This window comes from Armatimonadota bacterium, from assembly GCA_023511795.1.
Classification (GTDB): domain Bacteria; phylum Armatimonadota; class UBA5829; order DTJY01; family DTJY01; genus JAIMAU01.
This window is the reverse complement of the sequence record JAIMAU010000008.1, coordinates 57,672-115,342: the sequence shown is the minus strand read 5'-3', so window position 1 is coordinate 115,342 and position 57,671 is coordinate 57,672. Positions and strand designations below refer to the sequence as shown.

The window sequence follows — 57,671 nt, the reverse complement described above, 5'->3', positions numbered from 1 at the left end:
AATTGCTAATGATATAACTGAACTTATAGGAAAAACACCCTTGGTTAGGTTGAACAAGATTACCCGCGGGGCTTATGCCGAGGTTGTGGCAAAGCTTGAGTCATTCAACCCAGCAGGAAGTGTTAAAGACAGGATTGGCGTCAGCATGATTCACGATGCCATTGAAAAGGGCTTAATCACGAAAGATACCGTAATCATCGAACCAACGAGCGGCAACACAGGCATTGCGCTTGCATTCACTGCGGCTGCTCTTGGATACAAGCTGATACTTACCATGCCTGAAACGATGAGCATAGAGCGCCAAAAACTGCTTAAGGTGTTTGGAGCCGAGCTCGTATTGACGCCGGGAAGTGAAGGAATGAAGGGTGCAATCCGCAAAGCAGAAGAATTAGCCAGGGAGATTCCGAACTCTTTCATTCCAATGCAGTTCAAAAACCCTGCTAACCCCAAGATACATCGAGAAACGACAGGGCCTGAGATTTGGAATGATACAGACGGTAAGGTTGACATTCTGGTTGCAGGTGTGGGAACAGGCGGAACAATTACAGGGGTGAGCGAATACATCAAGCCGCTGAAGCCCGAATTCAAAGCAATCGCAGTGGAACCGGCAAGCTCGCCCGTGCTCTCTGGTGGTCAGCCTGGCCCTCACAAAATTCAAGGTATAGGTGCTGGCTTTGTGCCAGACGTCCTCAGGACTGATTTGATTGACGAGATAATTCAGGTCAAAGACGAAGACGCGATGGAAATAGGCAGGCGGCTAGCCCGCGAGGAAGGCATCCTGGCAGGCATTTCATCAGGCGCAGCAGCATGGACGGCGGTACAAGTTGCCCAGCGCAAGGAAAACAAGGGCAAAATGATAGTCGTCATCCTTCCCGACACAGGAGAAAGATACCTCAGCACCGCAATGTTTACAACCTAGCTACTAGAAGCTTCCTACCAAGCTGGAGACATCAAGTGTTATAATTGGCATTGGCTCGCCTGCCCGAACTGACCCGCATACATGAAAAATCCAGTCATTGAAATCATATTGAGGCATATCATTGTTCCCATACCAATACGGCGGGTCGCCGAATCTTCCTACCATCAGTTGAATGGGTTTAGTTGAACCATTGCGTTGTAACGTAATTTTGAAAGCTTTCGTGGGATCCTCCTGCCTATAGAAATCTATGTGAGCTAAATCGTTTTCATCCCAAACAAGCAACGGGAAATTATAAGGCAGAACTGTGGGTATCCACTCTGTTCCCAGGTAGTTTACTCTGTTGGGGGCATAGTGTTTATATGATTGACGTGGAAACTCGTTATTTGATCCACAAGGCGAATACTCAAATGGCATTTCACGGAAAAAGCCCTTAATCATTCCGAAGTTGTATTCAAATGACGCCAATGCAGCTGGCCCATTTCCACAAACTGCGTAATCCGTAGGAACAGATGGCTCCATGTCTATCTTATCGTAATCTCGATAAAAGGTGTATTTCGTACGTATCACACGCCAATAGTTGGCACAGCTTTGATATAGTAAATAAGCTTTATTGCGCTGAGTGGTTCTAACGGAAGTATCAACGCCTATGGAAAACTTGCTACTATTAGACATTAAGCTTCCGTCTAGTACTATCAAGTTTGTCCCTGGGCTAAGAACTATTGAATCCAGGTCAATATAATTCCAAGCATCACCTTGAAAACTTGGACCATCACTCAAGCGCGGACCTTGATGGGTATACACTAATCTATCTGAGCGGCGGTATCTGGCAAAATGGTATCCTGGGTATTTGTTGTACCTACACGAAGGAAAAACCCATACACTAAGCATTGGCGAGCCGGTAACAGGTCTCTTAATATAGAAATACAACCGTAGAGAATCACCCCGAATTGCATTTTGCTCTTTCGGACCATCATATTGAATTACTTTGCCTACAAGCGCCCTCTGGCCAAGCGGTCGAAGATCACATGCCTCGGTAATATTCTCATCAACGCCGCTATCATTTCGGAAAATTGGATGTCCTTCTGAATCGGCAAGGTAAATGGCTGCAGTCTTATTTTCACTACAAACAAACTGGGCATCATTCTGAGTCCCATCAGCTCCGCCACAGCCAACCCATCGGCTGAAATAGAGAACTAGCTTATCATCCAAAGGTGAAAGCGAGTCAGGGTCAATTTCTACACCACTCCCATTCCTAAAGCCCAATTCCGTAAGACATGACCAACATCGCGACCCATATCTTCCGTGAAAAGGTGTGAAAGGAGAATTAGCCTGAGAGTTATCCGGGTGTGCATAGTCCAAACCAAGAGCAATAACTGGAATGCGATGGATTGTTACTCGGTTATGACTATTTGCCCAGGTTGAACCATAACCTGTCTCAAATAGAAAACCAATAACACCATTTGTAATATGAGTCCACTCAACGGTCTCACCTATGGCATCAACTGTGAAATATCTTTCAACGCGAAGGCGACGCTGATTGCCAACCTTATCCCAACGCAAAAAACCTCCTTGCCCGGGTCCAGAGTGGTCGTGCTCTGAAATATCAACACCATCTACTTTCTTGCCTGGCGCAACATCGTCGTTAAATGTAACAAGTTTGCCAAAAGTAGCCACGCCATCAACTTCAAACGCTGGCGACCCCTCTGTATTCTTGATTATTTGTACTCTTCCAACAAACTCACCTGCAATTGCATCGCCTGCCGCCACTGCCTTGATAGCTCCGCCTGCTCCTGTGTTTGTCACCGTAAACGCAGGCTTATCACTATTGGCAACTCCGGAAAAAGGCAGAGCAATCTCGGCAGAACGGATCGCGTATGACACTGAGCTAAGTTTAACCCGTGGTGAGAGTGCTTTTCCCTCAATAATTACCTCTAGCCACATATCTGGAATCGAAAATACCTCCATCGGCACATCATCAATTTTTGTGGTAAAAAAACCGCCGGTTGTATTGATGTTAGAAGTGGAGGATGTCCAAACAGGTGTGGCACCATTTTCGGAGGTATAAAGTTTAAATTGCACTTGGTAAGTTCCATCAGGAACAGGGACACCTAGCGGACTTACTAGTTTTCCTTGATAGCTTATTTGATTTGGAACGCCTTCGGCAGCATTTAAGGGCATACCAATGCTAGCGATTAGAAAAAGAAATGAAATTAGGCAAAGTTTTGGTCGCACTTTTTGCTCCTTTCTTTGCATAGCTGATTATAGTTAGTTTACATAATGCTACATTACGAAGTATGCTGATGTATAATAGTACTCTCTTGTTTATTATAAATAATAGGGAGAACTACTTAATTTGTCAATACCTTATTTTTTAAGAGCTGAGTTTTTGAGGGCTTATCTAGCAGCTTTTTCGCAATATTCGCGAAGGAGTTGCATCCAGAGGTTGTAATCCTCGAGCGATACTTCAGGCGGCGTTTGGTGGTCAACCGATGGCACAAAACCACCCTGGCGCATTACCGGCAGCAGGCGCTCAAATTCTTGTCTTATGCGTTCCTCACCCAGGTGCATCACGGTCTTGTCGAAAGCGCCAATCATTCTGAGATTTGGGTGATCTTTGCGGAGAGGGTTCACATCAACGCCAGCCATTCGCTCAAGAGGAAGGAAGCCCATTATGCCTACTTCCTCATACCAACCCACAGGTTTGGTAACATCGCCGTCCGTATCAACGAATGGAATTATGCCCATCTTGTGAAGTTGTGGAGTAATTTGTTGGTAATATGGGGCAAGAAACTCGTCAAACTGCGCCTTTGAAAGCATTGGCCCATGATTGTAAGACATGTCTTCAGCGAATGTCATGAAATCCGGAATGCAGATTTTGCAAAATTGCTCGATGGTGCGCAAATGAAAAGCAAGTAGGTCCTCGTTTATTTCTTTTATTAGTTCGGGCTGGTCATAGAAGGCAAATAGATGCCTTTCGATACCCAAAAGTGTCCGAGGAAACCAAAAAAATCCATCAAGTGAAATCCATACTATCGTTTCGCCACGTGCCTGCTCTTCTGCCCATGCTTCCACTGTCGCCACATCGAAAGCCGGGTCAGGATAGAGATGTTCTTTAATCGCAAGATAATCTTTTCTGTCGACGATAATTCCCAGCCCGTGACCAGGTGGATGTGGGCAACTAGGTTTTCGAGGCGAAATCCAATATTGTCGGTGTGCATCCTGACCGAAGTAGCTTCTAATCGCAAAACCATCTTTCAAATCGCGCGGAAGCCCTTCTTCATACCAACGCTCTATTGTTTTGTTCCACCAAGGCGCCCATTCAAAAATCGGCAGTCTATCAACTGGCTCGAAGTTCATTACCCGTCCAAATCTTTCTCTATTAGTCATTACTGCCCTCGGAGTACGTCTATCATTGCTGCCATGTTTTCTGCAGGAACATCCACAGGAATGTCATGCGATGGTGAAGCTATGTATCCTCCACCTTTACCAAGCACGTCAAGCAGTCGCCGAGTCTCACGCCGAATCTCATCCGGCGTCCCAAGCGGGAGGAGGCGTTGGACGCTTATGCCGCCGAAAAACGAAAGTTGTCCATAATATCGCTTCTTGGTCTCAAATATATCCATCGCTTCCGGCTGAAAAGGGTTAAAAATATTCAAACCACATTTAATTAAATCTGGTAGGATGGCTTTAACATCGCCGCAACAGTGAATCATAACGTATTTTCCAGCATCTCTAACCTGCTTGTACATTTTTGCAATTCGCGGTTTGATGAACTCCCGCCACAATGCCGGGCCCATGATAAGCCCATTCTGGCTTCCCCAATCGTCACCGAACCGAACGCAGTCAACATCGTGCTTGAGGGCAAAGTCAATCTGCGCCAAATTAAACTCCGTAATTTTATCGAGAAGCCCGTGAACAAACTGGGGTGATTCAACCATATCTACAAGCAACTGTTCGAACCCCCGAAGAGTCCAGGCCCTTTCAAAGAGCGAAAACCCTATGCTGGCAACACGAAACTTGTCCGCATTGGCTTCAATAAAAGTTGGATAGGCTTCAGCCAGAAGTGGGTAGACAGGATTAGGAGGCTGCCAGCCACGTAGAGAAGGTTCTGAGAGCACTTGGTTGTCAACACAACCAATGTCTTTGTCTATTGTTCGGTTCCAAATTACTCCCCACCTGTCCTTGAAGTAGCCTGGCTTGACCTCTTCTCGTGGCCATAAGCCATCATGCGAGATCATAGCCAAATGATTTCCTAGTCGTGCCTCGAATTCGGCATCACCGTAAAATTCAGCTAGCTTTCTTCGTGCGCCAGCAGTAAAGGTGACGTGATAGGGGATAATATCAGTTTCACAGAACTCAATTGCGCGGATGACTCGTTCCCTGGGCGTCATGTCGTTTGGAACCTCGCATCCAGCATAACGCCCAGGGAAGAGTCTGTCAAGGGCTCTAGAAGCGATTTAGGGTAGTGAATAGATTGTCTTGTCTCCGTCGTTTCTTGGCCTAACAACAGGTATCAAAACGCCTCCGTCTACCATTGTGGAGCTTACGCCGCGAATTATCATGTAGTCACCAGAGTTGAATGGACCAGTTAAGTTTGTTGTTTCAACTCTAAGGCCCGAGTGGCCGGTGCCGTCGTTTTGTACCGAGCCATCATTAATGTAGACAAACCCTGAACCCACGAACGAGATTATGCCGGAGGTTTTGATTAGCAAGCCAATGTTGTGTATATCCCAACGTCCAGGCAAACCTGGGGTCCATGTATTCAGTGAGCCGCCGCCAACGCAACGGTTAATCATAAAGGGTGCATCGGGTACTATTCCAGCAGAACCCGGAATGACATTCGCTTCGGCAATTCTGCGCTCACCATCCTGGAGCTTAATTACTCCCGATACCGTAACCAGCGTGCCGACCGCTGGACCTGAACCGTCCACACGGATGCCAGCCGATTGGTCGCTTCCCGGCGTCCCGTTCTCTTGGATGTAGAAGAACGATCCGAAGTTTCCAGTCACCACCTTGTTTGCAAGTGAGACCGGTGTATCATTTGGAAGCGCTTTTGCATCGGAAATTGTAGACACCGTCGGTGCATATTTGAATGGACCGAGATCAAGAGTGCCATTCTCGACATTCGCACCATTATAACCCTTGATATGCAGGTACCAACTGCCTGGTTCGGACGCTGTTAGCGTCAAATCACCATAATTCCACTGTGGCTCAACACCTGTCCAAGTATGCGTGCTGTTTTTATTCCAAGCAAAGCGGTAATACTGAACTTTACCTGCGCCAAAGCCTCCAACCGCGGTAAAGGTAAAACTTGGCGTAGAGTACCATGTATTCGTTGCTTTGTCGCAAATTACGTTGCTTGTCGAAGGTGGAACTGACAGGGTATAAGTATATACAGTTGATGTGCCAGGGCCTTCGACTGAACCATTTCTTGCATGGAAATGGCGTGTGTATAGTGTATTTGGTGCAAGGCCAGTTTCGTCTATATATGAGGCATTTCTGCCTGCGTTGCCCTTAACCGCATGGCTAGCGTCATGCAACCTGAAACCAGATTCATTATTCGAGACATCGGTAAAGTTCCACCGAATGCTCGACGTTGAGAGTGCGACTGGTGTCCCAGGAATGGGTGGTAGCGGAGGGCTGACTGTGAATTGAGCATCGTCGAAAAGGCTCTCGGTTACCACATTATACTCACGGCCAATGTTGACCCGCGTAAAGCCAAAGGTATCCGCATTTGCAGGCCTAGGTAGGCTACCCTTTTTCACACCATCAATATAGTATTTGATTTGGGTTGGGCCAACAACAATTTTAAGATTGTGCCAAGCAATCGACCTCGAAGCTAGCTGCGGCGCCCATGACCAAGAGCTCCCATCGAACACTCCTCCTGAATACTTCATGACACTCCCTGGTGAGGTGGGATATGTTCCTAAGTACGCTGAAAACACTATTGTGTTTCCATTGTACCCTCGCACGTGAATACCCTGATTGCTGTTGTCCGTGCCTCCAACGTCATAGAACCAACAGTCGAATGCGCCGCAAGAAAAAGTATCCTGTAATGCTCGATAGCTCAGACAGCCTTGATTGGAATTCGAGCCTGGTTGCGTTAATGCCGCACCTGAACCAGAATATGTACCATGGTGCTCGTCGGTGTACAAGCTTACTCCTCTTGTTGAACCATCTGCAACGACGTCTGGACTCCATGCGTTTAGATTAGGGAAACCGTCTTGGAATACGACTACATGGGTTATTGCTGCTGATGGAGCACTTTGAGCAGACTCATTTCCGATTGCGTCATAAGCCGAAACCGTATAGGTATATGTTGTGTTGCCTGCAAGTCCAGTATCTGTGTATGAAATCTGGGTTGTCGTAGCGATTTGCGAACCATTTCTGAAAACCTTATAACCCGTGACACCTACATTATCGGTTGAAGCAGACCATGTCAGCTCAATTTGGCTTGTGCTTACTGCTTCGGCAACTAAATTGGCTGGGACACTGGGCGCCTGGGTATCAGGCTCACCAATTACCAATATTTGTTTGCTGACTGTAGGACCAAACCATGTGTAGCCATCGCGCACCATTCGCCAATCAGTGAGGTAGGTGTTGCCAGAATTAGGGGCTGTTAGTACAAATGTGAATGTATAAGTTTCATTTGGGCCAACTTCGCCAGATATGATATGCCTCGTCTGGGTGGTAAATGGATCAGAGTCGCCAACCGCACCTAATCTAATTTGGCGGGCTTCGGTCCACAAGACTCCCTTATTTCGGAAAGTAATATGCACTGTATACTGACGGCCCGCCTCCATGGTCGTTGGAATGTCCTCGCTGACAAGTTCGCAGGAATAGAAATCCCAAGTTGGGTTTGTCCCAAAGTACTGGCAGATACCCTTATACATGCCCCACATTGCCGCGGACCTGAAGAAATTGTCTCTCAAATAAACAGCATCGTAATTACATGAATCATGGAAAGCTAGCTCTGTTAGAGTCGCCGCCCGGTCGGGGATGCGAATTTCTCCATATGCACCGTTCGAATTCTTTACACAAGCGCCGTGACAGGTCCACTGGCTATCAACATTCTGCTGGATGGCACTCATTATGTTATTGTTGATGTAGGTAGCGAGAGTCTGGCTAACTGCACCCCAAGGAGCATGCTCAGTACTCGCGTCATAATAGGTCTCGGTGCCTGTCGGACAGCCTGAATAACAATCCCCAGCATAGCCATTGGTATGCAGCGACACGTAAATGTCGCTATTGTCGTAGTCTGAAGCAAGCGGTCTGGAGCGGATGTCATCGCTGGATTCGCTTGACCCACTTCCTAAAGTGCAACCAGAGTAGCTTCCATATACGCTACATGGGTATCCAATGTGCTGAAGCCAGTAACAAGCCGCCATCTTCCACCATGGGTTGCCAGTAGTAGGATGATTACCATAGTTTTTATTAGTACAGCGAACCATTCGAACGGTAGCACCATCATTTAGAAGGTACCTCTCAAGGTACTGGCACATCTCTAGGTTGTGGAAGTCCTCCTCGTTCAGCGGCGAACAATAAACTGGGCGCTGTGTATACCAGCCGCTGCCATTCCAATAGATGCCGTGTCCAGGAGAAATTGTGATGCTTTTTCCTGCAAGACCGCCGACAAGTGGAGGAATACTAGGCGCAGAGGAAGGAGTTGCTTCTTTTAAACGAGGCGTAATTGTAGGTGCTGGCGGTAGATAATCGGATAGCAGCTTCCCTTCTGCCATAATTTTGACATCTTTATCGAGGCCAAACTGCCTTAGAGTGAAATTTACTTGCTTAAAAATTATTCCAAGCTTTTCCTCTGTAATCCCAGCTGTCACCTCTTTCGAAAAATCTACAATTGTAGTTTCGCCTTCTACTCGTAGGTCAAGAACCTTATTTCCTTGTGGGATGGCTGAGGATAACTGCTTTCCGGTAGCTGGATCCACAATTGGCTGTGCTAATGCGGCAACTGCGGAAACTGGGTCTGAGACGTCTGGATGCATCACCGCCTTCAAACCACCCAGATCATCGAGGTAAAACACAACAGCTGATGGATACACACAAAGCTCTATGCTTAGGAGCAAGACAAGAGCAGAAAAAAGGATTAAAAAGTGACGGAAATGAGCGCCCATTCTAGCAACTCCCCCTTAAAAATTTAAGCTGGTTTTCTTGCCCACCAACCAATAAAATTTCTTAAAGTTAGCTGCTTTTATCAATTATAAAACGCCTGATTGCCGCTAAAATAAAAATCAAATTAATGTTTGAAAGTATTATATCACCCTCATGGCAAGGAGTGAACCAGTATAATTACCAGTTGTGCAACCGTTAAGTATGCTTTGGAAAAATAAAACGCACCTGGAGCTCGCCAAGAGAGCTCCAGGTGCTATTGCTAGCGCACCAACGGGGGTTGACTTGCGCCTTTACTGTTTATTGAACTTTACGGCATCGGCAATCACTACCTTCGAGCTCTCTGCCGTGCCGTTGCCAAGTTTCACGTAACCTGAAGTACCAGCCGCAAACGGCTTGTTGGTAACCAAGGTGACCCAAGTACCACCATTGACAGTTTGATTGACTTGAACTGTCTGCGAGCCGCCATTCCAATACACAGTATATGGAGCTTTGGTCGAGCGGTTTGAACCAAAGCGGTACATGCAGTAGACATTGTAGTAGCCAGCGGCTTCAAGATTCGGCGTCCACTTGGCCCATGCCGTTTCACTTGTGGCTGTGCTGTAGTAACGATAGTCACCATTGTAAGCATATGAAGTATCACAGGTTGCAGTTACCCACGAACCTTGATAGGTAGCCGCCTCCTCGTCTATGATGTACTCAGTCCTCGCTGGTGTGGTCACCACCACCTGGTTGCTTAGACCTGACTCGTTGCCGGCCTCATCGTACGCGCTCACCTGATACGTGTACGTCGTGTTGGACGAGCAAGTTGTATCGGAGTAGCTAGTGGTCGCGCTCGTGCCAATCTGCGAGCTGTTTCTGTAAATTTTATAGCCAGCTACGCCGATATTGTCTGTGGAACCAGTCCATGTGAGATTCACCTGATTGCCCGAAATTGCCGTTCCCTGAAGGTTGGTGGGCGTGCTTGGGGCCTGCGAATCCAGATAGGTCAGGTAATTCCAGCGGACTGCATCGGCAATCACTGCCAGACCGCTTTCGCCAGTGTAGTTGCTCAGCTTCACATAACCGCCGGTACCGCTATTGAAAGGCTTAGTTGCTATTTTGTTCCACTGGCCGCCATTAATTGTCTGGTTAACCTGAATGGTTGTTGACCCGGTCTTGAAATAGACGGTGTAAGGTGCTTTAGTCGTGCGGTTGGTACCAGACCTATAGTAGACATAAACCTCGTACGTACCGGCATAGGTAAGGTTCGGCGTCCACTTTGCCCAAGCAGTCTCACTACTAGCTGACGAGGTGGTATATTTGTAGTCGCCATTATACGCAGCTGGTGGAGTCGCCGTAGCGCTAGTCCACGAACCATACCAAGTGCAAGACTCCTCATCCAAAATCACTTGATAGCTTGGAGGAGTGGTTACTACTACCCCTGTACACCTGGCAGATTCATTACCCGACGTATCGAAAGCCGATACCTGATAGGTATAGGTGGTGTTTGCCGAGCAAGTGGTGTCTGAATATGAGGTGCTTTCAGTTGTTGCGATTTGCGCCCCATTCCGATAGACCTTGTATCCTGCAACCGCCCTATTATCTGTCGAGGCTGACCAGGCTAGATTTACCTGTGTCTGGCTTGGCGGCCAAGCTGATAGGTTGGTAGGGACGCTTGGCGGAGTTGTATCAGGAGTGCCAGACACGGTGATTTGCTGCTGACATGTTGCACCAAACCACTGATAGCCTTCTCGCAACATTCGCCAATCCGTAGTATAGGTGCCAGTGGTTGAGGGAGCAGTGAGAGTTAAGTTGAATGTATATGTATCACTTGGCGCTACTTCGCTTGTAACATCATAGCGAATGGTGGTGGTGAAAGGATCAGAATCTCCTACAGCTCCAAGCTTGAAACCCCTCGCCTGGTTCCATAGCACTCCTCTATTTCGGAACACGATTTGCACATTGGCACGCTCGCCCGGAAGTAGAGACGACGGAATGTTGTGGCTTACTAACTCATTCGAATAGAAATCCCATGTAGGTGTCTGGCCAAAATAATCGCAAACACCCTTGTAGATTCCCCATGCCGCTACCGAACGGAAGAAGTTATCCTTTAGATGCTGAACGTCATGATCGCAGGTGTCGTGGAATCCGAGTTCCAGCAGACAAGCGGCTCTGTCGGGAATTCGAATTTCGCCATATGCGCCATTTGAATCATGCACGCCACGATTGTTCCAATCGCTATCCGGCATTTTGTTCCGAATGGCGTCAATAAGCGCATTGTTTATCGCATTCGCTAGGTTCTGGCTCACCGTACACCAGGCCGCATGTTCCGAGCTACAATCATAATACATATCGGAACCGGTAGGGCAAGAAGTGCCGTAACAATCGCCCTGGTAGGCATTGGTATGGATTGAAATGTATATGTCCGTGTTGTCGTAGTCCGACGCTAACGGGCGAGCACGGATGTCGTCATTCCATTCGTCAGCGCCTGAACCTGGCGTACAATCGGTGGTGCTTCCCCAAACAGTACAGGGATACCCTTTATGCCAAAGCCAATATACGGAGGCCATTTGCCACCAAGGGTAGCTCACCAATGGACATGTCCCATAGTTTTTGTCCAAGCACCTTGGCACTTTGACAGTCATACCATCTTGCTCAAGGTAGGTTTTGATATACTGGCAGATTTCAACATTGTGGTCATCCTCACGCGAAAGCTGGCCGCCACAAGTTGGACTGCGCTGGAATCCCCAACTTGACCCAGTCCACACTAATCCATGACCTGGAGACAACGTGACACTGCGCCCCGAGAGAGTATTAAGCTTAACATCGCTTCTCGGTTCAATCACTGGCGCAGGCTCTGCGTACTCTGCAAAAGGCACACCCTCAGCGAGGATTGAGACGTCGCCATCTATGCCGTAGCAACGCAAGGTCCACTTGACCTGGTCAAAAATTGCCGCAAGTCGTGCCTCACCAGCTCCCTGCGACATTAATCGTTTGGAAAAGTCAACAACCGCCCTATCGCCCTCAAAAGTGAGGCTAAGCAACTTCGTGCCTGGAGGTATTGCCGAGGTAATACCCAATGCAGCTTGAGTGCCCGGAGGCGGCGACGATAAGAGAGACAGTGCCGAGACCACATCTACAGCCCTTGGGTGATTGAGAACAGTGATAGTCCCAGAGGCGTCAATATAGGCCACAGGTCCGGCGTAGGTGCTTGCTACAATGCAAAAGCAACCCAAAACTACGAGGAACAAAATTACCTGGGGTGAAAGATGTGAATCTTTCATTGCATCCCTCCCATGAAAAATTGCACTCTACTACTAGCGATCGTTGGTGGCCATGGGATCCCGGATGCAGGGGAACGACCGCCCTAGCGAGCGATACTATTTTTTTTATGCTAGCACAAGGTAATAAAGATGTCAACAGCTAATTTCTGCCACGAGTATTTTTAAAAAATACCATGCGGTTTTTACATAGAGGGTAATATTAGTCAACTATACACCAAGTGGCTACAAACTTTTGGCACTCAGGGATGTTTGCTTATGCAGCCGATTCTCGCATTGCAAACACGGACTATGTCGTTAGCCTTTATTTCAAGGGTGCGGTCGTTTCGACCAGCCCCGCAATAAACGATGTCGATATCAAGAATGTGCCTATCGAAGACAACCAAAATGTCGTCGCGAACGGGCACGGGGCAAATACCGCCAACCTGCAACCCAAGCTGGGTCTTGATATCGTCTATTGTGGGAAATCTGATATCCGACCTTGGGATACCAAGAATCTGACTTAGGGCACGATAATCCACCATATCTTTCGCTCTTACAATCGCAAATATCCAGCCTGAACCTTTAACTTTGAATACAAGGGTTTTTAAGAGCCTATCTTTCGAAAAAGGCAGTTTATCTAAAACATCTTGCATTGTTAAAACAGGTTCATGCTCATGGATTCTAAAGTGCACACCTTCTGCTCTAAGTTTTTCAATTATTTTTTCAAGAATCATTTTTCTTAAAAGTAGCCATAATTGCGAATTACATCGATGATTATCGGATAGCTCTTCCGCCAAACACCCGGAGGAACATTTTCCGATATTTGGATTTGAAGCCTTCCAGTGCGCCCTCCCTCTTCAAGAATCTTCTCCGCTGTCGCACGAATCGTTTCAGTCGATGCAAGGTGAACCGATGACGGGAAGTTCACACCCAAACGCATTTTCGGCCACATTGCAACGGCTTGAGCAACACTTGTATCGTTATCTGGTGGTGGCGACATAGAATCAATGCCTAAAATACCCGACTCTCCAATTGCATCCCATAGTGGCTTCAAATCACCATCCATGTGAACGTAGACAGGAATATTCCTATCTGAAAGCATTTCAGATAGTTCGCGGTAATAAGGTACACAATACTCGCGGAAGTACTGTTCGCCGATTACAGGCGCAGTAATGTTATCGCCAAACACAACATAAGGCATTGGGGCTCGACGCACGATTTCGAATATAGCACGCAAATGCCTACCAATTAGCGAAATTACCTCGGCTATTAAGGCTGGGTAGTCTGCAATATGAATGCAGAGGTCTTCCAGCGACACCCATTCTATCCATAATCTTTGGAATGGCGTACGCCCGAGTGAAACGTGCGGCAGTCCGTCGTCACCAAGTTCTCTGTCATCACAATAAAATCGGTCAAAGTTTTCGGCGACTTTCAGGTCCTTAAGGTAAGCCATAAGGATCAGGTAATCGTCCTTCTTTTGGATAAAGTGCCTTTTCGTCGCTCCTGTGCCATAAACAGGTTCGATAAGTTTCTCTTGAAAAAGCATGCCTTTGGGGGTTATAAGAAACGTGCGAACCCCGGGAACTCCGTCAATGCAAATCTTTTCTGTTTCAAAGCGACAATTTGGCGCAAAGGCAGAATGAACACTGCTCCACCTAAGTATTCCCATGTTCTCTCGACCGACTAGCGCCCATACCTCTTCATTGGGAGCAGCGATTCCGTCATACTGGACAAATGGCACGCGGTCTGGCATTCGTCCTTGAATGATTGCAAGCATTCGTTCTCGATTTGTCATGGTTGATATATCCTATTTCGCTTACCTAAAAGGCTAGCTTACTGCAAAACTACCAACTTTGGATATTCTACTGTTTACACTTAATAAGTACTTCAGCTTCTATGACAAAGCTCCTTTCTTGAAATTATGTGCCTTTTACAACCCTTCCTCTCTTTTTCAAACTTCCATGCTACGCTGATAATTGAGAATTCCATTTTACCTTGACTGCGATGCTATGCTGTTGTAAGATGATTGTAACTGCTGAGCTTGCCAGGTAACAAGCATGAAAACCGACAATATACTTGATTTAATTGGCAATACTCCGCTTATTCAGCTTAAGGGCGAGAATGTATACGCAAAGGCGGAGTTCCTCAACCCCGGTGGTAGCATAAAAGATCGCGTTGCCCTTGCTATGATTGAAGGCGCCGAACGCGATGGTAAGCTGAAGCCTGACTCGATTATTATGGAGCCAACCTCCGGGAACACAGGCATAGGGATAGCGCTGGTTGGCCGGCTTAAGGGCTATCAAGTTCGGATTGTTATGCCCGAAGGCATGAGCGAAGAACGCAAAAAACTCATCAAAGCTCTTGGCGCAGAGCTAATCTTAACGCCAGACAATGAGGGCATTGCAGGCGCGGTTCGTCGGGTTGAACAGCTAGCAGCAGAAGACCCGAGGATATATGTACCCCAGCAGTTTGAAAATCCCGATAACCCCCGCGTACATTACGAAGAAACAGCGCGTGAGCTCTGGAGGCAGATGAGCGGCGACATCGCCTGCTTCGTTGCAGGCGTTGGGAGCGGCGGAACACTCCAAGGCGTCGGTAAGTTTCTAAGAGAACACAAGCCGGATGTGCGTATTGTTGCTGTTGAGCCGAAAAACGTGTCGGCGCTCCTTGGCCATGAACCAGGCCTTCATCAAATACAAGGCATCGGCGATGGGTTTATTCCAGGTGTGCTCGACGTTTCTTTGATAGACGAAGTCGTAGAAGTTAGCGACGATGACGCTATTGAAACCACAAGGGAGCTAAGCCGCGATTTCGGACTTCTTGTAGGTATCTCTTCGGGTGCTAATGTCTGGGCGGCAAGAAAATTGGCGAAAAAGATAAAAGGAAATATTGCAACAGTGCTTCCCGATAGAGCTGAGCGCTACTTCAGCACCGCACTCCTTTAGTCGCTAGCCAAACCTGAGGATAGATTCCGCGCACACTTCATCTCTATGCAGAAGGCGTCTTTATTCTTTGCCATACCTTGCTTCTATCTGCTAGCTTTCTGCGAATTCGTAAATTACCGCTACCTCGCCGCAATTTGGAAATTTCACGCAATTGATACATTCGTTCCAAACTTTATGTGGCAACTCGGATTTATCAATTATGTGGAAGCCGAGTTTTATAAAAAACTCGGGCCTGAAGGTCAATGCAAAGACACGAGATATACCCAATTCCCTAGCTTCATTCAGGCAGGCTTGAACAAGCTCTTTGCCAAATCCTCTTCCTTGAACCTCCTTGTCAACAGTAAGCGACTTTACTTCCGCTAAATCCTCCCAGTTGACATGGAGTGCACAAGTACCCATAATCTGCCCGTCTTCTTCAAGAACAAAAAAGTCTCGGATATTTTCATAGAGCTGATTGAGCGATCTAGGGAGAAGGTCACCTTGCTCAGCAAAAAAGTTAATCAATCTTTGCATCTCTGGCACGTCGCCTATTTTGGCCTTTCTTATTTCCATTTTATGCCTCTAATCTTTTGGCTTTTAAAAATTAAATTTATTCTATTAAGCAAAGCGCTCAGGTTCCGTCGTTACTTAGTTTGACATAAATTTTGTTTGGTTCGACACTTGTCGTGCTAAATTATTGGCTATTTTTTCGACGCTCTGCGAGATTTTGAACTTCCTTTATTAGTTCATCTACCATATGCTCGCTGGACACTTTTCTTATCGCACGGCCCTCGGCGAAAATAACGCCTCCATCACGCGCACATGCAAGTCCAACATCTGCATCCCGCGCTTCGCCAGGGCCATTTACCACGCACCCCATAACTGCCACCTTCAGCGGAGGCAGGTCCTTCATCTCGCTAAGCCGCCGCTCTACTTCCATTACCATGTCTATAAGGTCAATTCCACATCTAGCGCATGTTGGGCATGAAATTAACGTAAATCCATGCTCGCGCAGATTTAGCGCCTTGAGGATTTCTATTCCCACCTTCACCTCTTCGACCGGCTCAGCAGTAAGTGAGACTCTGAGAGTATCCCCAATTCCCTCTACAAGAAGCGCACCAATAGCCACTGCTGAACGAACTACTCCTTGGCTAAAAAGTCCTGCCTCAGTAACACCAAGATGAAGTGGATAGTCTACTTTTTCCGAAATTATCTCATAGGCTTTTATTGTAGTCGGCACATCGAACGATTTTAGCGAGACAACAATATCTGAAAAACCTCGTGATTCTAAAAGCTCAATTTCATCCAACGCACTCCGCACTAGCGCCTCTGGCGTCGGGGGCCCATAACGTTTGCGATCAAGCGAACCAGCGTTTACTCCAACACGAATTGGTATTTTGCGTTCTTGAGCACGGTCAACTATGATTTTTATCTTTTCGGGGTCGGTGATGTTTCCAGGATTCAGGCGTAGTTTATCCACTCCTTGTTCGATAGCTTCAAGAGCCAATCGGTAGTCAAAGTGAATGTCGGCGACTAGAGGAATATTAATACGCTGTTTGATTTTCCGCAAGGCTTTCGCGGCTTGCTCATCAGGGACAGCAACGCGAACCAAATCGCAACCTGCCCTTTCAAGTTCATGAATCTGAGAAACTGTCGCAGCGACATCAGCAGTGGGGGTGTTAGTCATCGACTGGACAGAAATTGGAGCGCCTCCGCCGATTAGCAGATTTCCAACGCGAACTTGTCTTGTCAAACGCCGCTCGCGCATGCCGTCACCTAGCGGAAAAGCTTATTGGAAGCCAACCTGTTTAGATCCAGATACATAATTAAAAGAAAAATAATGGCTATTGTTGTAATCCCAATCCTTATGGCAAGCTCCATGGTAGCTTGGGAAATTCGCTTACCCCTGATTGCTTCCACGAGCAACAGCATTAAATGTCCTCCATCAAGGACAGGGATTGGAAGTAAGTTAATTATGCCCAGACTAAGGCTGAGCACAGCCGTTAGCTGGAGAAGGCCATTTAATCCGCGCTCAACGCCAGTTCTCGCGGCATCCGCAATAGAAATTGGCCCACCAACCGAATCTGCAATTTCCCGGCTGAATATTGAGGCGAGAATGTTTGTTAAGAATACTTTTGTCGTTTTTGTCCCATATACCACCGACTCGCCAATACTAACTCGCTTGAGCACTGGCGCCGGCAGGAATCCTAAAATGCCAATCTTTTTGCCGCCCTCCTGCATTTGAGGTTGAGGCGTCCCTACCTTGGTTAACAGCTCACCATCGCGTTGGATAACAAGTGTTAAACGCTTATTTGGGCTACCATGGATTATCTTTAGCATTTCCATGCCCGAGTCTATTTTCTCGCCATTGATGCTGACTATCAAATCCCCAGTTTTCAGCCCTATTCTTTCTGCCTCGCTTCCTGGTGCGACGAGGTCTACTTTGTTAATTATTCCAGTGGGCAGGCCAATCACCACACCTAACATGCAAAAGATGAGATATGCAAGGACAAAGCTCATAAGTGGTCCTGAGAAATAAACGAGCATCCTTTGGCCAACTGGCTTGCTATTGAACCCACCGGGGATATCCTCCTTGCCAGGTTCCATTCCGGCTAACTTAACAAATCCGCCAAGCGGTATGGGATGAATCGTGTATTCAGTTTCGCCACGCTTAAAAATACGGATAAACTTTGGGCCAAAGCCAAACGCAAATTCTTCCACTCTAATTCTGAACAATTTTGCCGCAGCAAAATGCCCCAACTCATGAAAGAAGATGAGCGCGCCAATTATAATAATTAATGCTAAGCTGGTTTGGCCAAAAGCCATCCAGTCTATGCTTGTTTGCACGAGAATACTCCTCCATCATTCTGCCGCTGTAATCCTTGCCCATGAGTCTGCTTCAAGTATTTGGGCAAGGTCAGGGTCATAAATAGGTTTATGTTTTTCCATGACACGACGGACTTTTCGCTCTATCTCTAGGAAACCAATCTTTCCTTCTAGGAATAAGCCTACTGCCACTTCATTCGCCGCATTCATCACAGCTGGCATTGTGCCGCCCTGCTCGGCAGCCCTATACGCAAGCTCAAGCGCAGGATAGCGCGCTGGGTCGGGTCTCTCGAATGTGAGTAAACCCTGAGCTGCAATGTCGAGTCTGGGAAGACCGGTGTCAATGCGTTCTGGGTATAGGAGAGCATACTGAATTGGAAGCCGCATATCTGGAATACCCATTTGTGCAAGCACCGAACCGTCCTCGAACTCCACCATTGAGTGTACTATACTTTGCGGATGAATAACAACCTCAATTCGGGAGGGGTCCATGCCAAAAAGCCATCGGGCTTCGATTATTTCCAGCCCTTTGTTCATAAGCGTTGCAGAATCTATAGTAATTTTGCGTCCCATGCTCCATGTAGGATGCGCCAATGCTTCCTGAATACTGACCGTTTGCAATTGCTCGATGGGATACTTAGCAAAAGCACCGCCCGAAGCTGTTAGAATTAGCTTTCTGAGTCTGCTTCTATCCTGGCCTTGGAGACATTGAAATATCGCTGAATGCTCGCTATCAATGGGCAGGATTTGGATACCTTTCTCTTCAGCAAGTTTTGTGACTAAGCTCCCTGCTGCAACAAGTACCTCCTTGCTTGCAAGTGCAATGTGCTTTCCTGCTAGAATAGCGGCAATCGTGGGCGCAAGTCCCACCGCCCCGGCAACCGCTATGACAGCAATATCAGCCTCTGGGTGGGTTGCTACAGTCTCAAGACCTTTCGCGCCGCTGTAAATCGCTGGAGGCTTGGTATTTCCTAACAAATCGCTCAATTGGCGAGCATGTTCCTCGGTGCCAACCGAGACAACATAGGGTTCGAACTTTCGCACTTGGTCGGCAAGAAGCTCAACATTTCTGTTCGCAGCTATAGAAACAACCTTAAGTCGGTCAGGAAGCCGCGAAACTACGTCCAGCACCTGCCTTCCAATTGAGCCTGTTGAACCAAGGAGAGCAAGGTTTTTCACAATGGTTCTATACCACTCCTCCAAACTTACGAATCCTTTTTTGATAATCTGCAATCGCTTGAATGAGGTCTTCCCGTCGGAAGTCAGGCCAGAGAGTTGGAGTTACCCATATCTCTGCGTAGGCGATCTGCCATAACAGATAATTACTGACGCGAAGCTCATTGGCGGTTCGAATCAAAAGGTCGGGGTCTGGCAAACCGGCGGTGTATAGCAAGTTTGAAAAGTAGTCCTCTGTGATATCCTCCGGTGCGATCCTGCCATCGCGTACTTGCCGACATGCCTCTTTAACTGCGTCAAGTATCTCCTGTCGGCCGCCATAGTTGATTGCAAGATTGAGTATCAATCCTGTATTATTTTTTGTTGCTTCTATGTCTGTTTTGAGTGCTTCCTGAAGTGATTCCGGCAAACCTGAAAATCGTCCGGAAACCCTCAAGCGGACGTTGTTTTCCAATAAAGTTTGAAGCTCCGCCCTAGCAGCCATTTCGATGAGCTGCATTATAACTTTTATCTCCTCCTTGGGCCGGTTCCAATTCTCGGTTGAGAAAGTATATAAGGTCAGGGCCTTTATCTTGAGCTCACCGCAGGCGCGAACAATCTCATTTACTGTCTTATAGCCTTCTTTGTGGCCCATGGTACGAGGCAAGCCGCGTTGAGTCGCCCAGCGGCCATTCCCATCCATAATGATTGCAATATGTTGGGGCATACGGTGGGGATCTAGAGTAATGCCCATCTGCTGCATAACTCGTTCGGTTTCAGTCAAATGCGTTAACCCCTGACGAAGTAAGTGAGTGATGAAAAGTGAAGGGACTTTAAACTTCCATTAACTCGGCTTCTTTTGCTTCGGTAATGCGGTCTATCTGTTCGATATACTTATCAGTAAGCTTTTGAATGTGTTCTTGGGCACGCCGAACATCGTCCTCAGATGCTTGGCCGCTTTTTTCCAACTTTTTGAGCTCCTCGTTAGCCTCCCTTCTAACATTTCGCACGGCTACACGCGCTTCCTCAGCCTTTTTGTGCAGAAGTTTTATCATTTCCTTGCGACGCTCCTCGGTCAAAACAGGGATATTAAGTCTTATTACGTGCCCGTCGCTAACCGGCGTCAACCCTAGGTCCGACTTGATGATTGCCTTTTCTATAAGCGGAAGAGCGTTTCTATCCCAAGGTGCGATCACGAGAAGCCTCGGCTCTGGCACGGAAATTGTGGCTAGCTGGTTGACCGGCATCGGCGTTCCATAGTAGTCCACCGTGACCCTCTCGAGAAGAGCTGGATTAGCTCTCCCCGTGCGAATAGTAGCAAATTCACGTTGGGCAGCTTCGACTGCCCCAATCATCTTCTTTTCGGCTTCCTTCTGCACATCTTGAATCATGACTTTACCCTCCCGACATACGTTCCAATCGGTTCACCCATAGCTGCCTTTTTAATGCTTCCCGGTTTTGTAATGTCAAATACAACTATTGGAAGATTATTCTCCTTACACAACGTGAAAGCTGTAAGGTCCATGATGCCAAGCCCCCGATTGATGGCTTCCATAAAATCTATTGATTCATACTTTTTCGCGTCTGGACAGACATTAGGATCTCGGTCATAAACACCATCAACGTCGGTTGCTTTCAAAACTACGTCAGCATGTATTTCGAGAGCCCTCAAGGCAGCTGCGGTATCTGTTGTAAAAAATGGATTGCCCGTGCCTGCCGCAAAGATGACGACACGACCTTTCTCCAAATGACGCACTGCCCTTCGGCGAATAAACGGCTCGGCCACAGAGCGCATTTCGATTGCTGTCTGAACGCGCGTCATGATGCCAATCTTTTCTAAAGCCTCTTGCAAAGCCATAGCGTTTATCACGGTGGCAAGCATACCCATATAGTCGGCTGTTGCGCGGTCAACTCCGTTTTCTGAAGCTTTGCCGCCGCGAATAATATTGCCGCCACCTACAACGACAGCAATCTCAATCCCCAATTCGTGAGCTGCCTTTATTTCCTCAGCCAGGTTTTTTACTACTAGCGGGTTTATGCCCCTTTGGCCCTTATCGCCAGCAAATGCCTCGCCGCTGAGCTTAAGCAGGACTCTTTTCCACCTGAGTTTATTTGAACCCATATTTTTAAGCCACCTCTCCCCCAAAAGAAGTCCGGAAAGGATTTTGACGCTTTTCCGGCTATGGGATTGACTTTATGTTAATGGCGCCCCAACAAACTGCCAACGGCTTGCCAATCCCCTTGTAAACCTTATTTCCTATCTTGCAGACCCTCTTGGAGGAAAGGGATGGAATCTCCTAGCCCAGCTCGCCAACCCGGTAGCGGACGAACCTTCGAACAACGATTTTTTCCTTGAGTTTTGCTACTTTCTCATGAATTAGATCGGCGATTGTCTTGGTCTCATCCTTAATGAACGGCTGGTCCATGAGTACAACGGTAGCGTAGAACTTCTCCATTCGGCCTTCTATGATTTTCGGCAAGGCCGCTTCAGGCTTGCCTTGGTTCAAAGCCCATTGCCTATGAATTTCACGCTCCTGTTCCAGACGCTCTTGTGGGATGTCCTCCCTTGAGATGTATTCTGGCTGACTCCAAGCAATCTGCATTGCGATGTCATGAGCGAGCTGTTGAAACTCTTCGGTTTTGGCCACGAAATCAGTTTCGCAGTCGAGCTCCACTAAGACACCAATTTTTCCACCAGTGTGAACGTAACAAGCAATTGTGCCTTCTGTGGTAGCTTTTGCATCACGCTTTGAAAGGGTAGCCGCTCCTTTCTCGCGCAGGATGTTTGCAGCTCGCTCCATATCGCCACCAGCTTCTTCGAGCGCTCTCTTGCACTCCATCATGCCAGCGCCTGTTCTTTCCCTTAGTTCCTTAACTTTATCTGCTGAGATTGTCATAAGATTCTACCTACTCTTCCTCTTCTTTGAACTCAATGCCGTATTTTCGGGCGATGCTTTCCACATCACCAATCTCTTCCTCTTCGATTGCTTCTTCTCCCATCTCGAAAGCCATCACGAGATCTTCGTCGGCTAATGCTTCGGGTTTCTCCTCACCTTCCAGCTCCTCGACTTCTTCGGCTTCCTCTGCCGCTTCGACCTCTGTCACTTCGCCTTCGGTCTCAACTTGCCGTACTTCGAGAATTGCATCGGCTATCTTACTGGTGATTAGCTTGATTGCACGAATAGCATCATCGTTGCCAGGTATTGGATAAGTAACTTCATCAGGGTCGCAGTTTGTATCCACAATTGCAACCACAGGAATCTCTAGCTTTCGTGCTTCTTGAAGTGCGATCCGCTCTTTTTTAAGGTCGACGATGTAGACAACTCCAGGAAGTTTTGGCATTTCCTTTATCCCGCCAAGAAACTTCTCTAGCTTTGCCAATTCGTCCCTTAGCTTTTTTGCCTCCTTCTTAGGAAGCTTGTCGAGGGTGCCATCCTCCGCCATCCTCTTTAACTCATTTAGGCGCTCTATCCTTGTCTGAATTGTTTTGAAGTTGGTGAGCATACCACCCAACCATCGCTGGTTTACCCAGTACATTCCAGCACGCTTTGCCGACTCTTCAACTGCCTCTTGCGCCTGCTTCTTTGTGCCCACAAAGAGCACAATCTCGCCAGCCGCAACGGCCTCTTGGATGAATTGCTTGGCTTCCTCGAAGAGCTTTAGAGTTTGGTGCAGATCGATGATGTAGATTCCATTCCGGCCACCATAGATATACCGCTTCATCTTAGGGTTCCATTTGCGGGTCTGATGGCCAAAGTGAACCCCTGCCTCGAGGAGCTCTTTCATTGTTAGTGAACTCAATTGCCTTTCTCCTTTCGGTTTTAAGCCTCCCCTTTCTTCAACCCTCGGTCCAACCACATAAAAATGGCACCCGGACCAAGGTCCAAAAGGGTGCGAATTTCATGACCTAAGGTCATGGAAAATTAGTATAACACGCAATTTCGGAAATTTCAAGTGTTACAGTGTATAATACAAACATAATTCCTCGGTTTGCAATAGGCCTTCCAAACTTCCTCTCGAAAAGCAAGCATTTTGCTTTTCTTTAAGCATTCGGCAAGACAAAACCTCCTTCTTGTATAGACCGCAGGTAGTGATATCTGTATAATTTCAGAAGGGAGAAAGCGAATATGTTAGACCGCAGTCAGATGCTTAAACAAATCAAGAACTTTCCTGATTGTTGGGATATAGTGGTAATCGGGGGAGGAGCCACTGGAATTGGAATTGCTATTGACGCAGCATCCCGAGGCTATCGCACTGTGCTCGTCGAGAAGTATGACTTTGGCAAAGGAACGTCAAGTCGAAGCACCAAGCTTGCTCACGGTGGGGTGCGGTATCTTCAGCAGGGAAATATCTCCTTGGTTCTTGAAGCACTTCGCGAGCGAGGGCTCCTTAGACAAAATGCCCCTCACCTTGTCCATGATTTGCCTTTCGTAGTTCCACGTTATGATTGGTGGGAAGGCGGATTCTATGGATTTGGTCTTAAGGTTTACGATATCATGGCGGGCAGGCAGGGATTCGGGCGTTCCCGCCTTCTCTCACATGACGAAACTCTGGCTAGAATTCCTACCATCGAAACGAAAAGCCTTCGCGGAGGTGTGATTTATTACGACGGACAATTTGACGACGCCCGACTTATCATAAACATGGCACAAACAGCCGCCGAGCAGGGAGCAATTCTTGTTAATTATGTGGAAGTAACAGGACTTTTAAAATCGGATGGCGTTGTAGATGGTATCAAGGTTGTGGATCTTGAGACCGGCGAAATCCTTGAGATTCGTGGGAAGGTAGTTGTTAACGCCACAGGTCCTTTTGCCGATTCAATTCGCCGGCTCGACAACCCAGAAGCAATACCAATCATTAGTCCCAGTCAAGGCGTACATATTGTTCTTGATAGATCATTCCTTCCCGGAGACTCAGCAATTATGGTACCGCATACCGACGACGGCCGTGTCATGTTTGCTATTCCATGGCATAATACCGTAGTTATCGGCACTACAGACACTCCGATTGATGATATTCCCGTTGAGCCAAGACCTTTTAAAGAAGAAATTGACTTTCTCTTATGCCATGCCGCACGCTACTTAAGCAAGGACCCAAACGGAAGCGATGTTCTAAGCGTCTTTGCAGGGATTCGGCCGCTAGTGGCTTCAGCGGATGTCGAAAGTACGGCTGCACTGTCACGCGACCATGTTGTACATATTTCTCAATCAGGCCTAATCACAATCGCGGGTGGCAAGTGGACAACCTATAGAAAGATGGCGCAGGATGTCATAGACCAAGCCATCCTGCTGGGAAACCTAGAAGCTAGAGAATGTGTTACCGCCAGTCTTCCAATCCACGGTTTCCACAAAAATGCTGAACGCTTCGGAAATCTAAGCATTTATGGGGCAGACGCTCCAGCGCTTCAATCGCTGCTTAATGAGAAACCTGAGTATGGGAAGCGTATTCATCCTAAAATGCCCTATCTTATAGGAGAAATCGTCTGGGCTGTTAGAAATGAAATGGCTCGAACGGTTGAAGATGTACTTTCCCGAAGGACTCGTGCATTGCTTCTTGGTGCGCGAACCAGCATCGAGATGGCCCCAACGGTGGCTAAGATTATGGCTACTGAGTTGGAGCAAGACGAAAGCTGGAGCGAAAAGCAGGTAGCCGAATATGAGAAAATCGCAAAGGGATACATTGTCGAATAAACATCTTTTATTCTAAGAATAGAAGCACCACAGGGATTGCAACACCTAGTAGGAGGTAAATAAACGAAGGAATATCTCGCTCTTCATGCAGTCGAGGCAGGATATCTGCGGCTGGGACGTAAATAAACGAACCTGCGGCAAATGCTAATAGAAATGCTAGGGCTTCTTGGGTAATTCCCCTCGTCCAAAACCACGAGATAAGTGCAGCGCCTGGCGTTGCCAAGGCAACAATTGAAGACAACATAAGAGTCAACTTGCGTGCGTAATTTGCGGCAGTGAAGACTGATACTGAAGTCACGCCCTCGGGAACTTCATGAGCAATTACCGCAATTGCCGCTGTCAATCCCAATTCATGGGAAACCCTGAAACCCGCGGCAATAGCCAAACCATCCACAAGGCTGTGCACAGTTAGCGCTATAAAACCTACAATGCCAATAGCTTCCACTCGACCAATCGGATGATGTGCTGGATGCGGGTGCGCTCGGATGACTACCACATGCTCGATTGCTATAAAAATCAAAAAGCTAATCACCATTCCTGCCCCAGCGATAATTGGCGACCGCTCCACCGAACTCGGGATGAGATGAAGAAAAGCGGCGCCAGTAAGAACCCCTGATCCAAAACCCATCATTCTAGCCACGGTTTTGCGCCTCAGAGGACCTCTTGCTAATACCGCAATCGCCCCTGCAAGAGTAGCGAGACCTGCTGTTGTGCTGTATGCAATAAGCTGGATTAACATGATTCTTCCTCAAATGTATTACCCATTTAACGGAATTTTACCAATTTAGGGGGAGAAAGAGGCCCGTTGAAATACTAACCTTGCTTTTTGCTATTCTCATGGCTTTTGCGCTTCTTATTTTCCTTGACTTTGAGTTCTGGGAAGAATTCAAAAACAACTTCCTGAATGCTTGCCACAACTGGAACTGCAAGAATCATGCCCACAATGCCAAATAATTGGCCACCTGCTACCAATGCCATTAGACCAAGAACAGGGTGTAGCCCAACTGACTTCCCCAGTATCCTCGGTGTGATTACCAAATCGAAGGTTTGATTTAAAACCACCATTAAAAGGCCTGCAAAAACAGCATGTGCAAATGCCCCTTGCGGATACGTTGCCAAACCTACAAGAAATACAAGCAATGTTATGGTGATGGCGCCTACGTAGGGCACAGCGTATAGTACGCCTGCGAGGAGCCCAAGGATAATCCCATATTTAAGACCTATAGCCGCAAGAATAACAGTTGTACCAATGCTATATAATAGACAAACGATTATTAGTCCACGAACATAACTACTGAATACCTGGCCAACTCGTGAAGCGATTTCGGTTACTCGTGCCCGATATCGTTTTGGCACAATAAGCACGGACTTGCTCCGTATGCGCTCCATGTCGTTTAAGAAATAAAATGCCGATAGCGGTATTAAGATAAGCCATACTGCTTTCGAGAGGTTTTCTAGCAACCAATGACTTAAAGCTTGAATTGCAGACCTTGTTATCGGTGCAATCCGGCTGCTATACCTGCTAAAAGCTTCTTGCAAAGTTGTTGGCAGCTGCAATCTTTCTAGTAGGCTCTGGTGTTTTTGCATAAATGCAGTAAGAAAATCCTGAAAGCGAGCGTATTGATGCGGGATGTCTCTTGCTAAGTCCTGGGCTTGTTTAACAACAATGGGCACAATGAAAAGTATCCCCAAAACGAAAAATGCAAGGAAGACAATATAGACTCCAGCGACTGCTACAATTCTCGGCACCTTATGTTTCTGAAGTCTTACAAGAAGAGGGTCTAGCAACCAGGCAATTATAAATGCAATGATAAATGGCGGCAGAACGCCGCGAACGGCCAATAAAAATGCACCAGCGAGAATTAACGCAGCAATAACAACTAGTACAAGAAGAACTATCGAAACATAGTACCAAGGCGATGCTCTCATAGTTGTACACCATTCAAGTGTAAAATCTCACCAATAGTAGTTATTTTGAAACTATATTGTCAACAAACCAAGTTGTGCTTTGGAAGGAAGAATTGAAGTCCCAAAAGGTGGCGGTTGTGTCCTAGCTATTAAACGGATATTAATCGGCGAGAAGTTCCCTAAGCCGCTTTAGAGCTTTTTGCTGAAGACGAGACACATGCATCTGTGAAATATTTAGCCTTTTGGCAACCTCAGTTTGTGACATATCTTTGAAGAATCTCAAGTAAATAATGGACTTCTCGCGCTGGTCTAAGCAATCAATTGCCTGGTTGAGGTCTCCGTATCTCTCGATGTTGTCAAGCGAACCGTCAATATCTCCTACAAACTCGGATAAGCTAAGAGGCGAAGAATCGCTTTCATGCTCAAGCTTGCTATCAAGCGAGATTGCATCATAGGCGTTTCCTAGTTCTATTGCCTCAAGAGTCTCTTGCTCAGTAGCATTTACCGCCTCCGCAATCTCCTGGATGGTCGGCGGTCTTCCCAACTTTTGTGATAGTTCTTCGGCAGCCTTGTTCGCCGCCAGATTCAACTCCTGGAGCCGTCGCGGAACTTTCAGACTCCAAGCTTTGTCGCGGAAGTAACGCCTAATTTCGCCGACTATTGTAGGAGTGGCGTAGGTCGAGAACTTCGTGCCCCGCTTGGGGTCAAAGCGGTCAATAGCGTTGATGAGCCCAATAGTGCCCACTTGGACTAAATCCTCGATCGGCTCTCCTCGGTTAATGAACTTTCCGGCCAGAAACCGCACCAGGTTTTGGTGCATCAATACCAGCCGATCACGGATTTTAGGATCCCTTGTGCGAGCATATTCTTCAAAAAGGGCCTCGGCATCATCGTCCGTTTGAATAGTGGCTTCGACTTTCTTTCGTGGAGCCATATTATTTACCCTGCGTATTTTACCATGCGAACGAGTGTGCCGCCCTTTGGGGTCTGCTCGACTTGGATTTCGTCAACAAGCAGCTCCATCAGCAAAGCCCCCAGGCTTTGCTCATCTATATTCTCAGGCGAAGCTGCCTCTTCCGAAGGGCGAATTTCAGCAGTAGGGACCTCATCTTCAACTTCGATGGTTAGTTTGGAATTTGAGATTTCGCTTCGTATGTTGATATATGTGTCGGTTTTGGCAGCGTTCTTAGCCCGTTCGACGGCTGTCGTACAAGCCTCGCCCACCGCAAGCCGCACATCCTCCACTTCGTCATATGAAAGCTGCATTCTACTAGCAATCCCAAGAATTGCCAACCTTGCAACGCTGACGAATTCGGGCTTGCATGGTATTCTTAGCTCGACGACGTCGGACTGGCCGTTAAGAGACACTTAGCTGACCTCCTTCGCTTTGAGCGATTTTACCGCTTCACCCTCAGTCGCATATATGTCAAAAATCTTGTCTAGACCTGTGATCTCAAAGATGCGTTTTATCCGCATATTCGGGCAGATGATACTTAGGCTTCCATCCCGCTCTCGAAGTCGCTTCAACCCACCAATTAACACTCCCAATGCTGCGCTGTCCAGATACTCGACGCCCGAAAGATTTACTATGAGATGAATTACCCCTTGATCAAGCATTTCAAGTATCCGTTGTTTCAGCTGGGGAGCGGTAAAAACATCAATCTCGCCCTGCAAGTCTATAATTGAAACCTTCGAATCAACAGATCGTGTCTCCAGCCTCAGATTCATGTTTCGCCGCCTTTCTTTGGAATCAGATGGCTAAATAAGTTTTTCCCATATTTAGCCTAGTTTACACGCTTTTTATTAGGCTTCGGCTGACTCTTCGCCTTTTTGTTCTAATTCATTCCTCTTTTCAGCCATTGCTCGCTTGCCTGCCTCAATTGCCTGTTGAACCTTTTCACGGGTAGCCTCAATAAGGTCCTTGCTCTTCGAGACAAGCTCCTCAGCTGATGTAGATAGCTCCTGAACTACATCTTGGGCTTTTGCTTTCAGGTCGTCCGCGGCTTTCTTTATATCCTCGCGCGTCTCCGAGCCAGCTTTGGGTGCGAATAAAAGCCCGACTGCCGCACCGACGATTGCTCCTATACCTATGCCTGCAAGAACGCTGATTAGAACACTTTTTTCCTCTTCATTACTCACTTCCAATACCTCCTTCGACTTCTTCCTTAGATTTGCGCAATGTTTTAATTCCCTGCTTAATTCCTTCATAAACACTTAATAGACTTGAAGCTGAAGATTTCACCACTCTGCCTGCAACTTCGGCGACATATGCACCGTCTAGCAAGCATTCGGCTTTTTCTGCAACACGACTTACGCGTTCAGCGATGTCAGCTGTTCTGTTTGTGAGTTTATCAATATTCGCCAATGCCGACCGAGCCTCAGCGGCAACAGGGATGAACTCTTCCCGGGCATCTCTTACAAACTTGGTTATCTCCTCACTGAGCTTGCCAATCCTGCCAGCCATGGTGGCGAGCATTATGCAAGCTACTGCAAGCAAGAACAAAGCTATTGACGTAAGCACCACCGTCGCTATAAGTAGCCCTTCCACCAATCGCACCCCCGAATGCCTAATAGTGACATATTTTAGTTAAAGTTGCAACATTTTATTGCATCATTGCTTTCTGCTACCCTATCTATTGTGCCACCGCCGACAACTTCCTCGCCCCTGTAGCACACCACGGCTTGGCCTGGAGTTATCGCTCTCTGCGGCTTATCAAAGGTTACAAGCGCCTCCCCGTTTGGTAGGGGAGCAAGTATGGCTGGCGAATCTTTCATATTATACCTTACCTTCGCTGTAACAACAATCTGCTCCTGCAGGTTTTCGATGGAAATAAAATTTAAGTCTCTTGCCACTAGCGTGCGCGAATATAAATCTTCATTTCGCCCAATTACAATGGCATTGCGCTCTGGATTTATTCTGACAACATACATTGGTTCGCCCAGGGCAATTCCAAGTCCTTTGCGCTGGCCAATAGTGTAAAAGGCAATGCCTTTATGCTCTCCGATAACCTGCCCTTTCGTGTCTAAAATCGGACCAGGCCTTGCAATCTCAGGCGCAACTGATTTGAGAAACTCAGGGTACTTCCTGTCTTCCACAAAGCATATCTCTTGGCTTTCAGGCTTTGTTGCGACCGCCAAACCAAGCTTTGATGCCATTCGTCGAGTCTCGTCTTTAGTCATATTGCCAAGCGGCATTAATGTGTGGGCAAGTTGGTCTTGGGTCATACTATACAGAGCATAAGATTGGTCTTTAGAACTGTCAACTCCGCGTTTTAGCAGCCACCGTCCCCGTGACTCATCGAAAATTATGCGAGCATAATGGCCAGTTGCAATATACTCAGCGCCAAGGCTCCTAGCCTTGTCCAAAAGGGCTTCGAACTTAATAAAACGATTGCACCGAATGCATGGATTTGGAGTTCGTCCCCGCCTATATTCCTCAATAAAATCATGAACAACTGTGCGTGCAAATACTTCACGGAAATTCATTAAGTAATGCGGGATACCCAATTGAAAAGCAACTCGGCGGGCATCATCGATTGCGCTCAGCGAACAGCATGTTCGACTGAACTTTTGCTCAGCTTCGTTTTGCTGTGGCCATATTTGCATTGTAACGCCAATTACGTTATAACCCTCTTCGACAAGAATTGCCGCAGCTACCGAACTGTCTACACCGCCCGACATCGCAACAAGAACGGTGGGACAACGCGAATGTTGTCTGGCTTGCATATTGGATGTGGGTTGCTGGGATAACAGATTGTTATCCATTATCCTTTTACTCCAATCTCCTCATCCGTTAGATAGCACGCTGGGTCGGGAGCCCAAACATCACCAAATACAGCCTCAGCGCGTACACGAAAATTCCCATTGCAGATGTCAAGCCATTTGCATACCGCGCACCTGCCCTTGAGCAACGACTTCCTGTTTTTAAGACCAGCCATTAATGGGTCGGAGGTGTCCAACCATATCTCACTGAACTTCCGCTGCCTAACATTGCCGAAAGAGTAATGACCCCAAAACTGGTCAGCATGCACATTGCCCTCATTATCTATGCAACCGATGCCAATGCCAGACTGGTTGCCGCCATTTGATTTTAGGAGCCGCAAAACTTCCCCTGCCCGGTTGGAACCTTCTCGGAGCATGCGCATATAAAGGTATGGTCCATCTGCATGGTTGTCCACGGTAAGGATATCCTTTTCTAGCCCCCGCCGGTGGAAATCGGCGGCGCGGTCGATTATAATATCAACCGCCCTTCTCGTCTCTACGTGCGACAAGTCCTCATCTCGAAGACCCCGTCCCCTACCTGTATATACCAAATGATAAAAACAAGCTCGATTTATCTTATGCTCCTCGATGAAGTCAAAAATTGCATTCAAGTCCTGGAAGTTATGTCGCGTGAGTGTGAGACGAAGGCCCACTTTCTGCCCAGCTTCGACGCAGTTATCAAAGCCTTGCATTGCCAACTCAAATGCACCCTTTTTCCCGCGAAACACGTCATTTCGTTCGCCGATCCCATCCAGGCTTATACCGACATACCCAAATCCGGCTTGTTCGATTCTTTTTGCTATGCGCTTGGTTATGAGAACACCATTTGTGGAGATCACCGGCCGAATGCCTTTTTCTCTCGCAAATGCAGCAAGATCAAATATATCCTTCCGCATCAAAGGCTCTCCGCCCGAAAACAGCAGAACCGGCACACGAAAATTCGCTAGGTCCCCTATCATCGCGCGTGCTTCTTCAGCCGTGAGTTCGTTTGAGTAATTAATGTTCTGTGAGTCAGAGTAACAATGAATGCATTGAAGATTGCAGCGGCGTGTGCAATTCCAAACGACGATAGGTCTTTTATCTAAGGCCGAGATATGCTCCCTATCATATCTTAAAGAATCGCCAGAGGTAACCGTGCCACAGTATAACCTAGTAATTCCAATCATTCTTTATAGACTACCTATTAGCGAGTTAACTAAACCTTCTATTGTATAGCGCTCTGCAACGACATCGGGCTCGATGCCCAATTCTTTTGCAGTATGCGCTGTAATCGGGCCAATGCAAGCTATCGTAGTTTTTTCTGGAACGCATGTTCCAATCAACTTTACGAAATTTTTCACGGTTGACGAGCTGGTGAAAGTAATAATATCGATTTCGCCCTTGGAGAGCATTTCACGAATTCTGCTTATCTCCCCAGTTTCATCAAGCTCAGTCCGATAAACACTCACTACATCTACCACTGCCCCTTGCTCACCCAATTTTTCTGGAAGAGTTTCACGTGCTTCTTCTGCCCTCGGAAGAAGAATTCGCTTCCCACTAACTTCCTCAGGAAATTCGTGCACAATTGCTTCCGCTATAAATTGTGAAGGCACGAAATCTACGCGAATTCCAAATGCCCTGATGGCTTCAGCGGTGGCTGAGCCTATTGCGCAAATCTTTGGACCTTTCAGCCACCTGATGTCGCGCCCAAGTACTTCTAGACGACTAACAACGGCCTTGAAGCCATTTGTGCTTGTGAATATAAGCCAATCATATTCTTCGATATGGTCAAGTGCCATATCCAACCTGCTAAAATCCGTTGGCGAAACAATTTTTATAAGCGGAAATTCAATGGGGTTAGCTCCACACTTTCGCAAAAGGTCAGATAACGCGCTAGCCTGGTCGCGGCTTCGAGTAACCAAAACGTTCTTGCCAAATAATGGCCGATTGTCAAACCACCTAAGCTTTTCCCTAAGCCTCACAACTTCCCCAACGACGATTACAGCGGGCGGTTTAAAGTTTGCTCGCTCTACTTCCGCGCAAATACACTCCAAAGTACCTATGAGTGTTTCCTGGCTTGGCAACGTGCCCCAGCGAATAATGGCAACGGGTGTGGACGGCGGCAGCCCCCCTTTGACAAGTTCGGCAACAATTTCTCGCAAGTTTTCCATACCCATAAGGAAAACAAGGGTGCCAGGAAAACAAGCTAACTGAGAAATGGAGGAAGCTAAAGGCATTTGATCTTCTTCTTGCCCGTCCTTTTGGGCTTTTCCATGGCCGGTAACGACAGCGAAAGACGAAACGAATTCCCGGTGAGTAACTGGAATGCCGGCATAAGCTGGTACTGCAATAGCAGATGTTACACCTGGAACAACCTCGAACTCAATCCCTAGGTTTGCAAGGTGCTCTGCTTCCTCGCCGCCCCGGCCGAACACAAATGGGTCGCCACCCTTCAACCGAACTACTATTTTGCCCTCGAGTGCCTTGCTGCTCAATAAACGGTTTATGTCTTCTTGATTCATTGTGTGCGCACCTGATGTCTTACCCACATAAATCAACTCAGCATCAGAGCGCCCATGCGAGAGGGTTGAGGGATGAACTAAGCGGTCATAGACGATTACATCCGCTTCTTTGATACATTCTAATCCCCTAATGGTAAGAAGTCCGGGATCACCAGGTCCTGCCCCAACCAAATAGACTTTTCCTTTGCTTATTGGTCGCAAACGAGAATTGTTTCCGTTTTCCAATTAACATCATCCAGTGTGGGATAATCTAAATTGTAATGCAAGCCACGACTTTCTTTACGCATAAGGGCTGATTTAATGATCAATTCGGCGACAGTCGCTAGGTTCCGAAGTTCGAGCAAGGATGTAGTAAGACGACCAGTCGAATACAGCTCATTGACTTTATTTGCAATTTCCCGCACTTCAGCTTGTGCCTTTAGAAGCCTATCATTCGTGCGAACTATGCCGACATCTCTCCACATTACATTCCGGAGCTGTTCAGTAAGTTCTGCAATTAATTTTTCGCTGACATACTGAGAGTGAACATCTCTTGGAAAATCGGCAACTTCTCGGTCCAAGTCCATGACGCTATTATACGGAATGCCAATTGCATCATCCGCAGCACGATGGGCAAATACCAATGCTTCTAGCAGAGAATTGCTCGCAAGACGGTTTGCTCCATGAACGCCGGTGCAAGCTACTTCGCCAGCAGCATACAGCCTGTCAATTGAGGCTCGGCCGTAAATATCTGTCAGCACGCCGCCGCAACTATAATGAGCTGCCGGAACTATAGGAATCCACTCTTTCGTGATATCTAAGCCGACTGAAAGACATTTTTCATAAATGTTAGGAAAACGCCTTTTCAGCTTCTCAGGGTCAAGGTGGGTCACATCGAGGTAGACGCACTCATCGCCGCTTCTCTTAAGTTCTGCATCAATTGCCCTAGCGACGATATCTCTAGGCGCAAGGCAACCCATGTGATGGTATTTTTCCATGAATGTGCTGCCGTCTCGGAGTCTAAGCACACCCCCTTCACCGCGCACAGCTTCTGAGATTAAGAACGACCGGGCATCAGGATGGTAAAGCGAGGTTGGGTGAAATTGAATAAACTCCATATTCGCTATTTTCGCTCCAGCTCGATAAGCCATTGCCACACCATCGCCCGTAGCGATCTCCGGGTTGGTGGTATGCAAGTACACTCTACCAAGGCCACCAGTAGCCAACATGGTAGCTTTTGCCCTGAAAACTGTAACTTCCTCAGTTTCTGGATCAAAGACATAGGCACCTAGACAAGTTTTATTACCATTCTTTTCGGTAATTAGGTCAATTGCAAACTCATGCTCAAAAATGCGAATGTTCTCCTGCTTTTTTACTTGAACAACAAGGGCACGCTCAATTTCACGTCCCGTTAGGTCGGCAGCATGAAGGATTCTTCGCTTTGAATGACCGCCTTCTCGCCCAAGAGCAAAACGCTCCTCTCCCGAGGGTGTTTTCTCCGTGCTGAACTTGACCCCTAGTTCAACCAATTCTCGAACACGGCTTGGGCCTTCCCTAACGATGGTTTCAACTGCTTCTTTTCGGCAGAGGCCAGCACCTGCAATTTGCGTATCGAGTATGTGAAGGTCGAACGAGTCATCTTCGCTCATTACGCATGCAATCCCACCCTGGGCGTAATTTGTATTCGACTCTGTGTCGCTTTTTTTGGTGACGAGGGCTACCTTTCCGAACTTACTAACACGCAAAGCAAAAGTTAGTCCGGCAATGCCGCTCCCCAACACAAGATACTCAACATCAATTGGCATAAGACATCACCAATACCCCATTCTCTTTATCAACTCATCCGCCCCGCTAGCAAGGAGGACATCTGCCAACTCCCGACCTACTTCCTCTGCCTGCTCGGGATCGCCAAAGACTTCCTCGCGAATGAGGCAATCGCCGTCGGGACTTGCAACAACACCCATGAGCCTAAGCTTTCCATTCTCAACAAAACCGCAGGCGCCCATTGGAACCCGACACGTGCCTCCGAGAGCACCAATCATACTTCGTTCGGCAGTCACAGCCACTCGGCTTTCATAATGGTCTAGCGCTAGAAGGAACCCAAGCGCTTCGATGTCATCCTCGCGAACCTCGACTGCTATCGCTCCTTGTCCCGCTGCCGGGAGGCATTTATCTAAAGGAATCTTCTCAACAATCCTCTCAGTCCAGCCCATGCGCGCCATTCCGGCAAACGCAACGATAATTCCATCGAACTCCCCTTCATCGAGCTTGCGCAACCTTGTATCTAGGTTTCCACGGAGACCAGGAAATTGAAAATCTCTCCGCAAGTAGCTTAGTTGGGCCCGACGCCTCAGACTATCCGTCCCAATTCGCGCATTTTTTGGCAAATCCATCAGCACCGGCCCATTGCTGATTAAAACGTCACTGGGGTCAAGCCGCTCTGGGACAGCACCAATGCAAAGACCTTCAGGCAGTTCCGACGGAAGATCCTTCATGCTGTGCACTGCTAAATCGATGGCGTCATCAAGAAGCGCTTGTTCAATATCCTTCACAAAAAGCCCTTTGTCGCCAATCTGAGCAAGCGAAACGTCCGACACTAGGTCGCCTTTAGTCTTTATAGTTATAATTTCAGCTTCAATTTCCGGATTAAAAAGTCTGAGTTGTTCTACAACCCAAGTAGTCTGCCGAATTGCAAGGGCGCTTCCCCTGGTGCCAACCCTCAGCTTCCTCGTATAATTAGCTTCCATTTTAATTTACTAAACAACTAAAGTGAAATGCTACCACTAGAATTATCTCATTCTTGGGGATGCAACGTCAAATCAAATGGAAGGAAAAACATGCTAGAAGCTGAATGCTGAAATTTAAACTGCAGGAACTGGCACTGTTGATATAATTTCAGAAACAATGTCAGCTGTTGAGACCTTGCGGATGCGTGCCTCGGGTTTTGGTATCAAACGGTGTGCCAGAACGGGGATTGCAACCGCTTTTACGTCATCTGGCAATACGTACTCTCTGCCTGAAATTGCCGCAAATGCCTTTGCTGCACTTGAGAGATGCAACGACCCGCGAGGACTTGAGCCCAAAGCAAGGTTTGGATGTTCCCTAGTAACCCCGACTATTTCGACAATATAATCCCTAACCGACGGCTCAATGAAAATACGCCTTGTTGCCAACTGTAGCTCGACGACTTCAGACGAAGAAAGAATTGTGCGAACCTTGGTAATCGGATGCTCGACCTCCTGGCGCTCAATGATAGCTGATTCCTCTTCCGCACCAGGATAGCCTATGGAAAGCCGCATCATAAACCTATCAAGCTGTGCCTCCGGTAGCGGATATGTGCCGTGATATTCAACATTGTTCTCGGTTGCAATTACGAAAAACGGCTGAGGCAACGGATATGTAACGCCATCAACGGTTACCTGGCGCTCTTCCATGCATTCAAGAAGGCTAGACTGCGCCTTTGGCGTTGCCCGGTTAATCTCGTCAGCTAAAACAAACTGTGCAAAAATTGGCCCACGCCTAAATTCGAACTCGCCGGTTTTCTGATTGAATATTGACGTCCCGGTGATATCTGCTGGGAGCAGGTCAGGCGTGAACTGAATTCTTTTGAAAGTGCAACCAAGGACAATTGCTAGAGTCTTGCCCAGTGTTGTCTTCCCTACCCCAGGCACATCTTCAATTAGGATGTGCCCATTGCACAACACAGCACATATGACGAGACGAATAACATCCCTCTTGCCAATGATGACAGTCTCAATTTCATCGATTACCTGGCTTATTTTTTGTTCGATTTCCTTCAAATCAACCGACGCCGTTTTCGCCAACTTATTCCTCCATCAATACTCTATCATTGTGACCGCACAATGTCAAATTGAAACAGCATCAGATAAAACGCTAAGAGCTGTAAGCAGCTTTCAATTATCGCTCTTTTATAAAAGCAGTCAAAAGCCAATTGACAGACAACTTGCCTTTTTGCAAAGCTAAGGAAAACAAAAGCCAAAATGCGAAGTTTGCTGGCATCAAGTTCGTTAGTTGCACAAGGTCAAACGGGAAGGTGTGCGCCATAGAGACAGCCTACCTTCCGTCGCTGACGACTTCGACGCTGTACCCTGCCTCCATCATCGCTTGTTTTAGAAAACAGGCTACGCTGGGGTCGTCTTCAACTATGAGAGTATTCATTGCAGTTTTCTGCAATTATAACACATTTAAGGGGCTGAGGCATGCTGATTCAACACCTAGTCTTCGTCTGCACCCTCGTTCTCATTTCCCTCGTCGTCAACCTCAACTTTGGTCTAAATGAGCGTACTGTCCTCAGCAACTTTTATCTTGATGGTCTTGCCATCTTTTAGTATCTCAGCTTCGTATATAGTTTTTGCGTTCTTAGTTTCCCTCTCAATCTCTTTGATTACTCCGCCCGAAGCCCATGCTTTAATTGTATCCTGAACGGCCGGCGGGCACTGATCAAGAGTGACCTGCTTCTCATTTTTAGCTTTGTCGCCTGCTTTGGAAAAAGCCAGTGCAGAAAAGCCCAAGAGGAGCATAACGCCTAGAAGCACAATCAAAGCTACTCTCCACGTCATTTCTTGACTTTCTTTTCATGGTCTTGAATCAGACTAAAAACATCAGCCCCAATGCTGACACAATTATTTTCTCCACGTTTTTTTTGGACGCAGCTTTAATATGCCTTAGAGTTTTCTAATTTTCAAGAAAATTAGATTAGACCAGAGGGATGTTAGGTATTAGCTTTAGCGTTTTAAAGCTTTGCACATAGAATAACAATTCAGCATGTTTATCTAAAGCGCATGGTCTCCTGAAATACATTAAGGTTTCGTTTGCTATTCCTGTAAGGGTATCACAAATTGACACCCATATTTCTTTTCATGTATCTTAGTCAAGAAAAACCCGAACATAATTGTGATTATATAAACAAGGGGTGGCGCTGATTGCCTACCATTAAGGTAGATACGCTTAGCATAGACTATTATGAAGCTGGTAATGGAATTCCTGTAGTTTTTATCCCCGGCATTACTGAGTATAAAGAAGCATTCGTCTTTCAATTTAGAGGACTGCAAGACAGCTATCGAGTCATCAGCTACGATGTTCGCCGAGGTCTAAAGCGCGCGACAGATTACACTCTTGATTTACTCGTCCAAGACCTTAAAGGGTTGCTCAAGGGCTTGAAAATTGACAATGCTGTAATATGCGGTCATTCTTTTGGCGGACTGATTGCCTTAAAGTTTGCACTCACTTATCCCGAGGAAACAAGTGCCCTAATACTTATATCAGCATTTGCATCTCTACCATCATTACATGAGGACCGCCTGCTTGGATGGATCTCATCGGCTGGTCACCCATTCCACAAGTCTTTGGGAGCAGGATTAAGAGTCCAAATCGCCAAACTTCTGGGAGTTAAAGGACCGAAAATGCTTTCGATGGTGGACGAAGTGTCAGCAATTAGAGCCATAGCTCGCCAGGCGGTAAAGACCTCACGCACAACCATCACCCAGCGACTTCGCATAATCCATAGCACAGACCTGAGCGCTAACCTACGAGAAATTACAGTTCCAACCCTTGTGGTTGCTGGAGCTAAGGACCAAGGTATATTTCTCAAAGCAACCCAACAGTTATACGAAGAGATACCCAATGCTTCACTTGAGGTCATCGAAGGGGGCGGACATTTTTGCTTTCTTACTCGCCACGATCAATTCAACGCTATTTTAGATGAATTCTTAACAAAGCACCTTCAGGAGATGGCATAAACGAATGCAAAACTTGGTAGATACCCACTGTCATCTAAACCACCATGACTTTGCCGCTGACCTAGACTTAGTCCTTCATCGTGCAAAATCTTCGGGCGTAACTAGAATAATTTGCGTAGGATACGACCTCCCATCAAGCATCCGCGCGGTTGAGCTAGCTGAAAAATACAGTCATGTATTTGCAGCAGTTGGCATTCACCCTCATGATGCAAAAACCCTTGAGCCAGAGGTTGAGGCAAAACTTGCACAGCTTGCTTCCGAAAGCCGAAAAGTGGTTGCCATTGGCGAAACTGGCCTTGATTATTATCGCGACCTGTCACCTCGTGATATTCAGCAGGACGCATATCGCAGGCATATTAAACTAGCGCAGACACTTGGGCTACCGCTTATTATCCACAGCCGCGAGGCATGGCAAGATGTCATTCGAATACTCGACGAAGAAAACATGCCAAAACAAAGTGTTGTGATGCATTGTCTCCCTAGCGAACCTGAATTCGCCAAAGCCTCACTTGAGCGCGGATGCTTTGTCGGGATAGCAGGATCCATTACGTTTCTCAATGCCGAAAAGTTGCGCAAGATAGTTGCGGAGATACCGTTGGAACAAATGCTAATCGAAACTGACGCACCATATCTTGCACCTCACCCACACCGCGGAAAACGAAACGAACCATCCTACTTGCCCTTAATAGCAACTTGTTTGGCCGAAGTTAAGGGGGTCCCGCCTTCTCAAATTGCGGAAATAACAACCGCCAATGCAACACAGTTTTTCAATATTGACGCTAGCTAGATTCCTAATAAACGGTTTCTAATAGCGCGGCCGGAATTGCGTGCGCTCTCTTTGGGGGCGGAAATGAGCATTGCTCAGTGCGTCGCGCTCCCGCTTCCTTGCCTGACGACAGGGACCACAACGTGCAGGTTCATTCTGAAAACCTTTTCGTGCGTAAAACTCCTGCTCGCCTGACGTGAAAACAAAGTCTTGGCCACAATTCTTGCATTTGAGGATCTTGTCCTCCATTTGCTTAGCTCCTCCTATTAATTTGGGAATTGGCCTAGTATTTACCCGGGGTTGGGCGAACGCAGACAACCGCGAGACTCGATGTTATGGGGAATTTGGTCGTCCTGTCGTCTTCATCCGGCATACCGGCAAAACCCAAAAACGTTTGATTTAATAATTCCCACTCAGTGAACGAATCTAACATCGCACAAATTTTTGAATGTGCCTTTCCCTAAAAAGGATTCTTTATCTTTCTGCAACAAAACTTAAGGGGAGTGCGTATAAAAGTCAGGAGGTATCTATATAAATGAAATATATCTTGCCGCTACTTATCCTTTCTATCTTGCTTTTACCTTCAACTAGCATTTTCTGCGCTACGGAATATGTCCTGATTCCGGCAAATTCCGAAACGGGAACGACTTATACAAATCCAGTCTGGTCGCCAGATGGGCGTTCGATTGCATATGTTGCAATTACACCCCGCCTTGATTCATCAGAGCCGCCTGCAAAAAGCATTTACGTTGCTACATTAACCAAAGGGAGATGGAGCCATCGTCTTATAGCAAAGGATGCCGACTGGCCTATGTGGTCGCCTGATGGAAAGAAGCTAGCATTCTATCAGAATGGTCTGGCAATAATGACGCTGACAGAAGGCAAAACCAATGTCGTACTGAAGCAAAACCCAGATGGTGGCGTATTCTTTCCACAAAGCTGGTCTCCAAATGGTCGCTATATAGTAATGCTGCCAACGACTCCACAAGAACGAAAACCATTTGTTTTCGATATCAAGAGCGGAAAGAATTTAGGTCTTGCAGCAGGCTTAAGTACAACTTGGATATCTGATAGCAAGCTCCTCTCGTCATTTTTTGGCGAACAGGCTCCCGAAGCAAACTGGGTTCGCATTACTGATCCCACAACAGGCAATTACCGCACACTCCTTAAGGATATAGGCGCCGCTAAAATCCTAGTACCTCCAAGGGCAGGATATGCTTGGCTGTGGATAAAGAACCAGGCGCCTAAAGGCGAAGGCCTTTACCGTATTGATTTGAAAAGCGGCTCTCTAACTAAAATGGTAAGTTGCCGCGCAGAAGAGCTTTCTTGGAGTCCTGACGGCAAGCAATTTGCATTCCTTGGCAAACTTGTCGAGAAGTCGGGAATGGAACCGCAATATAATCTCTACGTTGGAAATACACAGAATTGGAATTTCAAAATTTACAGCAAAGGAGCAGCTAAACCGACTGGAAACTTCGAAGACCACCTAAGGTACATATCTTGGTCCCCAGATAGCAAATCCATTGCATTTGTCACCGGCACAGGCGACATCAAGGTTCTCAAGCTGTGACCTCAATTTAGAATTCACAATTAGTGTAGAAGCCAGCGAAGGATTCGCCCTTTCGCACGCCGAATGTTCCATTATAAAAATGCTTTCTAAGGAGCTCCTCGGCATGGCAAACGAGATAGTTATAAAACCATTTCAGCCGAAAGACCTCGATGGGGTGGTTGCCCTTCTTAACCAAGAGATGACAGCTGACCCCATAACAAGCGAGATATTCCAACGAAAAGCGCTTCTAGATGCAAACTTTGAGCCAGAAGGTGCGCCGGTAGCAAAACTTGGCGACCGAGTTGTAGGCTTCATGTTGGGAATGCATCGAAAATACCTGATGGAAGACCAGAAGCCAGACTTCGACCGCGGCTATATCTCTCTAATTGCTGTAGACCGCAATTTTCAACGACAAGGCATTGCAACGAAGCTTTGGGAACACGTGCAAACCTTTTTTAAGGCACGTGGAGCAAAAGTTGCAATTGTCGGAACTTTTGCACCGAATTATTTCGTCCCGGGTGTGGACCTTGCTGCGTATGCAGGAGCTGTCGAATTTTTTAAGGCAATGGGCTTTATAATACCAGTTACCGTTATCAGTATGGAATCGCCCCTCGTCAATCTGAAGACGCCTGAATGGATAAAAGAAAGAGAGGCTAAGCTGACCGCTGAGGGTGTTGTATTCGACAGCTTCAAGCCCGAGTATATTCTTCCTCTACTGGAACATCTAAGAAAATGCTTTCCTGGCGACTGGCAGCGTTACCTGCGAGAGTCGATGGTGCGCAAGACAATGGGCGAATTTGACCGCGGTGAAATTTACGTCGCAATGCAAAATGGCAAGTGTATTGGTTTTTGTCAACATGAACACGAACGCTTTGGGCCGTTCGGCGTTGACGAAGCCGAAAGAGGACGCGGCATCGGGGCAGTACTTCTGCTAAAATGTCTTCATGGCATGAAAGCAAAAGGAATACATATGGCATGGTTCATGTCCACAACCGACGATGCCGCAAAAGTCTACGTCCATGGCGGCTTTAAGGAAACACGGCGCCATGCAGTGATGAGAAAGGAATTGGAATAATGGCAGACAAAGTTGACATACTCGCCATAGGCGCTCATGCTGGTGACGCAGAAATTTCGTGCGGAATGGCTTTGTGCCACCATGTGAATCAAGGTAAAAAAGTTGCAATGCTCCATATGACACTTGGCGAGAAAGGGCACAAGGAAATGCCCCCCGAACGATATGCCGAACTCAAAAAAACCGAGGCAGAATACGCCGCAAAGACTATTGGTGCAAAAGTATATTTCCTGCCCTACCTCGACGGTGAACTACCGGTCAATGACGAGGTGAAGTTCGCTATTTGCGACGTCATTCGAGCCTGCAAGCCTAGCATTATCCTCACTCATTGGATGAAAAGCATTCACAAAGACCACATAAACACTGCTCTAAATGTGCCAGACGCCCAATTTTATGCGGGCATTGAAGGCTTCAAACGAAAAGACCCAGCGCACTGGGCAGGAACACTCTACTACGCGGAAAATTGGGAAGACCGCGAGGACTTTGTACCAGAGCTATACCTTGAGATTACAAAGGAAGATTTAAAGCTCTGGGAAGATATGGTTACGAAATATGCGCTTTTCAGAGGAGAGGTAGCAAAGTTCCCATATGTTGATTACTATAAATCCCTTGCACGCGTCCGCGGCGCCGAAGTCGGGTTTGAATTTGCAACGGCGTTTATGCTCCCAAGGAGCGCACACCGAAAGAAGGTTCAATCATTCTTCTAGTAAGCTACTAGCCAACTATGAGCCAAAAGGTTTGCAAAACACAAAAATATCTCTGGCATTTTGCAATTCAAAACAATCAAAAAATTATCCTCATACTTCTTTTCTTAATGCTATGCATCGTTGGCGGCTGTAGTGGTAAGAAACAAACAAAGCCCAATACAGTAATGCTTCGCATGGTGGTATGGGGCACAGCAGCTGACGAAAAAGCATGGAATGAGAAGCTCAAAACATTTTACAAAAAACATCCCAACATTCGCGTGCGACTTGAATTTACCCCATGGGAACGAACGTTTGATAAACTTTTGATTTCAACAGCTGGCGGCAATCCACCTGATGCCTCAATTATCAGTTCCGTATGGTTCGTGCCTTGCGCTGCCAAAGGTCTGCTCGAAGACCTTGGGCCATATGTGGCGAATGACAAAGAGTTCGACCTAGAAGATTTCTACCCCGCTGCCATCAATGGCTGGGGCCAGTACAACGGCAAGTTATATGCAATCCCAGCCGGCATAGATATATATGCGATGTATTACAATAAAACAATGTTCGACAAATACGGCGTGCCATATCCAGACGAAACGTGGGACTGGAAGAAGTACGTCTGGGCGGCAAAGAAGCTAACCAAAGATTTGGACGGCGACGGCCGCATTGACCAATGGGGTACAACCCAAAATATGTGGCAGACATACGTATGGCAAAACGGTGGGGATATCATAGACAAGAGAGGAAAAAAATGCCTTTTGGACACTCCTGAAGCGATAGAAGCACTGCAGTTTATGGCAGACTTGCGAGATAAATATCATGTAGCGCCGATGCCAACCGATATTGCCGACATCGGCACAAAAAATTTGTTCACAAATGGCCGTGTCGGAATGTATTTCAGCGGAAGTTGGGCGGTGCCTCTCTACTTCGAAAAGGAAATCAAGAACTTCGAGTACGATGTTGCACCAGTTCCTAAAGGAAAACGCAGAGCGACGTTCTTTGGTGGAGCTTCCTATGCAATACTTCGGGGTTCGAAACACAAAAAAGAGGCTTGGGAATTAGTAAAATTCATGGTAAGGAAAGAAGCTCTCCGCGAACGAGCCATAAAGGAGCAGGTCGTTCCCAGTCGCATCTCTGTTGCCGAATCTAATGCATTCTTACATCTCCCAGGTCCCCCAAAACATAGAAAGGTTTTCTTGGATGCAATCGCTTACGGACACACCCTACCCTCCCTACCATCAAGCAGGGAAATGAACTATATCATCGACAATGAACTTTATTGGGTAATTTCCGGAAAGAAAGACCCAAGAAAAGTTTGTCCAGAACTCGCTAAAAAAATTAACGACTTCTTAAAATATGAGGAGCCGGTTCAGACGAGAGAATTCAAACTAATCCGCAGGCAATCAGATACACGTTGAGATTATGACAGTGCGTATTTCCGCTGTAACCATTTTTCCTATAATTACAGTCTTGCTTCTCTCGGGCTGTTCAAAACCAAAGGAAAACCCAAAAATCGTTGAGCTCCGCATGAGTATGTGGGGCAAGCAAGAGGAGCTAAGCTATTATCATAAAGCCCTTGAAAGCTTCTATAAGAAACACCCAAACATTCGCGTGCAAATCGAGTTGATTCCCTGGAGCCGGGTTTTCGATAAGCTTCTTATCTCCACTGCCGGGGGCCGGCCTCCAGATGTCAGCCGCATTGACTCCACCTACTTCACTCCATGTGCTGCAAAAGGTTTACTTGAATGTTTAGACCCTTATATAGCAAACGACCCTGAGTTTGACCTCGAGGATTTCTACGGACCAGCGCTCGAAGGATGGGGTATGTATGATGGCAAAGTTTATGGCCTTCCAGGGGACGTAGATATATACGCAATGTTCTACAACAAAACAATGTTCGATAAATATGGCATCCCATATCCAGACGAAACTTGGGACTGGAACAAATACTTAGAAGTCGCACGGAAGCTAACCAAAGACCTCAATGGCGATGGGCGGATAGACCAGTGGGGTTGCATACCCGATCCCTGGTGGCAAGACTACGTATGGCAGAACGGCGGCGAAATCATTAGCAAAGACGGAAAAAAGTGCCTTCTTGACCAACCAGAAGCATACGAAGCGATTCAATTTGCCTCCGACCTACGATGCAAATACCGCGTCGCGCCAGGAGTAACCGACATGGCTGACATAGGTCCTCAAAAGATGTTCACAAATGGCATGGTAGGCATGTATATCACAGGAAGCTGGGCAGCGGCACTTGTGTTCCACAAGGAAATTAAGACATTCGACTATGATGTTGCTCCAATTCCAAAGGGGAAAAAGCGGGCTGCTTTTATGGGCGGTGCCTCTTTTGGTGTTCTTAAGCTCTCCAAGCATAAGAAGGAAGCATGGGAACTTGTCAAATTCATGACGGGACCTGAAATACAAGCTCACTTTGCACGCACCCAGCATATAATCCCAAGTAGGCGTTCAGTAGCCGAATCAGGTGCCTATTTATATTTTAAAGATAAACCAAAAAACAAACAGGCATTCATCGATGCAATCAAATATGGACGCGTTATTCCAAACGTCGAGTGCTCACGTGAAATGAATGACATCATTAATAACGAAATTGTTTTAGCGGTCCTAGGGAAAAAGAGCGCCCGAGAAGCTTGCCTCAAAGTAACGCCCTATGTAAACGATTTACTAAAATACAGCGGGAGGAGGCATAACTAAGAAGGTGAGGGCTTTGACCGCGTCGAATAGTAATGCTGGATCTGATGAAACTATGATGACTAGAAGCTTTTTTTGCACGCTAATCACAATCGGCATAGTTTTGGGTCTTCTTTGTGCCGGGTGCTCACAGAAGCCGCAATCCGACATAGTCGAACTTAGGCTAACTATGTGGGGCACCCAAGAAGACGTTGCCTTCTACAACATGGCGCTAAAAGAATTCTACAAAGAACATCCCAAAATACGTGTCAAACTTGAGATTATCCCTTGGATAAGGGTTTTCGACAAACTCCTTATCTCCACCGCAGGCGGCCGACCACCAGATGTAAGCCGAATTAGCTCGAACTGGTTTGTGCCTTGTGCGGCAAAAGGTCTTCTTGAGCCATTGGATGAATACATAGCCAATGACCCCACATTTGACCTCAGCGATTTCTACCAACCTGCCGTAAAGGGATGGGGAACATACAAAGGACATATCTATGCTCTTCCAGGCGACATTGACATTTACGCAATGTATTACAACAAAGATATGTTCAGAAAGTACGGCGTGCCCTTCCCAGACGAAACCTGGGATTGGAATACCTACCTTGAAGCCGCGCGCAAGTTAACAAAAGATCTAAACGGTGATGGTCGCCTCGATCAATGGGGCTGCAACCCCGACTCAACATGGCAAGCATACGTATGGCAAAATGGCGGCGACATATTAAACAAAGAAAAGACAAGATGTACTTTAGACCAACCCGAGGCATATGAAGCAATCCAGTGGATGGCAGATTTGCGGCAGAAGCATCATGTCGCGCCACTGCCATCAGATACTGCCGACGTCGGCGCGCAAAAGCTCTTCACTAACGGCAGAATAGGCATGTTCGTTAGCGGAAGCTGGGCTTCACCACTGGTTTTCCAAAAGGAAATCAAAACTTTTGACTGGGACGTAGCACCACTTCCAAAAGGCAAGGTACGGGCGTCCTTTATTGGCGGAGGTGCCTTTGGGATTCTCAAGCGCTCCAAACATAAAAAAGAAGCTTGGGAACTTGTCAAGTTCATGGTATCGCCGACTATGCAACGACACTTCGCACAAACAAAGCATATCATCCCAAGCCGCCGTTCCGTTGCAGAATCTGGCGCATATTTATATCTAAAAGACAAGCCGAAGAATAAGAGAGTGTTTATTGAAGCTATCAGTTATGGACACCCACTTCCAAGCGTTCCCTGCTCTCGCGAAATGAATGACCTTATTGCAAATGAAATTACATGGGCAATTTTAGGAAAGAAAACTGCCAAAGAGGCATGTCTAAATATTACACCGCATATTAACGATTTGCTAAAGTATGAAAACGACTAATTCTTGCTGCTAATGAACGGCAGGCAAAAGGGATTCTCAAAGGTTTTTATTCAAAAGCCAGCACTATCTACAAAGAAGAATTTTCTAAGAGGAGCAACAAATGAAGAATAAACGTGCTGAACAACACAGCAAAATAGACGCGTGGAACACCATCAAACGTTTGCTTTGGTGGGTCGTTTATATATTCGACTTTGCAATAGCGCCGCCTCTTTTGTGGCAAGAGATACGAGGAATGGAAACGCTTGCCGGCGAGCTTGTTTTCAAGCTGCTCATGCTGTGGGCGATTTTCACACTCCTCCTAATCGGACGGCTGGTATTTATTTTTGCAACACGCAAAATGACGCTAATGGCAAGAAAAGAGGCCGCGGAAGGGTTTTTGTGTATACTTCCCTGGCTTATCGGATTCACCGCCTTTACTTTGGGCCCCATGATTTTCTCGATTTACATCAGCATGTGCGATTGGGATATTATAAACCCACCGAAATACGTCGGGCTTGCGAACTTTGAACAGGCATTATTCCATGACTTTAGGTTCGTGAAAGCTCTAAAGGTAACGGTAACCTACGCTGCATTTGCCCTACCACTTGGCCTGATGGGTTCGCTCCTTGTGGCGATACTCCTCAACCAAAATGTCAAAGGCATGACATGGTTTAGAACCATCTTCTACATTCCAGCAATCCTACCTGGAGTAGCAACAGCAATGCTCTGGCGGTGGATATTCAACCCACAGTATGGTATCCTCAACAGCTTCCTACTGAAACTCGGCTTAATAAGCGTAGGACCTGGGAAAGAACCACCTGGATGGATTGCTGACCCAGCCTTAGCCCTTCCATCGTTTATCATCATGAGTTTGTGGGGGATTGGTGGAGGAATGATAATATATCTAGCAGGACTCCAAAGCATCCCCACTCAACTTTACGAGGCAGCCGAGATTGACGGCGCTAATTGGTGGCAAAAATTCCGCAAGATTACTATTCCGATGATATCACCCACAATATTTTTCAATTTAGTTATGGGAGTTATTGGAAGCTTCCAAGTATTTACATCATCGTTCATTATGACAGCCGGTGGCCCGGCATATGCCACGTTGTTTTACCTGCTTTACCTATACCAAAAAGCATTTCAGTATTTCCAAATGGGCTATGCCGCAGCGATGGCTTGGATTTTGTTTGTGCTGATACTCTTCTGCACACTCTTAGTTTTCAAATCCTCAGCTCGCTGGGTGTACTACGAGGCAGATGTAAGAGGCCGACGATAGAAACGGAGAAATTACTATGAGCATGCAATCAAAAACTCAAATGCAAAAATCAAAAAAGAGAAGCGACAAAATAATTGCAAAAAGCACCCAAAAGCTCATAGCAAATACGATTACCTATTTTTTACTTATTGTCGGGTCGTTTCTTATCATGATTCCTTTTTATTGGCTGGTATCCAGCGCACTCAAAGATAGCAGCCACGTGTTCGACATACCACCACAATGGATTCCAAATCCTATCAAGTGGTCGAACTATCCTGAGGCGCTCAAGTATATGAATTTCTTCGGATGTTTGAAAAATACTTGCATAATTACTTTCACAGCAATGGCAGGGCAGTTGATGTCAGCCTCCCTTGTTGCCTATGGATTTGCTCGAATGCGCTTCCCTGGAAGAGACTTCTTATTCGTAGTTTTGCTTTCAACGATAATGCTGCCACCCCAAGTAACCCTAATACCGGTATTTAAGATTTTCACCAGCCTTGGCTGGTATGATACCTTCTACCCACTGACGGTGCCCGCATTCTTTGGCGGCGGAGTATTTGCCATATTTCTACTTCGACAATACTACATGACGATACCAATCGAGATGGATGAAGCCGCAAAAATCGACGGCGCAGGAACTTTCGGCGTTTTCACAAAGGTAATCTTGCCTCAGGCAAAGCCTGCGCTTGCAACAGTCGCAATCTTCTCATTCATGGCTCATTGGAACGATTTCCTGGGCCCTTTGATTTATCTTGGTGATCCAACCAAGCGTACTCTTGCGCTTGCTCTTTGGGCATTCCAAGGAGAACATGCAACCGATTGGAACTTGCTAATGGCGGCGGCGACTGTTGTTATGCTGCCCCTCCTAGTACTCTTCTTTGCTGCTCAGAAGCACTTCATTCAAGGAGTAGTAATCTCGGGTGTTAAAGGATAAATAAAAAGGAATTAGGCGGAAAAAATATCCTTCCTAATTCCTTACTTTACGTTGCCAAAATTACCAAACTATGCAAAAACCAAATACTTATCTAATTGCGATTGTAAGTTTTTTCGCAGTTTTTATCCTCGCGGTGGGAGCGGCAAGGCAACCCAAAAGCAGGAACCTAGTCATTGGCTACTTCTGGCATAGAGGGCCACAATACAAAGAGCACTATACTAGCGTTCGGCAGCACTACAAACACATTACCCATCTCTGCCCCACGCGAATTGCCATTAAGGACACGCAAGGCAACATAGCTTGCAGTAAAGACAAATGGCTACTAGCATTTGGAAAACAGCACGGCATTGCAATTCTACCGCTTGTTGCTAATAGCAATTTCAACAGAGAAATTGCCAGTGCAGTTTTGAATGATCCCGCAAAACGCACAAAAGTTGTGGACCAACTACTCGAAATCACGCTTGATTGGAAATGTCCAGGAATCAACATAGACATTGAAAACGTCGATGCAGCTGACCGTCAAGCTTTTAACCTATTCATGCAGGAGCTCTGCGATCGCTTCCATGAGAAAGGACTTGCGGTTACCATCGATGTGCCAGCAAAAACGAAAGACAATCCAACCAGCTATTGGTCAGGTGCTTTTGACTATGAATTCCTTGGCAAGTGTTGTGATTTAGTAATGCTTATGTGCTATGACGAACACTGGAGCGGCGGCAAGCCGGGCCCGATTGCTTCGAAACCATGGGTAGAAAAGTGCCTAAATTACGCCGTCAGCACCATGCCGCGGCACAAAATCATTCTAGGCGTAGGCTGGTATGGATATGATTGGCCAGAGAATGGACGTGCAAGAGCACACACAAGCAAGGGCATTGCTGAGTTAATAGCCGATAAAAAACCATTGCTTCGATGGGACAATGAAGCAAAATCACATTGGTTTGAATATCAAAGCGAAGACGGAAAACACCAAGTTTGGTATGAAGACCCCAGCAGCTTTGCCCACAAGCTCGAGCTTGCATGGAAGTATCGCATTGCTGGAATCTCAATTTGGCGGCTAGGCGATGAAGATCCTAACTACTGGAAGCTGATCTCAAAATACCGCAAAGGACAGAAAGTAATTAACTAGATGTAACCAAAGGTTACCTCACTCTTGCCGCTCAGTGTAACAACAAATCTTGAATACCCTTTGGGCAAATCAGACGCACAGCCCCGCCCAGTTACTCTTACTAATGGAAATCTATATTTCAGCAGGAGATTTACTCTGTCTTACCCAACGCTGCTGGAGCATTGGCCTTCCCTATCAATCCAGTAAGGATAATAATAGTTAGAATATAAGGAAGCATGAGCATAAAATCCGATGGAATCGCAATCGCACCAACCATTCTGCCTTGAAGTCGCATTTGGAGTGCATCAAAGAACCCGAAGAAAATTGCCGCACCTGCCGCTCCATATGGATTCCATTTTCCGAATATTACTGCCGCAAGCGCAATAAAACCTCGCCCTCCTGACATTCCCTCAGCAAACATATTCAGCTGCCCCAAAGAGAGATAAGTACCAGAAAGGCCACCTAGAAGCCCACTTATGGTAACTGCCAAGTATCGAACAATGCGTACGCGTATTCCAACAGTCGCAGCCGCCTCGGGATTCTCGCCCGAAGCCCTAATCCATAAGCCCGCTGGGGTGCGAAATAACAGAAAACCCACCCCAACAACAAGGACTATGGAAAAGTAAAACAGCGGGTTTTGGCCACCAAACTGGGGGAGCCCATTAACTGGCGGCGAGCTACCGGCATGTTGGAAGATTCGCCTTAGCAGATAAGTCGTCATTCCAAGCGCGAGAATATTCAGCGCTACCCCGCTAACAATATGGTTCAGTCTCATCCGTTGGGTAAGAACAGCATGAATTAATCCAAGGAGACCACCGGCAAGCATTCCAATCATCACTCCGACCCATGGATTGCCGGTTAGGTATGAGCCTAACATTCCGAAGAAAGCGCCTGCGAGCATCATTCCTTCGAGGGCAATGTTTACAACTCCGGAACGCTCCGAAATAACGCCTCCAAGCGCCGCCAGAATCAGCGGTGCCGCCAAGCGGAAAGTACTCTTAATTAGCTCAGTGTCGAAAATGTCATGCATTTGTTGGGAGATAAGACAAGATTACCTTATCCTATCAAAATCCAATGTTCAACATCAACACTCGTAAAGGTCAGGAATTGCCACATGCGGTTTTCAAACGCTTAAATAGAATAAGCGACCGGCGGTATTCGGCTGAGGCTCGACAATATTTTGCCCAGCAGATTACTAGCGTTATGATGGTGGCTACTAGCGAGAGGCCAATCATAAAGCGAAACCAAGACCATCCTGCACCAAGCACAAGGCCCACTAAAGAAAGCATCCCCAAAAATAATATGCCTGAAATTGGCACATAAGCCATCCCTAGGAGTTTAGAGCGCTTGCGTCCAAGTTTGAAGTAAGCGTCGCGAAGAAGTGTCAGCCTTTCACCAACCTCACCAGGCGGCGAACTTCCTGCAAAAGCAACCAAATGATGGCGGGCTACCTCAATTTTCTCTTGCTCCAATGCGCGCACAATGATCCTAAAGACCTTGTTGGCTGCTAATAACGCATCGTTGCTCCAATAGCCACACTTGGACCAGTAAGCAACGGCATTCCTATAATCCCGCTGTCGGAAGTAGATGCTTCCCAAAAGTCGAAGTGCATCGGGGTCGCAAGGAGAATCATGAAGTAAAGAACGTAGGCGATGCTTAGCCCGAGTCAGGTCCCCGCGCTCAATATCCAATCCTGCAAACTTTACAACTCGCTGTTTACTCTCTGCGCTCATTTGGTGATTCAACTCAACATGGGTTCATACCCCTCAAATGCGCAAAAAGAAACAGGACTCTTGCAGAACAAAAAGATATCTTATGTCATTCTAATTTTGCTAACGGCACCTTCTCGTAGCTTAATATGGAGTTCCTTAAGCTGCTCTTCGGTTACGGGAGATGGCGCGCCTGTCATTGGGTCGTATGCCGTCGCCGTTTTCGGGAAAGCAATCACTTCGCGGATATTTTCCTCATCGAGCAATAGCATAACTAGGCGGTCAATCCCAGGGGCTATTCCCGCATGAGGAGGCGCACCATACTCAAATGCCTCAAGCATATGCCCAAATCGCGCAATTTGCTCTTCGTGTGATATATTTAACAAATCAAATATTTTCTCTTGAACATCTCGCCTATGAATTCTCACGCTTCCGCTGGCTAACTCTGCACCATTGCACACAAGGTCATAAGCATATGAGCGTACCTTCCCTGGGTCGGTGTCCAACAGCGGAATGTCCTCCTCATTTGGAGAGGTAAACGGATGATGCGAGGAATCCCAACGCTTTTCCTCATCATTCCATTCCAAAAGTGGAAAATCGAGCACCCACACGAAATAGAGCAAGTTTGGATCCTGAAGGCCCAGACGCTTTCCCATTTCAAGCCTTAGGCCAGCAAGCGCCTTAGCCACAACCGCCGGCTGCTGGTCGGCAACAATCATTATGAGATCGCCAGTCTTTGCACCTGCACGGCCCACGATGCTAGCCATTTCATTCTCGCTTAGATATTTTGCGCTGGGCGATTTAATGCCATCTGGAGTTACCTGGATTGTAAGGAGGCCCTTAGCACCAAATCCCTTTGCGAGATTGGTTAGGTCATCAATTTCCCTGCGACTATAATGTGCGAGCCCTGGGCCTAAAACTGCCTTTACCTGCCCACCCTTGTCAAGAGCACCCCGAAAAACCTGATACTGGCTTTCTTTCAACAAGTCGGAAAGGTCGACAAGCTCAAGCCCAAAGCGGAGGTCCGGCTTGTCGCAGCCGTATTTCTCCATTGTTTCCGCATATGAAAGCCTTGGAAATGGCTTAATGATTTTTTTATCGCTAAGCTTCTCAACGATTTCAATCATGAGCGCCTCGATGACCTCGAGGATATCTTCTTGCTTAACAAAAGACATCTCTAAGTCAAGCTGGGTGAACTCCGGCTGTCGGTCTGCTCGTGGATCTTCATCACGGAAGCATTTTGCGATTTGGAAATAGCGCTCTATGCCAGCCACCATCAGAAGCTGCTTGAGCTGTTGGGGTGACTGGGGTAGCGCATAGAAATGACCTGGGTAGAGTCGGCTTGGCACAAGATAGTCGCGCGCCCCTTCTGGTGTGCTTTTAATTAGAATTGGCGTCTCAACTTCGATGAAATCGCGCTCGCTTAGGAAATCGCGAATTAGCTTAACGACTTTATGGCGAAGTATTAGCTTTTTTTGCATTATGGGCCGCCTGAGGTCGAGATACCGGTATTTCAGACGGACAAGTTCATCAACCTCGACATCGTCTAGAATCTGGAATGGTGGCGTCTTGGCTGGATTGAGTATAAATACACTGTCTGCGGCTACTTCGATTTCCCCTGTTGGAAGCTTTGGGTTCTCTGTTCCTTCAGGGCGGCGTCGCACTGTGCCGTGAACGCTTAACACATATTCACTCCGCACCGTTTCCGCTTCAGCATGGGCCTGAGGGGCAGTCTGGGGGTCGAAAACCACCTGCACAATGCCCCATCGGTCTCGCAAGTCAATGAAAATGATGCCACCATGGTCGCGCCTTCTTTGGACCCAGCCATTTAGGCGAACTTCCTCGCCAATATTTGCGGCTGTTAACTCGCCACATTTATGCGTACGCTGCCACTCCATTTTTCCTCCTGAATAAAAACAAAAAGATTATATCTTTCCTATTTGCCAACAGATTCTCGCTTACTTTCAATTATCTTTCGTGTTTGCTCTACTGCATCGCCTAGTGATACATCGGTTTCTTCCTTCGTTTCCATATTCCGAATTTTCACTTTACCGCGATTCAATTCATCCTCGCCAATGATGATTACCAAATAAACGTGTGCACGGTCAGCGGCCTTCATTTGAGCCTTTAGACTTTTGCCAGAGTAATCAGTCTCTGCCGAAATACCAGCCTTCCGAAGGTCTGCAAGAAGCTTTATGCCTGCCTCACGGGGGGCATCGCCAACTGTGGCTACAAATACTGCCGGGTGGTCAGCTACTGGTATTTCGATCCCTTGCGCTTCCATGACCATAAGTGTTCGCTCAATTCCTGAGCCGAAGCCAACAGCAGGAGTTGGGGGGCCGCCCACTTCGACAACAAGACCGTCATATCGCCCGCCACCTCCAACAGCATTTTGCGCTCCAAGGTAGGTGCTCACTACTTCGAACGCAGTTTTAGTGTAATAGTCAAATCCTCGAACTAACCTAGAATCCAAAACATAACTGATGCCAAGGATATCCAAATAGTGCAGAACGGTTTTGAGGTGTTCATCGCATTCCTTGCACAAATGTTCAACGATATTTGGAACGCTTACGGTCAGCTCTCGGCACCGAGGCACCTTGCAATCAAGCATCCGCAGGGGATTTGCATGGAATCTGATCTGACAGCTTTCGCACAATTCCACAAGGAAAGGCTGAACTGCCTTTTGTAAAATCTCCCTGTACTCAGGCCGGCACCCCGGACAACCAATCGAGTTGATTCTCAGCTCTAAATCTTGGAGGCCGAGCGAACTCAAATAATGCATGAGCAATGCAATGACCTCCGCATCAATTGCCGGGTCAAGCGAGCCCAGAGCTTCCACGCCAACCTGGTGGTGCTCACGAAACCTTCCGGCTTGGGGTCGCTCATAGCGAAAAATGCTGGCGATGTAGTAAAATTTCGAGACCGGCATCTCGCCGAAAAGTTTATGCTGGACATACGCTCGCACAACTGGCGCCGTGCCTTCCGGCCTTAGCGTCATGCTTCGACCAGCACGGTCAAGGAAGGTATACATCTCCTTGCTGACAATATCTGTATGCTCGCCTATGCTACGTGTAAAGAGCTCCGTTTCCTCGAACGTAGGAGTGCGGAGCTCATTATATCCATATAGGCTGCAGATTTCTCGGAACTTAGCCTCGATGTATTGCCAGCGAAAACTTTCGCGCGGGAGAATGTCCTGCGTCCCCCGCGGCGCGGAATATCGCATTACTAACTCGCCTCCTCGCGATATTCTATGGGAATTCACCATATATTGTCAAACGTACACAAAGTCCAAAACCCAAACGATAATAGCTAGACTGGTAGCATTGTAAGCATGTATGTCAATCGTTCTTTAAGTTATTAGAAATTCTTAGTTTTTGGCGCTATTTCATTCCCCCTGTATAAAAGGAATTCTTTAATTATGCTCTAAATGATAAAGGTAGACTAAAATATTAGGAAACTGCCAATGAGCCATAGCCAGTTAAAAATGATAATTCGGGATTTGAGCAATCTGCCGCCAATCGAAATCCCCAAGGGTTACGAATTACGAACATTCAAGCCTGGAGATGAAGCCGCATGGGCAGAAATAATGAACACAGGAATTGGTGAATGGAGTGAACAAAGCTGTCGCGAAAAGCTCACAGGGTGCCCGCAATTTATGCCAGAAGGCTTGTTCTTCGTTACATACAAGGGCAAGCCAGTTGGCTCAGCATGTGCATGGCGACCTTCTGAAACAGAGTGGGAAAAAGGTTCGCTTCACATGGTCTGCGTGCTGCCTGAGCACCGGTCAAAAGGTTTGGGATACCTACTGTCGCTAGCTGTTCTCCATTTCTTTCGGGATCATGGCTTTAAGGAAGTCGAACTTTTGACTGATGATTTCCGAATCCCGGCGATAAAGACCTATCTTCGCCTTGGATTCCAACCGCTATGCACAGACGACACGCACCCAACTCGTTGGAAGACTATCTTAGCTCAAATCGGCGAACCCAAATGATAAAACAGCTGGACCATCCGCGGCAAAATACACATTCCGCTTTCAAGCAGAACATAAATCACCGTGGATGGTCCAGCCAATTTGTTTATAACCGGTTAAATTGGTAAGCTAAACACAAGTTTTATATTTTTCTTTTAAAAAATCGCTACGCGTTAAGCCAAAGTGAAAAACATCAAGAAACTCGTCGCCCTTTTTGAATTCATGTCTAGCAAGTCCTTCATATGAGAATCCCACCTTCTCCAGAACGCGACGAGAGGCAAAATTCCTTGTAAAACATCCTGCATAAATTCGCTCAAATCCCAGCTCTTCAAAACCGAACACAAGCATTTTGCGAACCGCCTCCGTCATATAACCTTTGCCCCAGTGTTGCTTGCCAAGCCAATAGACAAGCTCAGTATTCATATGTTCCCAGTTGACTCGGTAGAAGGCGCAAACGCCAATCACCTCATTAGATTCCCTTAACACGATAACCATTGGGTATTTCTCACGCCGGCTAAAGCCCTCGATACTGCTTTTTATCCAAATCGCCACCTGCTCTTTTGGCAAAGGATAGGGGAATAGCAGGTTATGGGTAACCTCCGGATCGTTCATAATCCGATGCAAAGCAGGCGCATCATTTTCTCTAATTAGCCTCAGGACTAGGCGTTCGGTCTCTAGCATTATCAATTCCATAACAAAATTTTTCTTCGCCAACCAATCCCATTATATCCTGCTTTTTCCAAAATCACCTGGTTCTTTTTTGAACGCCTGTGAAGTAGCATTTGTATACCGTTAATTAAATTAAGCAGACGGTTCAAGACGTTGACATTCGTAAACCTTGCCTGCTATTCTATCACCCGGAGAATAAGGAAGACATGAAAGAACCTGTAATCGGAATTACGACGGGGACAGCCAAAAACTCACCGCCAGACGACCAGCTTAAGGATTACCAACCCTACGCTGATGCTATTCGAGATGCGGGCGGAGCGCCAATATTTCTCTGTCCCTCTCCATATCTCGACCCCCAAGAGCTCCATGAGGCTCTAGTCCAAATTGACGGTCTCCTCCTAAGTGGCGGTCGGGACGTTCACCCTGATAATTATACTTCGCGAACTGAGCTGGGGGATGAAAAACTCTCAACGGAGGAATTGATTACGAAATATAAAATGGACTGCGACCCCGAGCGCGATGCGCTCGAACTTCCGCTTATTCGTGCAGCCTACTTAAAGGGCATGCCTATTCTTGGGATATGCCGCGGCTTTCAGGTTTTGAATGTCGCACTCGGTGGCAGTTTAGTGAAAGATGTTCGCACTGGCCTAAGGCATAAATCATATACCAAAGAAGATGAGCCAGAGCATAAATCGGGTTCGAGTAGCTCACACGACATACAAATTCGCGAGGATAGTCGCTTATATGAAATTCTCGGACAAGATATCAAGAAAGTAAATAGCCGCCATCATCAAGGAGTATCCGCAAAGGAAAAATCCCCAAGGCTCATGCCCGTTGCGTTTGCACCAGATGGACTTATCGAAGGACTTGAGGGATTGAACCATCCTTGGATAATAGCGGTCCAATGGCATCCAGAGAAAACATCAGATGAATACATCTACAAGCCATGTAAACGTCTATTCAAAGCCTTTGTAATTGCCGCACAAGAGTATGCTGAATTGCCGTAAAATTACAAAAAATTACTTTGTTGCCAGTTAAACCCTACTCCTCGAACTCCTGATACACACCATCATCAGGGGTGATTTCTATTACTTCATTCTCTTCAATCCAGATTGGCGTCTGGCCGCGAAA

53 protein-coding genes (2 of these 53 cut by a window edge) are annotated in these 57,671 nt (G+C 46.9%); 16 read left to right on the top strand and 37 right to left on the bottom strand.

Annotated elements, in window-relative coordinates; genetic code table 11:
- Positions 1–919 carry the 3' portion of a cysteine synthase A gene (gene cysK / locus K6T99_08860; protein MCL6519930.1) on the top strand. Its footprint begins 8 nt before the window's first position, so the window shows 919 of its 927 coding nt (coding positions 9–927); its start codon lies off the left edge, out of view; the stop codon is at positions 917–919.
- A gap of 3 nt (positions 920–922) precedes the next feature.
- Here cysK (K6T99_08860) and K6T99_08855 read toward each other — a convergent pair whose 3' ends face one another.
- From K6T99_08855 to K6T99_08825, 7 genes are all read right to left on the bottom strand, one after another.
- Entirely contained in the window at positions 923–3,151 is a 2,229-nt protein-coding gene (locus tag K6T99_08855) for a hypothetical protein (GenBank protein ID MCL6519929.1), read from the bottom strand.
- A gap of 162 nt (positions 3,152–3,313) precedes the next feature.
- Positions 3,314–4,306 carry a hypothetical protein gene (locus K6T99_08850; protein MCL6519928.1) on the bottom strand — a complete coding sequence of 331 codons (993 nt, stop codon included), beginning with the start codon at positions 4,304–4,306 and terminating at the stop codon, positions 3,314–3,316.
- Positions 4,306–5,310: a hypothetical protein gene (locus K6T99_08845; protein MCL6519927.1), complete on the bottom strand. Its 1,005-nt coding sequence runs from the start codon at positions 5,308–5,310 to the stop codon at positions 4,306–4,308. The genes K6T99_08850 and K6T99_08845 overlap by 1 nt, the downstream gene beginning before the upstream one ends.
- A 66-nt stretch (positions 5,311–5,376) precedes the next feature.
- A complete protein-coding gene (locus K6T99_08840; protein ID MCL6519926.1) occupies positions 5,377–9,048 on the bottom strand; it encodes an N-acetylmuramoyl-L-alanine amidase in 3,672 nt (1,223 codons plus the stop codon).
- Between the two features lie 288 nt (positions 9,049–9,336).
- Positions 9,337–12,309 (bottom strand): N-acetylmuramoyl-L-alanine amidase, encoded by a 2,973-nt coding sequence (locus tag K6T99_08835; GenBank protein MCL6519925.1) that lies wholly within the window; start codon positions 12,307–12,309, stop codon positions 9,337–9,339.
- Between the two features lie 239 nt (positions 12,310–12,548).
- Positions 12,549–13,022 (bottom strand): YbaK/EbsC family protein, encoded by a 474-nt coding sequence (locus tag K6T99_08830; GenBank protein ID MCL6519924.1) that lies wholly within the window; start codon positions 13,020–13,022, stop codon positions 12,549–12,551.
- A 5-nt stretch (positions 13,023–13,027) separates the two neighbouring features.
- On the bottom strand, positions 13,028–14,083 hold the full coding sequence (locus K6T99_08825) for a hypothetical protein (protein MCL6519923.1): 1,056 nt from the start codon (positions 14,081–14,083) through the stop codon (positions 13,028–13,030).
- A gap of 262 nt (positions 14,084–14,345) precedes the next feature.
- Here K6T99_08825 and cysK (K6T99_08820) point away from each other — a divergent pair, with 262 nt between their 5' ends.
- Positions 14,346–15,233, top strand: a complete 888-nt coding sequence (gene cysK / locus K6T99_08820) for a cysteine synthase A (protein MCL6519922.1) — start codon at positions 14,346–14,348, stop codon at positions 15,231–15,233.
- Between the two features lie 90 nt (positions 15,234–15,323).
- Here the strand turns inward: cysK (K6T99_08820) and K6T99_08815 are convergent, their stop codons facing one another.
- From K6T99_08815 to rpsB, 9 genes are all read right to left on the bottom strand, one after another.
- Positions 15,324–15,785, bottom strand: a complete 462-nt coding sequence (locus K6T99_08815) for an N-acetyltransferase (GenBank protein ID MCL6519921.1) — start codon at positions 15,783–15,785, stop codon at positions 15,324–15,326.
- 121 nt (positions 15,786–15,906) lie between these two features.
- Complete coding sequence (gene ispG / locus K6T99_08810; GenBank protein ID MCL6519920.1) at positions 15,907–16,980, bottom strand: flavodoxin-dependent (E)-4-hydroxy-3-methylbut-2-enyl-diphosphate synthase; 1,074 nt, start codon at positions 16,978–16,980, stop codon at positions 15,907–15,909.
- Between the two features lie 8 nt (positions 16,981–16,988).
- Positions 16,989–18,059: a M50 family metallopeptidase gene (locus K6T99_08805; GenBank protein MCL6519919.1), complete on the bottom strand. Its 1,071-nt coding sequence runs from the start codon at positions 18,057–18,059 to the stop codon at positions 16,989–16,991.
- 15 nt (positions 18,060–18,074) lie between these two features.
- On the bottom strand, positions 18,075–19,217 hold the full coding sequence (locus tag K6T99_08800; GenBank protein ID MCL6519918.1) for a 1-deoxy-D-xylulose-5-phosphate reductoisomerase: 1,143 nt from the start codon (positions 19,215–19,217) through the stop codon (positions 18,075–18,077).
- 7 nt (positions 19,218–19,224) lie between these two features.
- Positions 19,225–19,956, bottom strand: coding sequence for an isoprenyl transferase (locus K6T99_08795; GenBank protein ID MCL6519917.1), 732 nt, complete (start codon positions 19,954–19,956; stop codon positions 19,225–19,227).
- A 70-nt stretch (positions 19,957–20,026) separates the two neighbouring features.
- Positions 20,027–20,584, bottom strand: a complete 558-nt coding sequence (gene frr / locus K6T99_08790; protein ID MCL6519916.1) for a ribosome recycling factor — start codon at positions 20,582–20,584, stop codon at positions 20,027–20,029.
- Positions 20,581–21,315 carry a UMP kinase gene (gene pyrH / locus K6T99_08785; GenBank protein MCL6519915.1) on the bottom strand — a complete coding sequence of 245 codons (735 nt, stop codon included), beginning with the start codon at positions 21,313–21,315 and terminating at the stop codon, positions 20,581–20,583. Before pyrH ends, frr begins: the two co-directional genes overlap by 4 nt.
- A gap of 175 nt (positions 21,316–21,490) precedes the next feature.
- Positions 21,491–22,090: a translation elongation factor Ts gene (gene tsf, locus K6T99_08780; protein MCL6519914.1), complete on the bottom strand. Its 600-nt coding sequence runs from the start codon at positions 22,088–22,090 to the stop codon at positions 21,491–21,493.
- A 10-nt stretch (positions 22,091–22,100) separates the two neighbouring features.
- Positions 22,101–22,994: a 30S ribosomal protein S2 gene (gene rpsB / locus K6T99_08775; GenBank protein ID MCL6519913.1), complete on the bottom strand. Its 894-nt coding sequence runs from the start codon at positions 22,992–22,994 to the stop codon at positions 22,101–22,103.
- A 326-nt stretch (positions 22,995–23,320) separates the two neighbouring features.
- Between rpsB and K6T99_08770 the strand changes: the two genes are divergently transcribed.
- On the top strand, positions 23,321–24,883 hold the full coding sequence (locus tag K6T99_08770; GenBank protein MCL6519912.1) for a glycerol-3-phosphate dehydrogenase/oxidase: 1,563 nt from the start codon (positions 23,321–23,323) through the stop codon (positions 24,881–24,883).
- Positions 24,884–24,890: 7 nt separating this feature from the next.
- Here the strand turns inward: K6T99_08770 and K6T99_08765 are convergent, their stop codons facing one another.
- The 14 genes from K6T99_08765 to K6T99_08700 all read right to left on the bottom strand — a co-directional run bounded on the left by K6T99_08765 (position 24,891) and on the right by K6T99_08700 (position 37,613).
- A complete protein-coding gene (locus K6T99_08765; GenBank protein MCL6519911.1) occupies positions 24,891–25,622 on the bottom strand; it encodes a ZIP family metal transporter in 732 nt (243 codons plus the stop codon).
- A 74-nt stretch (positions 25,623–25,696) separates the two neighbouring features.
- A complete protein-coding gene (locus K6T99_08760) occupies positions 25,697–26,812 on the bottom strand; it encodes an AI-2E family transporter (GenBank protein ID MCL6519910.1) in 1,116 nt (371 codons plus the stop codon).
- Positions 26,813–26,951: 139 nt separating this feature from the next.
- Positions 26,952–27,725, bottom strand: coding sequence for a SigB/SigF/SigG family RNA polymerase sigma factor (locus K6T99_08755; GenBank protein MCL6519909.1), 774 nt, complete (start codon positions 27,723–27,725; stop codon positions 26,952–26,954).
- A gap of 5 nt (positions 27,726–27,730) precedes the next feature.
- Positions 27,731–28,159 carry an ATP-binding protein gene (locus K6T99_08750; protein MCL6519908.1) on the bottom strand — a complete coding sequence of 143 codons (429 nt, stop codon included), beginning with the start codon at positions 28,157–28,159 and terminating at the stop codon, positions 27,731–27,733.
- A complete protein-coding gene (locus K6T99_08745) occupies positions 28,160–28,519 on the bottom strand; it encodes an STAS domain-containing protein (GenBank protein MCL6519907.1) in 360 nt (119 codons plus the stop codon).
- A gap of 75 nt (positions 28,520–28,594) precedes the next feature.
- Complete coding sequence (locus K6T99_08740; GenBank protein ID MCL6519906.1) at positions 28,595–28,999, bottom strand: YtxH domain-containing protein; 405 nt, start codon at positions 28,997–28,999, stop codon at positions 28,595–28,597.
- Complete coding sequence (locus K6T99_08735) at positions 28,923–29,339, bottom strand: hypothetical protein (protein MCL6519905.1); 417 nt, start codon at positions 29,337–29,339, stop codon at positions 28,923–28,925. Before K6T99_08735 ends, K6T99_08740 begins: the two co-directional genes overlap by 77 nt.
- Before the next feature lie 35 nt (positions 29,340–29,374).
- Complete coding sequence (gene mnmA / locus K6T99_08730) at positions 29,375–30,517, bottom strand: tRNA 2-thiouridine(34) synthase MnmA (protein MCL6519904.1); 1,143 nt, start codon at positions 30,515–30,517, stop codon at positions 29,375–29,377.
- A 38-nt stretch (positions 30,518–30,555) separates the two neighbouring features.
- Positions 30,556–31,719: a radical SAM protein gene (locus K6T99_08725; GenBank protein MCL6519903.1), complete on the bottom strand. Its 1,164-nt coding sequence runs from the start codon at positions 31,717–31,719 to the stop codon at positions 30,556–30,558.
- A gap of 3 nt (positions 31,720–31,722) precedes the next feature.
- Entirely contained in the window at positions 31,723–33,246 is a 1,524-nt protein-coding gene (gene cobA, locus K6T99_08720; protein MCL6519902.1) for a uroporphyrinogen-III C-methyltransferase, read from the bottom strand.
- On the bottom strand, positions 33,243–34,838 hold the full coding sequence (gene nadB, locus K6T99_08715) for an L-aspartate oxidase (protein ID MCL6519901.1): 1,596 nt from the start codon (positions 34,836–34,838) through the stop codon (positions 33,243–33,245). Before nadB ends, cobA begins: the two co-directional genes overlap by 4 nt.
- Positions 34,839–34,844: 6 nt before the next feature.
- On the bottom strand, positions 34,845–35,780 hold the full coding sequence (gene hemC, locus K6T99_08710; protein MCL6519900.1) for a hydroxymethylbilane synthase: 936 nt from the start codon (positions 35,778–35,780) through the stop codon (positions 34,845–34,847).
- A gap of 114 nt (positions 35,781–35,894) precedes the next feature.
- Positions 35,895–36,833 (bottom strand): MoxR family ATPase, encoded by a 939-nt coding sequence (locus K6T99_08705; GenBank protein ID MCL6519899.1) that lies wholly within the window; start codon positions 36,831–36,833, stop codon positions 35,895–35,897.
- Positions 36,834–37,325: 492 nt separating this feature from the next.
- The gene (locus K6T99_08700; protein MCL6519898.1) at positions 37,326–37,613 is read right to left on the bottom strand and encodes a hypothetical protein; all 288 of its coding nucleotides are present in this window, start codon (positions 37,611–37,613) and stop codon (positions 37,326–37,328) included.
- A gap of 363 nt (positions 37,614–37,976) precedes the next feature.
- On the opposite strand from K6T99_08700, the gene K6T99_08695 reads away from it, so the two are divergent.
- Both K6T99_08695 and K6T99_08690 read left to right on the top strand, forming a co-directional pair.
- Positions 37,977–38,792, top strand: a complete 816-nt coding sequence (locus tag K6T99_08695; GenBank protein MCL6519897.1) for an alpha/beta hydrolase — start codon at positions 37,977–37,979, stop codon at positions 38,790–38,792.
- A gap of 4 nt (positions 38,793–38,796) precedes the next feature.
- Positions 38,797–39,579: a TatD family hydrolase gene (locus K6T99_08690; GenBank protein ID MCL6519896.1), complete on the top strand. Its 783-nt coding sequence runs from the start codon at positions 38,797–38,799 to the stop codon at positions 39,577–39,579.
- An 18-nt stretch (positions 39,580–39,597) separates the two neighbouring features.
- On the opposite strand, the gene K6T99_08685 is transcribed toward K6T99_08690, so the two are convergent.
- The gene (locus tag K6T99_08685; GenBank protein ID MCL6519895.1) at positions 39,598–39,807 is read right to left on the bottom strand and encodes a zinc-ribbon domain-containing protein; all 210 of its coding nucleotides are present in this window, start codon (positions 39,805–39,807) and stop codon (positions 39,598–39,600) included.
- A 286-nt stretch (positions 39,808–40,093) separates the two neighbouring features.
- Between K6T99_08685 and K6T99_08680 the strand changes: the two genes are divergently transcribed.
- From K6T99_08680 to K6T99_08640, 9 genes are all read left to right on the top strand, one after another.
- A complete protein-coding gene (locus K6T99_08680; GenBank protein ID MCL6519894.1) occupies positions 40,094–41,128 on the top strand; it encodes a hypothetical protein in 1,035 nt (344 codons plus the stop codon).
- Positions 41,129–41,231: 103 nt separating this feature from the next.
- A complete protein-coding gene (locus tag K6T99_08675) occupies positions 41,232–42,182 on the top strand; it encodes a GNAT family N-acetyltransferase (protein ID MCL6519893.1) in 951 nt (316 codons plus the stop codon).
- Positions 42,182–42,886 (top strand): PIG-L family deacetylase, encoded by a 705-nt coding sequence (locus tag K6T99_08670; GenBank protein MCL6519892.1) that lies wholly within the window; start codon positions 42,182–42,184, stop codon positions 42,884–42,886. The genes K6T99_08675 and K6T99_08670 overlap by 1 nt, the downstream gene beginning before the upstream one ends.
- A 17-nt stretch (positions 42,887–42,903) precedes the next feature.
- The gene (locus K6T99_08665; GenBank protein ID MCL6519891.1) at positions 42,904–44,283 is read left to right on the top strand and encodes a sugar ABC transporter substrate-binding protein; all 1,380 of its coding nucleotides are present in this window, start codon (positions 42,904–42,906) and stop codon (positions 44,281–44,283) included.
- 10 nt (positions 44,284–44,293) lie between these two features.
- Positions 44,294–45,580, top strand: coding sequence for a sugar ABC transporter substrate-binding protein (locus K6T99_08660; GenBank protein MCL6519890.1), 1,287 nt, complete (start codon positions 44,294–44,296; stop codon positions 45,578–45,580).
- Between the two features lie 4 nt (positions 45,581–45,584).
- Complete coding sequence (locus tag K6T99_08655; protein MCL6519889.1) at positions 45,585–46,919, top strand: sugar ABC transporter substrate-binding protein; 1,335 nt, start codon at positions 45,585–45,587, stop codon at positions 46,917–46,919.
- A 271-nt stretch (positions 46,920–47,190) separates the two neighbouring features.
- The gene (locus K6T99_08650; GenBank protein ID MCL6519888.1) at positions 47,191–48,177 is read left to right on the top strand and encodes a sugar ABC transporter permease; all 987 of its coding nucleotides are present in this window, start codon (positions 47,191–47,193) and stop codon (positions 48,175–48,177) included.
- Between the two features lie 22 nt (positions 48,178–48,199).
- Positions 48,200–49,090 (top strand): carbohydrate ABC transporter permease, encoded by an 891-nt coding sequence (locus K6T99_08645; protein ID MCL6519887.1) that lies wholly within the window; start codon positions 48,200–48,202, stop codon positions 49,088–49,090.
- A gap of 70 nt (positions 49,091–49,160) precedes the next feature.
- Complete coding sequence (locus K6T99_08640) at positions 49,161–50,213, top strand: hypothetical protein (GenBank protein MCL6519886.1); 1,053 nt, start codon at positions 49,161–49,163, stop codon at positions 50,211–50,213.
- Positions 50,214–50,343: 130 nt separating this feature from the next.
- Here the strand turns inward: K6T99_08640 and K6T99_08635 are convergent, their stop codons facing one another.
- From K6T99_08635 to hisS, 4 genes are all read right to left on the bottom strand, one after another.
- On the bottom strand, positions 50,344–51,222 hold the full coding sequence (locus K6T99_08635; protein MCL6519885.1) for an ABC transporter permease: 879 nt from the start codon (positions 51,220–51,222) through the stop codon (positions 50,344–50,346).
- Between the two features lie 70 nt (positions 51,223–51,292).
- Positions 51,293–51,925 (bottom strand): hypothetical protein, encoded by a 633-nt coding sequence (locus tag K6T99_08630; protein MCL6519884.1) that lies wholly within the window; start codon positions 51,923–51,925, stop codon positions 51,293–51,295.
- Between the two features lie 80 nt (positions 51,926–52,005).
- Positions 52,006–53,799 (bottom strand): aspartate--tRNA ligase, encoded by a 1,794-nt coding sequence (gene aspS / locus K6T99_08625; GenBank protein ID MCL6519883.1) that lies wholly within the window; start codon positions 53,797–53,799, stop codon positions 52,006–52,008.
- 38 nt (positions 53,800–53,837) lie between these two features.
- Positions 53,838–55,124: a histidine--tRNA ligase gene (gene hisS / locus K6T99_08620; GenBank protein MCL6519882.1), complete on the bottom strand. Its 1,287-nt coding sequence runs from the start codon at positions 55,122–55,124 to the stop codon at positions 53,838–53,840.
- 240 nt (positions 55,125–55,364) lie between these two features.
- Between hisS and K6T99_08615 the strand changes: the two genes are divergently transcribed.
- Positions 55,365–55,892, top strand: a complete 528-nt coding sequence (locus tag K6T99_08615; protein ID MCL6519881.1) for a GNAT family N-acetyltransferase — start codon at positions 55,365–55,367, stop codon at positions 55,890–55,892.
- A gap of 108 nt (positions 55,893–56,000) precedes the next feature.
- Here K6T99_08615 and K6T99_08610 read toward each other — a convergent pair whose 3' ends face one another.
- Positions 56,001–56,552, bottom strand: a complete 552-nt coding sequence (locus K6T99_08610; GenBank protein MCL6519880.1) for a GNAT family N-acetyltransferase — start codon at positions 56,550–56,552, stop codon at positions 56,001–56,003.
- A 194-nt stretch (positions 56,553–56,746) separates the two neighbouring features.
- Here K6T99_08610 and K6T99_08605 point away from each other — a divergent pair, with 194 nt between their 5' ends.
- Positions 56,747–57,547, top strand: coding sequence for a gamma-glutamyl-gamma-aminobutyrate hydrolase family protein (locus tag K6T99_08605; GenBank protein MCL6519879.1), 801 nt, complete (start codon positions 56,747–56,749; stop codon positions 57,545–57,547).
- Between the two features lie 34 nt (positions 57,548–57,581).
- Here K6T99_08605 and K6T99_08600 read toward each other — a convergent pair whose 3' ends face one another.
- On the bottom strand, positions 57,582–57,671 hold the 3' portion of the coding sequence (locus K6T99_08600) for a hypothetical protein (GenBank protein MCL6519878.1). The gene runs 165 nt beyond the window's last position; the window shows 90 of its 255 coding nt (coding positions 166–255); its start codon lies beyond the right edge, outside the window — the gene reads right to left on this strand; its stop codon occupies positions 57,582–57,584.

What these genes read in the sequence shown, in the direction of transcription:
- K6T99_08850 (MCL6519928.1), bottom strand. Translation starts at nt 4,306, where the DNA reads ATGACTAATAGAGAAAGATTTGGACGGGTAATGAACTTCGAGCCAGTT.
- K6T99_08845 (MCL6519927.1), bottom strand. Translation starts at nt 5,310, where the DNA reads ATGACGCCCAGGGAACGAGTCATCCGCGCAATTGAGTTCTGTGAAACT.
- K6T99_08840 (MCL6519926.1), bottom strand. Translation starts at nt 9,048, where the DNA reads ATGGGCGCTCATTTCCGTCACTTTTTAATCCTTTTTTCTGCTCTTGTC.
- K6T99_08835 (MCL6519925.1), bottom strand. Translation starts at nt 12,309, where the DNA reads ATGAAAGATTCACATCTTTCACCCCAGGTAATTTTGTTCCTCGTAGTT.
- K6T99_08830 (MCL6519924.1), bottom strand. Translation starts at nt 13,022, where the DNA reads ATGATTCTTGAAAAAATAATTGAAAAACTTAGAGCAGAAGGTGTGCAC.
- K6T99_08825 (MCL6519923.1), bottom strand. Translation starts at nt 14,083, where the DNA reads ATGACAAATCGAGAACGAATGCTTGCAATCATTCAAGGACGAATGCCA.
- cysK (MCL6519922.1), top strand. Translation starts at nt 14,346, where the DNA reads ATGAAAACCGACAATATACTTGATTTAATTGGCAATACTCCGCTTATT.
- K6T99_08815 (MCL6519921.1), bottom strand. Translation starts at nt 15,785, where the DNA reads ATGGAAATAAGAAAGGCCAAAATAGGCGACGTGCCAGAGATGCAAAGA.
- ispG (MCL6519920.1), bottom strand. Translation starts at nt 16,980, where the DNA reads ATGCGCGAGCGGCGTTTGACAAGACAAGTTCGCGTTGGAAATCTGCTA.
- K6T99_08795 (MCL6519917.1), bottom strand. Translation starts at nt 19,956, where the DNA reads ATGCAGCAGATGGGCATTACTCTAGATCCCCACCGTATGCCCCAACAT.
- frr (MCL6519916.1), bottom strand. Translation starts at nt 20,584, where the DNA reads ATGATTCAAGATGTGCAGAAGGAAGCCGAAAAGAAGATGATTGGGGCA.
- pyrH (MCL6519915.1), bottom strand. Translation starts at nt 21,315, where the DNA reads ATGGGTTCAAATAAACTCAGGTGGAAAAGAGTCCTGCTTAAGCTCAGC.
- tsf (MCL6519914.1), bottom strand. Translation starts at nt 22,090, where the DNA reads ATGACAATCTCAGCAGATAAAGTTAAGGAACTAAGGGAAAGAACAGGC.
- K6T99_08770 (MCL6519912.1), top strand. Translation starts at nt 23,321, where the DNA reads ATGTTAGACCGCAGTCAGATGCTTAAACAAATCAAGAACTTTCCTGAT.
- K6T99_08765 (MCL6519911.1), bottom strand. Translation starts at nt 25,622, where the DNA reads ATGTTAATCCAGCTTATTGCATACAGCACAACAGCAGGTCTCGCTACT.
- K6T99_08760 (MCL6519910.1), bottom strand. Translation starts at nt 26,812, where the DNA reads ATGAGAGCATCGCCTTGGTACTATGTTTCGATAGTTCTTCTTGTACTA.
- K6T99_08755 (MCL6519909.1), bottom strand. Translation starts at nt 27,725, where the DNA reads ATGGCTCCACGAAAGAAAGTCGAAGCCACTATTCAAACGGACGATGAT.
- K6T99_08745 (MCL6519907.1), bottom strand. Translation starts at nt 28,519, where the DNA reads ATGAATCTGAGGCTGGAGACACGATCTGTTGATTCGAAGGTTTCAATT.
- K6T99_08740 (MCL6519906.1), bottom strand. Translation starts at nt 28,999, where the DNA reads ATGAAGGAATTAAGCAGGGAATTAAAACATTGCGCAAATCTAAGGAAG.
- mnmA (MCL6519904.1), bottom strand. Translation starts at nt 30,517, where the DNA reads ATGCAAGCCAGACAACATTCGCGTTGTCCCACCGTTCTTGTTGCGATG.
- K6T99_08725 (MCL6519903.1), bottom strand. Translation starts at nt 31,719, where the DNA reads ATGATTGGAATTACTAGGTTATACTGTGGCACGGTTACCTCTGGCGAT.
- nadB (MCL6519901.1), bottom strand. Translation starts at nt 34,838, where the DNA reads ATGCCAATTGATGTTGAGTATCTTGTGTTGGGGAGCGGCATTGCCGGA.
- hemC (MCL6519900.1), bottom strand. Translation starts at nt 35,780, where the DNA reads ATGGAAGCTAATTATACGAGGAAGCTGAGGGTTGGCACCAGGGGAAGC.
- K6T99_08700 (MCL6519898.1), bottom strand. Translation starts at nt 37,613, where the DNA reads ATGACGTGGAGAGTAGCTTTGATTGTGCTTCTAGGCGTTATGCTCCTC.
- K6T99_08690 (MCL6519896.1), top strand. Translation starts at nt 38,797, where the DNA reads ATGCAAAACTTGGTAGATACCCACTGTCATCTAAACCACCATGACTTT.
- K6T99_08685 (MCL6519895.1), bottom strand. Translation starts at nt 39,807, where the DNA reads ATGGAGGACAAGATCCTCAAATGCAAGAATTGTGGCCAAGACTTTGTT.
- K6T99_08680 (MCL6519894.1), top strand. Translation starts at nt 40,094, where the DNA reads ATGAAATATATCTTGCCGCTACTTATCCTTTCTATCTTGCTTTTACCT.
- K6T99_08675 (MCL6519893.1), top strand. Translation starts at nt 41,232, where the DNA reads ATGGCAAACGAGATAGTTATAAAACCATTTCAGCCGAAAGACCTCGAT.
- K6T99_08670 (MCL6519892.1), top strand. Translation starts at nt 42,182, where the DNA reads ATGGCAGACAAAGTTGACATACTCGCCATAGGCGCTCATGCTGGTGAC.
- K6T99_08665 (MCL6519891.1), top strand. Translation starts at nt 42,904, where the DNA reads ATGAGCCAAAAGGTTTGCAAAACACAAAAATATCTCTGGCATTTTGCA.
- K6T99_08650 (MCL6519888.1), top strand. Translation starts at nt 47,191, where the DNA reads ATGCTGTGGGCGATTTTCACACTCCTCCTAATCGGACGGCTGGTATTT.
- K6T99_08645 (MCL6519887.1), top strand. Translation starts at nt 48,200, where the DNA reads ATGCAATCAAAAACTCAAATGCAAAAATCAAAAAAGAGAAGCGACAAA.
- K6T99_08640 (MCL6519886.1), top strand. Translation starts at nt 49,161, where the DNA reads ATGCAAAAACCAAATACTTATCTAATTGCGATTGTAAGTTTTTTCGCA.
- K6T99_08635 (MCL6519885.1), bottom strand. Translation starts at nt 51,222, where the DNA reads ATGCATGACATTTTCGACACTGAGCTAATTAAGAGTACTTTCCGCTTG.
- K6T99_08630 (MCL6519884.1), bottom strand. Translation starts at nt 51,925, where the DNA reads ATGAGCGCAGAGAGTAAACAGCGAGTTGTAAAGTTTGCAGGATTGGAT.
- aspS (MCL6519883.1), bottom strand. Translation starts at nt 53,799, where the DNA reads ATGGAGTGGCAGCGTACGCATAAATGTGGCGAGTTAACAGCCGCAAAT.
- hisS (MCL6519882.1), bottom strand. Translation starts at nt 55,124, where the DNA reads ATGCGATATTCCGCGCCGCGGGGGACGCAGGACATTCTCCCGCGCGAA.
- K6T99_08615 (MCL6519881.1), top strand. Translation starts at nt 55,365, where the DNA reads ATGAGCCATAGCCAGTTAAAAATGATAATTCGGGATTTGAGCAATCTG.
- K6T99_08610 (MCL6519880.1), bottom strand. Translation starts at nt 56,552, where the DNA reads ATGCTAGAGACCGAACGCCTAGTCCTGAGGCTAATTAGAGAAAATGAT.
- K6T99_08605 (MCL6519879.1), top strand. Translation starts at nt 56,747, where the DNA reads ATGAAAGAACCTGTAATCGGAATTACGACGGGGACAGCCAAAAACTCA.